This is a genomic window from Streptococcus sp. 2018037 (genome assembly GCF_019754195.1).
Lineage (GTDB): Bacteria > Bacillota > Bacilli > Lactobacillales > Streptococcaceae > Streptococcus > Streptococcus hashimotonensis.
Genome location: NZ_JAIJZQ010000017.1, coordinates 1 through 48419, shown reverse-complemented (window position 1 = coordinate 48419; position 48419 = coordinate 1). Strand labels below are relative to the sequence as shown.

General features: G+C 41.5%; 47 protein-coding genes and 2 pseudogenes. 34 read left to right on the top strand and 15 right to left on the bottom strand.

The annotated features are described in order from the left end of the window. Window positions 1-229 precede the first annotated feature (229 nt). Entirely contained in the window at window positions 230-1324 is a 1095-nt protein-coding gene (gene recF / locus K5Q29_RS07295) for a DNA replication/repair protein RecF (RefSeq protein ID WP_105138903.1), read from the bottom strand. Between the two features lie 2 nt (window positions 1325-1326). Continuing rightward, complete coding sequence (gene yaaA / locus K5Q29_RS07290; RefSeq protein ID WP_014638861.1) at window positions 1327-1710, bottom strand: S4 domain-containing protein YaaA; 384 nt, start codon at window positions 1708-1710, stop codon at window positions 1327-1329. Window positions 1711-1783: 73 nt separating this feature from the next. Between yaaA and yfmF the strand changes: the two genes are divergently transcribed. From yfmF to K5Q29_RS07250, 8 genes are all read left to right on the top strand, one after another. Beyond that, the gene (gene yfmF / locus K5Q29_RS07285; protein WP_014638852.1) at window positions 1784-3037 is read left to right on the top strand and encodes an EF-P 5-aminopentanol modification-associated protein YfmF; all 1254 of its coding nucleotides are present in this window, start codon (window positions 1784-1786) and stop codon (window positions 3035-3037) included. Continuing rightward, window positions 3034-4317: an EF-P 5-aminopentanol modification-associated protein YfmH gene (yfmH, locus tag K5Q29_RS07280; protein ID WP_105138904.1), complete on the top strand. Its 1284-nt coding sequence runs from the start codon at window positions 3034-3036 to the stop codon at window positions 4315-4317. The genes yfmF and yfmH overlap by 4 nt, the downstream gene beginning before the upstream one ends. A gap of 81 nt (window positions 4318-4398) precedes the next feature. Then, window positions 4399-5253, top strand: coding sequence for a cytoskeleton protein RodZ (rodZ, locus tag K5Q29_RS07275; RefSeq protein ID WP_105121897.1), 855 nt, complete (start codon window positions 4399-4401; stop codon window positions 5251-5253). Between the two features lie 19 nt (window positions 5254-5272). Next, window positions 5273-5812 (top strand): CDP-diacylglycerol--glycerol-3-phosphate 3-phosphatidyltransferase, encoded by a 540-nt coding sequence (pgsA, locus tag K5Q29_RS07270; RefSeq protein WP_105138905.1) that lies wholly within the window; start codon window positions 5273-5275, stop codon window positions 5810-5812. Continuing rightward, window positions 5812-6648 carry an energy-coupling factor ABC transporter ATP-binding protein gene (locus K5Q29_RS07265; protein ID WP_044683102.1) on the top strand — a complete coding sequence of 279 codons (837 nt, stop codon included), beginning with the start codon at window positions 5812-5814 and terminating at the stop codon, window positions 6646-6648. Before pgsA ends, K5Q29_RS07265 begins: the two co-directional genes overlap by 1 nt. After that, window positions 6624-7466: an energy-coupling factor ABC transporter ATP-binding protein gene (locus tag K5Q29_RS07260; RefSeq protein WP_105138906.1), complete on the top strand. Its 843-nt coding sequence runs from the start codon at window positions 6624-6626 to the stop codon at window positions 7464-7466. Before K5Q29_RS07265 ends, K5Q29_RS07260 begins: the two co-directional genes overlap by 25 nt. Continuing rightward, window positions 7459-8253, top strand: a complete 795-nt coding sequence (locus tag K5Q29_RS07255; protein WP_105138907.1) for an energy-coupling factor transporter transmembrane protein EcfT — start codon at window positions 7459-7461, stop codon at window positions 8251-8253. Before K5Q29_RS07260 ends, K5Q29_RS07255 begins: the two co-directional genes overlap by 8 nt. 131 nt (window positions 8254-8384) lie before the next feature. Further along, entirely contained in the window at window positions 8385-8939 is a 555-nt protein-coding gene (locus K5Q29_RS07250) for a LysM domain-containing protein (protein ID WP_105138908.1), read from the top strand. Window positions 8940-9396: 457 nt separating this feature from the next. On the opposite strand, the gene sdaAA is transcribed toward K5Q29_RS07250, so the two are convergent. Both sdaAA and sdaAB read right to left on the bottom strand, forming a co-directional pair. Beyond that, complete coding sequence (gene sdaAA, locus K5Q29_RS07245; RefSeq protein WP_105138909.1) at window positions 9397-10269, bottom strand: L-serine ammonia-lyase, iron-sulfur-dependent, subunit alpha; 873 nt, start codon at window positions 10267-10269, stop codon at window positions 9397-9399. A 12-nt stretch (window positions 10270-10281) separates the two neighbouring features. Continuing rightward, window positions 10282-10953: an L-serine ammonia-lyase, iron-sulfur-dependent subunit beta gene (sdaAB, locus tag K5Q29_RS07240; RefSeq protein WP_002938202.1), complete on the bottom strand. Its 672-nt coding sequence runs from the start codon at window positions 10951-10953 to the stop codon at window positions 10282-10284. 214 nt (window positions 10954-11167) lie between these two features. On the opposite strand from sdaAB, the gene mnmA reads away from it, so the two are divergent. Next, window positions 11168-12292: a tRNA 2-thiouridine(34) synthase MnmA gene (mnmA, locus tag K5Q29_RS07235; RefSeq protein WP_105138910.1), complete on the top strand. Its 1125-nt coding sequence runs from the start codon at window positions 11168-11170 to the stop codon at window positions 12290-12292. 42 nt (window positions 12293-12334) lie between these two features. Here mnmA and K5Q29_RS07230 read toward each other — a convergent pair whose 3' ends face one another. Next, window positions 12335-12724, bottom strand: a complete 390-nt coding sequence (locus tag K5Q29_RS07230) for a nuclear transport factor 2 family protein (protein WP_024389859.1) — start codon at window positions 12722-12724, stop codon at window positions 12335-12337. A gap of 125 nt (window positions 12725-12849) precedes the next feature. Here K5Q29_RS07230 and K5Q29_RS07225 point away from each other — a divergent pair, with 125 nt between their 5' ends. From K5Q29_RS07225 to nrdI, 19 genes and pseudogenes are all read left to right on the top strand, one after another. Beyond that, the gene (locus K5Q29_RS07225; RefSeq protein ID WP_105138911.1) at window positions 12850-13176 is read left to right on the top strand and encodes a helix-turn-helix domain-containing protein; all 327 of its coding nucleotides are present in this window, start codon (window positions 12850-12852) and stop codon (window positions 13174-13176) included. A 141-nt stretch (window positions 13177-13317) separates the two neighbouring features. Continuing rightward, entirely contained in the window at window positions 13318-13770 is a 453-nt protein-coding gene (locus K5Q29_RS07220; RefSeq protein ID WP_105138912.1) for an NUDIX hydrolase, read from the top strand. A gap of 16 nt (window positions 13771-13786) precedes the next feature. After that, window positions 13787-14230 (top strand): annotated as a pseudogene (locus K5Q29_RS07215) (NUDIX hydrolase). Continuing rightward, window positions 14208-14663: an NUDIX hydrolase gene (locus K5Q29_RS07210; protein WP_105138913.1), complete on the top strand. Its 456-nt coding sequence runs from the start codon at window positions 14208-14210 to the stop codon at window positions 14661-14663. The pseudogene K5Q29_RS07215 and the gene K5Q29_RS07210 overlap by 23 nt, the downstream one beginning before the upstream one ends. 2 nt (window positions 14664-14665) lie before the next feature. Then, window positions 14666-16582: a tRNA uridine-5-carboxymethylaminomethyl(34) synthesis enzyme MnmG gene (mnmG, locus tag K5Q29_RS07205; protein ID WP_105138914.1), complete on the top strand. Its 1917-nt coding sequence runs from the start codon at window positions 14666-14668 to the stop codon at window positions 16580-16582. 106 nt (window positions 16583-16688) lie between these two features. Then, a complete protein-coding gene (locus K5Q29_RS07200; protein ID WP_105138915.1) occupies window positions 16689-18650 on the top strand; it encodes a DHH family phosphoesterase in 1962 nt (653 codons plus the stop codon). A 10-nt stretch (window positions 18651-18660) separates the two neighbouring features. After that, window positions 18661-19113: a 50S ribosomal protein L9 gene (rplI, locus tag K5Q29_RS07195; RefSeq protein ID WP_012775408.1), complete on the top strand. Its 453-nt coding sequence runs from the start codon at window positions 18661-18663 to the stop codon at window positions 19111-19113. Between the two features lie 31 nt (window positions 19114-19144). Then, window positions 19145-20500, top strand: coding sequence for a replicative DNA helicase (gene dnaB / locus K5Q29_RS07190; RefSeq protein WP_002938217.1), 1356 nt, complete (start codon window positions 19145-19147; stop codon window positions 20498-20500). 3 nt (window positions 20501-20503) lie between these two features. Continuing rightward, a complete protein-coding gene (locus tag K5Q29_RS07185; protein WP_002938218.1) occupies window positions 20504-20755 on the top strand; it encodes a Veg family protein in 252 nt (83 codons plus the stop codon). Window positions 20756-21062: 307 nt separating this feature from the next. Further along, on the top strand, window positions 21063-21674 hold the full coding sequence (gene rpsD / locus K5Q29_RS07180; RefSeq protein ID WP_002938227.1) for a 30S ribosomal protein S4: 612 nt from the start codon (window positions 21063-21065) through the stop codon (window positions 21672-21674). Window positions 21675-21739: 65 nt separating this feature from the next. Further along, complete coding sequence (locus K5Q29_RS07175) at window positions 21740-22189, top strand: thiol reductase thioredoxin (RefSeq protein ID WP_105138916.1); 450 nt, start codon at window positions 21740-21742, stop codon at window positions 22187-22189. Between the two features lie 133 nt (window positions 22190-22322). Then, window positions 22323-23837 carry a flavocytochrome c gene (locus K5Q29_RS07170; protein ID WP_105138917.1) on the top strand — a complete coding sequence of 505 codons (1515 nt, stop codon included), beginning with the start codon at window positions 22323-22325 and terminating at the stop codon, window positions 23835-23837. A gap of 81 nt (window positions 23838-23918) precedes the next feature. Further along, window positions 23919-25283: a metallophosphoesterase gene (locus K5Q29_RS07165; protein ID WP_105138918.1), complete on the top strand. Its 1365-nt coding sequence runs from the start codon at window positions 23919-23921 to the stop codon at window positions 25281-25283. Between the two features lie 163 nt (window positions 25284-25446). Further along, the gene (locus K5Q29_RS07160; protein ID WP_161947067.1) at window positions 25447-26460 is read left to right on the top strand and encodes a glycosyltransferase family 2 protein; all 1014 of its coding nucleotides are present in this window, start codon (window positions 25447-25449) and stop codon (window positions 26458-26460) included. 257 nt (window positions 26461-26717) lie between these two features. Then, window positions 26718-27629, top strand: a complete 912-nt coding sequence (locus K5Q29_RS07155; protein WP_105138920.1) for an aldo/keto reductase family oxidoreductase — start codon at window positions 26718-26720, stop codon at window positions 27627-27629. Window positions 27630-27638: 9 nt separating this feature from the next. Continuing rightward, on the top strand, window positions 27639-28091 hold the full coding sequence (locus tag K5Q29_RS07150) for a GNAT family N-acetyltransferase (RefSeq protein WP_105138921.1): 453 nt from the start codon (window positions 27639-27641) through the stop codon (window positions 28089-28091). 231 nt (window positions 28092-28322) lie between these two features. After that, a complete protein-coding gene (gene aspS, locus K5Q29_RS07145) occupies window positions 28323-30074 on the top strand; it encodes an aspartate--tRNA ligase (protein ID WP_105138922.1) in 1752 nt (583 codons plus the stop codon). Then, on the top strand, window positions 30061-30999 hold the full coding sequence (locus K5Q29_RS07140; protein WP_105138923.1) for a YitT family protein: 939 nt from the start codon (window positions 30061-30063) through the stop codon (window positions 30997-30999). The genes aspS and K5Q29_RS07140 overlap by 14 nt, the downstream gene beginning before the upstream one ends. 75 nt (window positions 31000-31074) lie before the next feature. Next, entirely contained in the window at window positions 31075-31527 is a 453-nt protein-coding gene (nrdI, locus tag K5Q29_RS07135) for a class Ib ribonucleoside-diphosphate reductase assembly flavoprotein NrdI (RefSeq protein ID WP_024407725.1), read from the top strand. A gap of 151 nt (window positions 31528-31678) precedes the next feature. Here nrdI and pulA read toward each other — a convergent pair whose 3' ends face one another. The 6 genes from pulA to K5Q29_RS07105 form a co-directional block, all read right to left on the bottom strand. Next, window positions 31679-33730 carry a type I pullulanase gene (pulA, locus tag K5Q29_RS07130; RefSeq protein ID WP_105138924.1) on the bottom strand — a complete coding sequence of 684 codons (2052 nt, stop codon included), beginning with the start codon at window positions 33728-33730 and terminating at the stop codon, window positions 31679-31681. A gap of 23 nt (window positions 33731-33753) precedes the next feature. Next, window positions 33754-34737, bottom strand: a complete 984-nt coding sequence (locus K5Q29_RS07125; protein WP_002936122.1) for a LacI family DNA-binding transcriptional regulator — start codon at window positions 34735-34737, stop codon at window positions 33754-33756. 9 nt (window positions 34738-34746) lie between these two features. Then, on the bottom strand, window positions 34747-35457 hold the full coding sequence (locus tag K5Q29_RS07120) for a hypothetical protein (RefSeq protein ID WP_238600846.1): 711 nt from the start codon (window positions 35455-35457) through the stop codon (window positions 34747-34749). A 131-nt stretch (window positions 35458-35588) separates the two neighbouring features. Further along, window positions 35589-36431, bottom strand: coding sequence for a sugar ABC transporter permease (locus tag K5Q29_RS07115; protein ID WP_044761969.1), 843 nt, complete (start codon window positions 36429-36431; stop codon window positions 35589-35591). 1 nt (window position 36432) lies between these two features. Further along, complete coding sequence (locus K5Q29_RS07110) at window positions 36433-37728, bottom strand: sugar ABC transporter permease (protein ID WP_105138926.1); 1296 nt, start codon at window positions 37726-37728, stop codon at window positions 36433-36435. A 212-nt stretch (window positions 37729-37940) separates the two neighbouring features. Continuing rightward, window positions 37941-39200, bottom strand: coding sequence for an extracellular solute-binding protein (locus K5Q29_RS07105; RefSeq protein ID WP_105138927.1), 1260 nt, complete (start codon window positions 39198-39200; stop codon window positions 37941-37943). A gap of 311 nt (window positions 39201-39511) precedes the next feature. Between K5Q29_RS07105 and malQ the strand changes: the two genes are divergently transcribed. Further along, window positions 39512-41032, top strand: coding sequence for a 4-alpha-glucanotransferase (gene malQ, locus K5Q29_RS07100; RefSeq protein ID WP_105138928.1), 1521 nt, complete (start codon window positions 39512-39514; stop codon window positions 41030-41032). A gap of 39 nt (window positions 41033-41071) precedes the next feature. Here malQ and K5Q29_RS07095 read toward each other — a convergent pair whose 3' ends face one another. After that, the gene (locus tag K5Q29_RS07095) at window positions 41072-41254 is read right to left on the bottom strand and encodes a hypothetical protein (protein WP_002937045.1); all 183 of its coding nucleotides are present in this window, start codon (window positions 41252-41254) and stop codon (window positions 41072-41074) included. A gap of 111 nt (window positions 41255-41365) precedes the next feature. On the opposite strand from K5Q29_RS07095, the gene K5Q29_RS07090 reads away from it, so the two are divergent. Next, window positions 41366-41890, top strand: coding sequence for a hypothetical protein (locus K5Q29_RS07090; RefSeq protein WP_044758461.1), 525 nt, complete (start codon window positions 41366-41368; stop codon window positions 41888-41890). A gap of 53 nt (window positions 41891-41943) precedes the next feature. Here the strand turns inward: K5Q29_RS07090 and K5Q29_RS07085 are convergent, their stop codons facing one another. Both K5Q29_RS07085 and argS read right to left on the bottom strand, forming a co-directional pair. Continuing rightward, a complete protein-coding gene (locus K5Q29_RS07085; protein ID WP_105138929.1) occupies window positions 41944-42858 on the bottom strand; it encodes an SH3 domain-containing protein in 915 nt (304 codons plus the stop codon). 179 nt (window positions 42859-43037) lie between these two features. Further along, the gene (gene argS, locus K5Q29_RS07080; protein WP_105121922.1) at window positions 43038-44726 is read right to left on the bottom strand and encodes an arginine--tRNA ligase; all 1689 of its coding nucleotides are present in this window, start codon (window positions 44724-44726) and stop codon (window positions 43038-43040) included. A gap of 106 nt (window positions 44727-44832) precedes the next feature. Here argS and argR point away from each other — a divergent pair, with 106 nt between their 5' ends. The 4 genes from argR to K5Q29_RS07060 all read left to right on the top strand — a co-directional run bounded on the left by argR (window position 44833) and on the right by K5Q29_RS07060 (window position 48255). Beyond that, the gene (gene argR, locus K5Q29_RS07075; RefSeq protein ID WP_002937036.1) at window positions 44833-45273 is read left to right on the top strand and encodes an arginine repressor; all 441 of its coding nucleotides are present in this window, start codon (window positions 44833-44835) and stop codon (window positions 45271-45273) included. 14 nt (window positions 45274-45287) lie between these two features. Then, a complete protein-coding gene (mutS, locus tag K5Q29_RS07070; protein ID WP_105138931.1) occupies window positions 45288-47828 on the top strand; it encodes a DNA mismatch repair protein MutS in 2541 nt (846 codons plus the stop codon). 97 nt (window positions 47829-47925) lie between these two features. Then, window positions 47926-48048: a DUF3021 family protein gene (locus tag K5Q29_RS07065; RefSeq protein WP_172699598.1), complete on the top strand. Its 123-nt coding sequence runs from the start codon at window positions 47926-47928 to the stop codon at window positions 48046-48048. 33 nt (window positions 48049-48081) lie between these two features. Beyond that, window positions 48082-48255, top strand: a complete 174-nt coding sequence (locus tag K5Q29_RS07060; protein ID WP_172699599.1) for a hypothetical protein — start codon at window positions 48082-48084, stop codon at window positions 48253-48255. 56 nt (window positions 48256-48311) lie between these two features. Here K5Q29_RS07060 and K5Q29_RS07055 read toward each other — a convergent pair. Further along, window positions 48312-48419: pseudogene (locus tag K5Q29_RS07055) on the bottom strand (IS30 family transposase); the annotation flags it as partial.

Genomic DNA, 48419 nt, shown 5'->3' with positions numbered 1-48419 from the left:
AATCTTTTTCAGGATGAAGCACAAACTGGTTTGCGGTGGAAACGATGTCGTTAATACTATCAAGTAAATGAGCTTTAATCTGATCTAGCATGACTTTTCCCCTTTTATTTTTAGTGTAACATAAAAACTAACCCACCACAAAATGTGATAGGTTAGTTAACTTAATGACATTGCTCTTGACAGGGTCTTTACTTTTTTGTAAATTTTATTGACAACAGTGTAAACAATCTTATTCTGACTCAGTAACCTTACCAGACTCAATATGGAAGATTTTTAAACTATTAGGTAGCTTGTGTAAATGGTCCAAAGATGTCGTTGTAATAAATGTTTGAATCGTATCTGTAATAGTTTCTAGTAGTTTGATTTGACGATTATTATCCAGCTCACTCATAACATCATCTAAGAGTAGAATTGGGTATTCTCGTGTGACCTCCTTCATCAGCTCAATTTCAGCCAGTTTGAGTGACAGAACGAGACTGCGGTGCTGACCTTGGCTACCATAATGGGCATTCATTCCATTTATAAAGAAAGCTACATCATCTCGATGTGGTCCAACTCCTGTATTTTTCTTAAATAAATCACGTTTACGAGACTTTTCTAGTTCTGTCAAGAATTTGTCAATTAAATTGACATCATCTGTCAATTCGATTGAGGTTTGGTATTCGATTGTCAATTCTTCCCGATTGCCAGATATTTCTTGAACTTTTCTATTTCCGAATTCCTCTAATTTCTTAAGAAAGTTAATACGATGTTGGATAACACGACTACCATATTCAGCAAGTTGTTGATCTAACACGGATAGGAAGTTCTCATCAATCTTATCTGTAGATTTGAGGTAAGTATTTCTTTGTTTTAAAACGTGGTTATAATTCGATAGGTCAGAGAGATAGAGTGGTTTGATTTGCCCTAGCTCGACATCGATGAACTTTCTTCTCAAAGCAGGCGCACCTTTTATCAGCTGTAAATCTTCTGGAGCAAATAGGACGACGTTCATATGTCCAATGTAATTAGAAAGCTTGGCTTGTTTGAGATGGTTGACCTTGGTCACTCGCCCCTTGTCTGTCAAGTGAATATCAAGTGGAACTTTACCGCTTGTGCGATGGAGTAAACCAGAAACAGATAATTCCTTTTCTTGAAACTGTAATAGGTCCTTATCTGTCCGTGTTCGATGACTTCGTGTTAAGGCTAAAACATAGATAGATTCTAGAATATTGGTTTTTCCTTGGGCGTTTTCGCCTAAAAAGACATTGAGCCCTTTGTGGAACTCAATATCTAATTGGTTGTAATTGCGAAAATGTTGTAACTCTAATCGTTCTAGCCACATGTCTACATACCAGGGAAACGAACAGGTTTTCTTTCAGTCTTTTTAGTTGCTTTTTTAGGAGTTTTTACCTGTTTCTTATTCTTTTTATTTTCTTGATTTAACTTTTTAACGATTGCAGCCACACGTTCTTTTTCAGCTTGATCCTCTTGGTGCTGTTTGATTTCCTCTGCACTAGGAGCGACGATTGTGATGCTGGTGTTGTGGTCTGGGAGTGTGATAACATCTCCGACACGGATTTTTTTACCGCGTCTTTTTTCATCCTCTCCATTGAAAAGAATGGTATTTTCTTCTAAGAAACCTTTAATGGCACCTCCTGAATGGAGAATACCAGTCGTTTTTAACAATGCTTGTAATGTGATGTAGTCATCAAATAATTTAAATTCCATAAGTCACCTCGTTACAGAATATTATATCACAAAATGGTATAATGGAAGGTACAATGTTTGAAAGAGGAAGAAGATGAAATTACAAGAGGGAGTAGATCTTCATTTTATTGATACAGATCAGTTTACGACAAATCGTATACGTATTCGCTTTGCAGCTGAAATGAGTGAGGCTACAGTTGCTGGTCGTGTGTTAGTTGCAAATATTTTTGAAATGGGTAACCAAGAATTTCAGACTGCTCAGGCTGTTCGGAGAAGATTGGCAGAATTGTATGGTGCTCAGTTCTCGACCTCAGTTTCAAAACGTGGTAGGGTGCACTGTGTAGATGTGACAATTTCATATGTCAGTCCTCGTCACTTGCCAGAAAATGAGGATATTACAGTAGAGATTCTTGATTTTTTATACACGTGTATATTTAGACCACTGAAAAAGGGGCGAGGATTTGATAGCCAGATTTTCGAGGTTGAAAAAACGAATTTAATTAATTTTCTTCAGTCAGAGATAGAAGATAATTTTTATCATGCAGATGTTGAAATGAGTAAGCTTTTTTATAAAGATCCCTCTCTTCAAATTCCACGCGTCGGTAGGCTTGATTTGGTTGAAAAAGAAACAGCAGAATCAACCTTTCAGATTTATCGGAATATGTTGCGTATGGATAAAATTGATATATTTGTCTTAGGGAAGGTTGACAGAGAACAAGTAAAAAGAAAACTTGAAGATTTTGGTTTTACTTATAGAAATCCAAAATTAGAGTTAGAATATCATCAAGAATACTCAAACATCACGCAAGAAAAAATCGAGCGTAAACAGGCAAGGCAGTCCATTTTGGAATTGGCATATCATTTACAGGTGGTTTACAACGATGTAAACTATCCGGCTTTGATGGTATTTAATGGTCTACTAGGTGCTTTCTCCCATTCGAAGTTATTTATGAATGTTCGTGAGAAAGAAAGTTTGGCCTATACAATTGGAAGTCAGGTCTCTATTTTTTCAGGAATGCTGAAGGTCTATGCTGGAATTAGCCGCGAAAATAGACTCAGGGTAATGAAGTTAATTAGTAAACAACTACTTGATTTAAAATGTGGTAAATTTACAGAAGAAGAATTAGAGTTGACAAAAAATATGTTGATTCATTCGGCAACCCTGGCTCAGGATAGGCAGAATAATTTGATAGAACAAGTATATAATCAAGTTACCTTAGGAAATAGAAATTTAAGTTGGCTAGATTGGATTGAGGCTATCAAATCGGTATCAATAGACGATGTCATTCGAGTAGGACAGATGATTAATTTACAGGCTGTTTACTTTATGGAGGGGACAGAAGAATGAAGTTAGTTGAGAAGAAGTATCCTTACATGAAAGAATCTGTCTTTTATGGGAAAGTTGACAATGGGTTGACAGTTGTTTTACTTCCTAAAGTAGATTTTCATGAGACATATGGAATTCTAACGACCAATTTTGGGGGTATTCATACTCGATTTACACTGGCTAATGGTAATAGTGTTGTTTATCCTGCAGGGATTGCACACTTTTTAGAACATAAGCTGTTTGAAACTGAGAATGAAGAGGATATTATGAATGAGTTTGCTAAATTGGGAGCAAGCGCAAATGCTTATACCAGTTTTAGACAGACTAGTTACTTATTTTCAACGACTCAGAAAGTATTGGAGTCTCTATCACTTTTACAATCTTTTGTTCGAGAACCGTATTTTACAGAAGACAATGTAGAAAGAGAACAGGGGATTATTGAACAAGAAATTGAGATGTATCAAGATGATGCAGATTATCGCTTGTTTACGGGAATTTTATCATCGCTTTATCCAAAAAGTCCTTTGGCCTATGATATAGCAGGGACAGTTGAATCAATTGCTGCAATTACTGCGGATGATTTACATGAGAATTTTGATGTGTTTTATCATCCAAGTAACATGAATTTATTCGTTATTGGTAATTTTGATTTAGAGGCAGTTTGGAAACAAATTTCAAGTTATCAAGTAGCTCAGATGGATAATCCAGCTCAGTCGTTTGAATTGGCAGGTGTCCAAAAGTTGCCGATACAGGAGCATCTCTCAGAACAATTTGAAGTATCTACCCCAAAATTGGCTGTTGGTTTACGGGGAAATGACGAGGTTGATAAGGAGACTATTCAGAAATATCGGCTCAGTTTACAATTTTTATTTGCCATGTTGTTTGGTTGGACTTCAAAACGATATCAACAGTTATACGAGCAGGGAAAAATTGATTCTTCTTTCCAGTTCCAATTAGAGGTTACACCTGAGTACCACTATTTGATTATCTCGGGAGATACTCAAGAACCCATTACGCTTTCTAGTATGCTGATGAAAGCACTTAGGAAATTTGAGGATGATGCAGATGTGACAGAGGATCATTTACAATTGTTGAAAAACGAGATGTATGGAGATTTTATTCGTAGCTTAAATTCTCTTGAGTTTACAGCTAGTCACTTTGTTTCTCAGTATTCAGAATGTGAAAATGTTTTTGATATACCTCAAATGATACAAAGTCTTCAGTTAGATGACATCAGAGAGGCAGGTCGTCGCTTTATTGAACACTGTGATATGACAGATTTCACGATTTTTCCAAAATAAGTGGGCGCAACCCGTCGAAATTTCCTTGGAATTTTGTTAGAATAGTATACTGTACATGATGAGCGATAGAGAGAGGGTATTATGAGACAAAAGAGTATAGGGGAAGTACTTAGAACAGCTAGAGAAGGACGGGGTTGGACATTCGTTGATTTGCAACGGATAACAAAAATCCAAGCTAAATATTTGCAGGCACTTGAGTACAATGATTTTGATTTTATTGCAAACTCAGATGACGTTCATTCTATTTTAAAAGCATATGCTGAGGCTTTGGAATTAGATGCAGATGTCCTACTGGATGCTTACGAGACCAATAGTTTAGTGAAATATTATGAAGATGGAGAAGAAGAACTCCGATCTTCAGAATTGAAAAGAAGCTATAAGGTTCGTAAACGTAAAAAGAACTCTTATCTTCCGTTGATTTACTTATTACTTGCGACGGGTTTGATTATTATTTTTGTGACTTATATTGTTCATAGCAGGCTCCAAAATAGAGCATCTATTACGCCTACTACAACGTCATATAGTATAGTTGAGCAATCTGTATCTGAAGCAAGTAGTGGTACAGAGACGAGTTCTACTGAGCAGGCGCAGTCAAATTCAACGAGTTCAAGTAGTTCCGCTACAGAAAATGTGACTATTTCAGGATCAGGTTCTAACATTGTTGCGACCCTTAAAACAGTGACTTATCCAGTAGAAGTAACTGTAACAGCAAAAAATACAACGAGTTGGATCAGCCTTTCTGACACCTTGTTAGAGGGGGGCGTTACACTAACACCTGATAATCCAACAGTAACTACTACTATTGAAGAAGGAGTGACTTCTACTACACTTGTTCTTGGTGTTGTCAAAGGAGTAGAGGTAAGTGTAGGTGGCCAAAAGTTAGATATATCAGCTCTGACAGCCGATACAGGGTCGGTCACTTTAAATTTTGAATAAGGGCAATAAAGGTATTAGAATGAAAAAAGAAAATATTCCCAATGCATTGACGATAGGTAGGATTTTGGTAATCCCAATTTTTATCTTGTTACTGACCGTTTGGGATTCAACAATTAGTCATGTGTTGGCAGCACTTATTTTTGCATTAGCTAGTATTACGGATTATCTAGACGGCTATTTGGCTCGTAAATGGCAGGTTGTAACAAACTTTGGAAAATTTGCGGATCCGATGGCAGATAAGATTTTGGTGATGACAGCGTTTATCATGCTTGTAGAGCTTGGCTTTACTCCAGCTTGGGTAGTTGCAATTATTATTTGTCGTGAATTGGCAGTGACAGGTCTTCGTCTACTCTTGGTGGAAAATGGAGGAACAGTTCTAGCTGCGGCTATGCCAGGAAAAATCAAAACATTTTCACAGATGTTTGCAGTTATTTTCCTGCTCTTACACTGGAACGTCGTGGGGCAAATAACACTCTATATTGCACTTTTCTTCACCCTATATTCAGGCTATGATTATTTCAGGGGTGCCTCTTACTTATTCAAAGATACTTTTAAATGATGACAAATATTATCGAAGTAAAAAATCTTAAATATAAATACAACCAAGAGGATGAGCGCTATACCCTAAATGATGTCTCGTTTCACGTGAAACAGGGAGAATGGTTGTCTATTATTGGACATAATGGTTCGGGTAAATCAACAACAGTTCGTTTGATTGATGGTTTGTTGGAAGCTGAATCAGGTGATATTTATATTGACGGTGATGCCTTAACCATTGATAATGTATGGGATAAGCGACGCTTGATTGGTATGGTTTTTCAAAATCCAGATAACCAATTTGTGGGTGCCACAGTTGAAGATGATGTTGCATTTGGTTTAGAGAACCAGGGAATCCCTTTGGAGGAGATGCGTAGTCGAGTTGACGAAGCTTTGGAATTGGTTGGAATGACTGATTTCAAAACACGTGAGCCTGCTCGTTTATCTGGTGGTCAGAAGCAGAGGGTGGCGATTGCTGGAGTGGTTGCCTTACGTCCAAAAATTATTATTTTGGATGAGGCTACGTCTATGTTGGATCCAGAAGGTCGTCTCGACTTGATTAAAATTGTCCGTGAAATTAAGGAGCGTCATGGTATGACGGTTATCTCTATAACACATGATTTGGATGAGGTTGCATTGAGTGACCGAGTTATCGTGATGAAAAATGGACAGGTTGAATCAATTAGCACTCCAAATGAACTATTTATGCGAGAAGATTTGGTAGATTTAGACTTGGATAGACCATTTACGACAGAACTGGCTTCATCTTTGCGTCAGACTGGACTTGATTTACCGCTCCGCTATTTTACAGAGGAAGAATTAGAGGAAACTTTATGGGAATTGATCTCCAAGAAGTAAGCTATACCTATCAAGCTGGCACTCCTTTTGAGGGGCGTGCGCTTTTTGGTGTGGATTTGGAGATTGTTGATGGCTCTTACACGGCCCTTATTGGGCATACGGGTTCGGGCAAATCAACGATTTTACAACTCTTGAATGGATTAAATGTACCAACAGAAGGAAGAGTAGTCATTGATGATGTTGTGATTACAGCAACATCTGAAAATAAGGATATTAAGCAAGTAAGGAAGAAAGTGGGGCTCGTTTTCCAATTTCCTGAAAGTCAAGTGTTTGATGAGACAGTTTTGAAAGATGTTGCTTTTGGTCCACAAAATTTCGGAGTTTCTCAGGAAGAGGCTGAAACGATTGCGCGTGAAAAATTGGCCTTGGTTGGAATTGATGAAAGCTTGTTTGAGCGTAGTCCTTTTGAACTATCTGGTGGTCAAATGCGTCGGGTAGCTATTGCTGGGATTCTGGCAATGGAACCAAGTATCTTAGTTTTGGATGAACCAACGGCTGGATTGGACCCTGCGGGGCGTCAGGAATTGATGGATATTTTCGAAAAGCTTCATGAATCAGGCATGACAATCGTTTTGGTAACTCATTTGATGGACGATGTGGCTAACTATGCTGATTTTGTTTACATTATGGAAAAGGGAAAGCTGGTCCGTTCTGGTAAACCAGTCGATATTTTTCAAGAGGTAGATTTTTTAGAGAGTATTCAGTTGGGAGTGCCTAAGATTACTAAGTTTGCAGCTAATTTGGAGAGAAGAGGCTTTGTATTTGAACGTCTTCCTATTACAATTGAAGAATTTACGGGGATGGTGACACATGGATAAATTAATTTTAGGTCGCTATATTCCTGGGGATTCAATTATTCATCGCTTGGATCCAAGAAGTAAGCTTTTAGCAATGTTTGGATTTCTATTGATGATTTTTTGGGCCAATAATTTGGTCACCAATGCCTTGTTGATAGCATTTGTTTTAGGAATGGTTGTTTTATCTCGTATTCGCTTATCATTTTTTATTAATGGTTTGAAACCGATGATAGGAATTATTCTATTTACAACTTTCTTTCAGGTTTTCTTTACACCTGGAGCGACACTTTTATGGGAATTTTGGATTTTTAAATTATCAGTTGAGGGTTTGCAACAGGCGGCGATTATTTTTGTTCGCTTTGTTTTGATTATTTTCTTCTCAACCCTATTGACCTTGACGACAACACCGCTCAGTTTGGCTGATGGTATCGAGTTAGGGCTTGCACCTTTGAAGAAATTTAAAGTTCCTGTGCATGAAATTGGTTTGATGTTGTCCATGAGTTTGCGTTTTGTACCGACCTTGATGGATGATACCACTCGGATTATGAATGCTCAGAGAGCTCGTGGAGTGGACTTTAATGAGGGAAATCTTATTCAGAAGGTAAGGTCAGTTATTCCTATTTTGATTCCCTTATTCGCATCAAGTTTTAAGAGGGCAGATGCTCTTGCAACGGCGATGGAGGCGCGTGGGTATCAAGGCGGAGATGGGAGAACCAAGTACCGGATTTTGGAATGGAAGTTAGCAGATACGTTAGCAATTTTAGTTATGTTAGCTTTAGCTGGACTCTTATTTATATTGAAAAAATGAGTAAAAAACGCTAGAAATAGCGTTTTTATTGTCTAATCTCAATTTGTCTGTAATGTTTGTAACAATTTCACAAAGTCTAAGTAATAGTTAGAGGGTATGATAGACACATGACAGAAAGGAATGTGACTATTATGAACATTACATTAAAGAAAAACTTAAAAACAACTATTGCTGGTTTGGTAGCGGGAATCTCCCTTTTGACTGCGGGTGTAGTCAGTGCAGAAACCTATACTGTAAAGTCTGGTGATACCCTGTCTGAAATTGCTGAAACACACAATACTACTGTTGAAAAATTAGCAGAGCAGAATAAGATTACCAACTTAGATTTTATCCATGTCGGTCAAGTTATCGAATTGGGTGATGTGACAGTGAAGGCAGTAGCGAGTTCAGTTGAACAAACTCAATCAACATCAACTTCTACTGCAACAGCAACAACTAGCACCTATTCTTCAAACTTGAGTGCTGAAGATGCAGCAGCAAAAGAATGGATTGCAATGAAGGAATCAAGCGGTAGCTATGATGCCCGTAACGGTATCTACATTGGTCGTTACCAGTTGACAAATACTTACTTGAATGGTGATTACTCACCAGAAAACCAAGAGCGTGTAGCAGATGCTTATGTTGCTAGTCGCTATGGTTCATGGTCTGCAGCCAAGGCTTTCTGGTTTGCAAATGGTTGGTACTAAGATAAATTAGAAGAAGTCTAGCACGATGCTAGACTTTTTCTGTCTCACGAATGTATTTCGCAACTGCTTTTTCGTTCAGTTCAACGGTACTAAATAGTAGCCTCTAGCCCAAAACTTTTGATTTCCACGCTGTATGGACATAGGTGATGGAAAATATCAATTAAATCCCGTCTAATTTTTTAGTAAATGGATTTTCTGCGGTACTTAGGAGTGACATACATTTGGTATGTGATAAACTGTAACTGGTTTTAGCCATGCTAAACTAGTCCACTGGACTAGTTTACTCCTCCTTTATTTAACTTGACAAATTAGATTATAACAGGAAAAGAAAGGGAAGCTCAAAGCCTTGCCAGCCACAAGCATAGGTGATGGTCTTCTTGTTTTTCTCTATGAGAAAACTAGCTCGAAGTCATAATAAGAAAAGGACCGTTAAGGTCCTTTTTGGTTTACACTATTGTCAATCTTCTCCAAAAATTTCTTGAGCAAGGCGACGACCCGTCGGTGTAGCTGCAAGGCCACCTTCAGCAGTTTCACGGAAGGCAGTTGGGAGGGCTGAACCAACTTGGTACATGGCATTGACAACTTCGTCAACGGGGATTTTGGATTCGATACCTGCTAGTGCCATATCGGCAGCAACCAAGGCGTAGCTTGCTCCCATTGCATTACGTTTGACACAAGGGACTTCTACCAGACCAGCGACGGGATCGCAAATCAGACCCAGCATATTTTTGATGACAAAGCAGATGGCTTGGCTGGCTTGGTAGGGAGTTCCACCTGCTGCAAGAGTTAATGCTGCGGCAGACATAGCAGAGGCAGATCCGACTTCTGCCTGACACCCTCCTTCTGCACCTGAGATGGAGGCGTTGTTGGCGATAACTAGTCCAAAGGCTCCAGCTGTAAATAGGAAGTCAAGTTGCTGTTCTTCTGTCAAATTGAGCTTTTCAATAGCAACTCCTAGCACAGCTGGTAGACAGCCTGCAGATCCTGCTGTCGGAGTGGCACAGACTAAGCCCATTTTGGCATTCAACTCATTAACGGCCATGGCATTTCTTGTGGCGGATAGGACAGCGGAATCTGACAAGGTTTTACCAGATTTCATATAGGCATCTAACTTGGCAGCATCACCCCCTGTTAAACCAGATACGGATTTGCTTTCAGTAAGTCCATCTACGATGGAGTCTTTCATAACTGTCAAGTTTCTTGACATAATTGTCAATATTTCTTCGCGGCTGCGACCGGTCAATTCAATTTCAGTAGCAATCATGAGTTCAGCTACATTACCAGAAAAGTTGTCTGCTTGCTGAACTAATTCTTCGATAGTATAAAACATGTCTTTCTCTTTCTAGTTGAAGAAGGTTACATTGTGCAGGTGTGGAATTTTTTCAATTTCTGCAATAGAATTTTCACATTGGCGAGCATCCACTTCGATAATCATAATGGCTTTTTCGCCAGCTTTTTCACGTGTCACGTTCATTTGGGCGATATTGATGTCATACTTAGAAAGGACATCGGTCACTTTCGCAATCATACCAGGGACATCTTGGTGAACAATAATAATAGTTGGCGTATTCATATTGAGATTGACAGAAAAACCGTTGAGCTCTGTTACTTGAATGTTTCCCCCACCTATGGAAACGCCTGTGGCTGAGATGGATTTTTTATCGTTTTTTATGATGATTCTGGTGGTATTGGGATGTGGGGTATTGCTGTCCTTGTTGACACGCCAGTAAACCTTAATGCCTCGTTCTCTTGCAATATCAAGAGAGTCAGGAATGCGGGGATCATCCGTATCCATGCCCAGAATACCTGCTACCAAGGCTACATCCGTACCGTGACCACGATAGGTCTTGGCAAAGGAATTGTAGAGTTGAAATTCCACCTCTGTTGGCTCATCGCCGAAGATGGAAGACACAATTTTTCCAATGCGGACCGCACCAGCTGTGTGACTAGAAGATGGACCAATCATAACAGGTCCAATAATATCAAAGACCGATTGAAATTTTAAGTTTGTCATAGTAATCCTCACGTTTTTCTTGGTACTATTATATCAAATTTTCCAGTTAGAGAATATGCCTAGATGAATGTGTTTTCTTATGTTAAAATTCTATCGCTTACTCTTTTTGTATGGTATAATACAAGTTGTTCAAAATCGTCAATCGTTTTTGGATAATCAAATTTTGGAATACGACCTTCAAATCGTTATTTCTACGAAAAGATGGGAGAAGATTATGTCAATTGACAATTCTAAAACCCGTGTTGTTGTCGGTATGAGTGGCGGTGTGGATTCATCGGTTACGGCTCTCTTGCTCAAGGAGCAGGGCTACGATGTGATCGGCATCTTCATGAAAAACTGGGACGACACGGACGAAAATGGCTTCTGTACAGCAACAGAAGACTACAAGGACGTGGCTGCAGTGGCAGACCAAATCGGCATTCCTTACTACTCTGTCAACTTTGAAAAAGAGTATTGGGACCGCGTATTTGAGTACTTTTTAGCAGAGTATCGGGCTGGCCGCACCCCCAATCCAGATGTCATGTGTAACAAGGAAATCAAGTTCAAGGCCTTCTTGGATTACGCTATGAATTTGGGGGCGGACTATGTGGCGACGGGGCACTATGCTCAGGTGTCACGCGACGAGGACGGCACCGTTCATATGCTACGTGGGGCAGACAATGGCAAGGATCAGACCTACTTCCTTAGCCAACTCTCACAGGAACAGCTGCAGAAAACCATGTTTCCGCTCGGCCATTTACAAAAGCCTCAGGTAAGGGAAATAGCAGAGCGAGCAGGCTTGGCGACCGCTAAAAAGAAAGACTCGACAGGCATCTGCTTTATCGGTGAAAAGAACTTCAAAGAATTTTTAGGACAATATTTGCCAGCCCAGCCCGGCCGGATGATGACGGTGGACGGTCGTGACATGGGAGAACATACAGGTCTTATGTACTATACCATTGGCCAGCGGGGCGGGCTTGGTATCGGAGGACAAATCGGTGGGGACAATGAGCCTTGGTTTGTTGTCGGGAAAGACCTGTCAAAAAATATCCTCTATGTCGGTCAAGGCTTCTATCATGAGTCCTTGATGTCAACTTCTTTACAGGCTAGTCAAGTACATTTTACACGTAATATGCCTGAAGAATTCACGCTAGAATGCACAACTAAGTTCCGCTATCGTCAACCAGATAGTAAAGTAACTGTCAAGGTAAAAGGTGACAAGGCAGAGGTTGTTTTTGCAGAGCCACAACGAGCCATCACACCAGGTCAAGCCGTTGTTTTCTACGACGGTCAAGAGTGTCTGGGCGGTGGCATGATCGACATGGCCTACAAAGATGGGGTTGCTTGTCAGTATATTTAATCAAAAATAAAAGCTTAGCACCCTCATGCTAAGCTTTTTATCTTATCCCCAGAAAGCATCTTCGGCTTTTTGGTCGGCTGAGAAGAGCCAAACTTCCTTGATTTTGCCATCTTCCATACGGAAAAGATCGATGCCATTCATGTTTAGTTCTTCACCATCTGTTCGAGTACCGAGGAATGTTACGTTAGCGGCAACAAGAGTATCATTATCGGATACCCAGTTTGTCACTACTTTGAAAGTTCCATTTGTTTTTTCGGCGAAAGTTGCTAGATGTGCTCCGAGTACTTCCTTACCAATTTTAGCACCAGATGTTGAATGATTTCCGGGTTGATGCCAGATAATGTCATTAGCCATTGTTTCAAAAAGAGCTGCAAAATCACCAGCGATGAGAGCATTGTTATAGGCATTAAAAATTTCCAAGTTTGTTGACATTTGATGTCCTCCAATTTTTTTGGTATAGTACAATTATAGCTGAAGCATTCCATTATGCAAGTAGGTACTTTTGCATTCGTTAGTATCAAAAGTGATACTATTGTGATAAATAAAGGAAAATTTTTTTGAAAAAAGTTAGTGAATATGGTATTTGCCCTTTTGCAACAACACAAAAAGTCTTGACTGGTAAGTGGGGATTGGTGATTATCTACCAACTCAGTACAGGAACGAAACGCTTCAATGAATTACAGCGACTGATTCCAGGTATTACTCAAACCATGTTAACAAGGCACCTTAGACAATTGGAGGAGGATCGCATTATTAGTCGCACGGTCTATGCAGAAGTCCCCCCTCGTGTAGAGTATAGCTTGACTGAGATGAGCGAAAAATTTCGTTCGGTGCTGGATGCTGTTGAGGCTTGGGGTTTAGAATATATTGAAACGTTAGCGTAACACTAGATTTGAAATTCTACAAATCTTTTGATAGAATAAGAGTAACAATTATCATGATGGTCAAAGCTCATGGGAATTGTAGGCTTTTTTGTCCTGCAATTTTCGAGAGTTTTGGCTATTTTTTGCTATTGAGGAGAGAAGATGGACTTTCGGACAGTGGTAGGCAACCAGTCCTTTGGTGTTCGTGCGACGGGATTGTTAGTAAAAGATGAAAAACTATTTCTTATAAGGGCACCTGAGGGGAAATACTACACCTTAGGTGGAGCTATTCAGCTTGGTGAAACGACGGAAGAGGCTGTCCTGCGGGAAATGCAAGAAGAAATCGGAATTGAGGTGGAACTTGGACCACTAGCATTTATCGTTGAAAATCAGTTCACCTTACAGGAGAAATCCTATCATCAGATTGAATTTCTCTATATAGTTACCCCGCTGTCTAATCCAGCTCCCAATCTGGAAGAAGGGAATTCTGTTCGCCAGTGTGAATGGGTTACTTTTGCGAACTTAGAGAAACTGGATCTCAATCCAGCCTTTCTTAAGACCGAGCTAGCCAAATGGGACGGACAACTAAAGCATTTTATGAACAAAGACAACTAAAGTAGCGGAGGAAACCATGCCTGTTAAATTGATTGCCCATGTCTTGCTGACTGTTGCAGACAGCCACTTGATTATTCAACGTTCGCAGATTAAGCGTGGCAAACCCAATGTTTTTCCCCGATATTGGGACATTCTAGGCGGTCGTGTCGAGGAGAATGAGTTACCCCGTGATGCTGCAGTGAGAGAGTGTTTTGAAGAAACAGGTATTTCGATAGAAAAGGAAAATCTGATCATTATCCATGAAGATAGTCAGTTTGATGAAGAAAAATAGACGGTGTTTACAAGGCTGGTCTATGAAGGAACACTTACAGAACAGGTAAAAACCATTCTTCTTGACCCAGAAGAACATACAGATTTTCTATGGTTAGCCCCTAGCGGTAAAAATAAGAAAAACTTAGTTCCATATCTGGACGAAATTTTAGAAAAGAGAAGGATAAATGGATTTCAGAACCAAAGTTGACAACCAGATTTTCGGTGTCCGTGCCACTGCATTGATTATAAAGGATGGGAAAATTTTCCTGACCAAAGATTATAAGGGCCGTTATTATACCATTGGCGGTGCGGTTGAGGTCAATGAGGTAGCAGCAGATACGGTTGTTCGAGAAGTCAAAGAAGAATTAGGGATTGACAGTCGTGTCAACCAACTGGCTTTTGTTGTCGAAAATAAGTTTACACAGGAAGGCATAGACTTTCACAATATCGAGTTTCATTTTATCGTGGAGCCTATTGGAGAAATACCTGAGGAGATGATTGAAGATAACTTGAAACAAGCTTGTGAATGGATTGAACTTGACAAGCTTGTCAACCTAGATGTCGTACCAGCCTTTCTGGCTCAAGAATTGCCAAATTTGAATGGGCAAGTCAAACACATCATGAACATAAAGGAGAAATAAAAATGACACACACATTTGCAGAAAACTACGATGTCATCGTGATCGGGGCGGGGCATGCGGGTGTAGAAGCAGGCTTGGCAGCCAGCCGAATGGGCTGTAAGACCCTGCTTGCGACGATTAACTTGGATATGGTGGCTTTTATGCCATGTAATCCCTCCATTGGTGGCTCTGCCAAGGGTATTGTGGTAAGGGAAATCGATGCCCTGGGTGGCGAAATGGGTCGCAACATTGACAAGACCTATATTCAGATGAAAATGCTTAATATGGGCAAGGGGCCAGCTGTACGTGCCTTGCGGGCTCAGGCGGACAAGGCAGAGTACGCAGCGGAGATGAAGCGGACGGTGGAGCGTCAGGAAAATCTGACCCTGCGTCAAACCATGATTGATGAGATTTTGGCGGAGGATGGTAAGGTTATCGGTGTTCGCACGGCCACCAATCAGAAATTCTCAGCCAAGGCGGTTGTAGTGACGACGGGAACGGCCCTGCGTGGCGAGATTATCATCGGAGATCTCAAGTATTCGTCAGGCCCTAACAATAGCCTAGCTTCTATCACGCTGGCGGATAATCTGAAAGAATTGGGACTTGAAATCGGTCGTTTCAAGACAGGGACACCACCTCGTGTCAATGCTCGCACCATTAATTACGACGAAACCGAGATTCAACCAGGCGATGAAAAGCCAAATCACTTTTCATTCTTGTCCAAGGACGAGGATTATTTGCAGGACCAGATCCCTTGCTGGCTGACCTACACCAACGCGACCAGCCATGAGATTATCAACAGCAATCTTCATCGGGCGCCTATGTTCTCAGGCATTGTCAAAGGGATTGGGCCCCGTTACTGTCCGTCTATTGAGGACAAGATTGTACGCTTTGCCGACAAGGAACGCCACCAGCTTTTCCTAGAGCCAGAAGGTCGCAATACAGATGAAATCTATGTCCAAGGGCTGTCAACCAGTCTGCCAGAAGATGTGCAGCAGGACTTGATCCACTCCATTAAAGGCTTGGAAAATGCTCAGATGATGCGGACGGGCTATGCCATTGAGTACGATATGGTTATGCCTCATCAATTGCGGGCGACGCTGGAAACTAAGAAGATTTCTGGGCTCTTTACAGCAGGTCAGACCAACGGAACATCAGGTTATGAAGAAGCAGCAGGTCAGGGAATTGTCGCTGGTATCAATGCAGCCCTTAAGGTACAGGGTAAGCCTGAGTTAATTTTGAAACGAAGCGACGGCTACATTGGTGTTATGATTGATGACCTAGTGACCAAGGGAACGGTGGAGCCTTACCGCCTCTTGACCAGTCGGGCAGAATACCGCTTGATTCTGCGTCATGACAATGCCGATATGCGTCTGACTGAAATCGGTCGTCAGGTTGGCTTGGTGGATGATGAACGCTGGCAGGTTTTCCAGATTCACAAAAATCAATTTGACAATGAAATGAAACGCTTGGAATCTATCAAACTCAAGCCAATCAAGGAAACCAACGAAAAAGTTGTTGCTATGGGCTTCAAGCCCTTGACAGACGCTTTGACCGCCAAGGAATTCATGCGCCGTCCAGATGTGACTTACGCAGATGCGGTGGCCTTTATCGGTCCCGCGGCAGAGGATTTGGATGCCAAGACCATTGAATTGATTGAAACAGAGGTCAAGTACGAGGGTTATATTGCCAAGGCCTTGGATCAGGTGGAGAAGATGAAACGCATGGAAGAAAAGCGTATTCCAGCCGACATCGACTGGGATGATATTGACTCCATAGCGACCGAGGCTCGTCAGAAATTCAAGCTGATTTCACCAGAAACCATTGGCCAGGCTAGTCGGATTTCCGGTGTCAATCCAGCAGACATCTCCATTCTTATGGTCTACTTGGAAGGACGCAGTCGTTCCATTGCTAAAAACAAATCAAAGGACAGTCACTAAGGCTGTTCTTTTCGCTGTATGTCAGCTATATGTCAACTACTTTAAAATCATGTGAAAAGTAGCTTTTTTACTGAATTTATGGTAGAATGGCAGGCAGAGGTTAGTGATGAAAAGATTTCGATTTTCGACAATTCACTTTGTCATGATAGGTGTCATTTTATTTGGGTTGGTGGCTCTTGTCCACCGACTTTTTCCAATTGGTGCCAGTACAGTTTTCGCGCTACTCATCAGCCTATTGGTGTTGATTGCGCTGTTTATTTATCAAAAACATTCTTATGAATTTAGTGAGCTAGAACAGATTGAATATCTCAATAATCAGGCCAATTCTGGTTTGATGATGCTCTTGGATAAAATGCCAGTGGGAGTTATCAAAGTTCGACCAGATAGTAATCAGGTAGAATGGTTTAATCCCTTTGCTGAGCTGATTTTTGCTCAAGAAAATGGTGAGTTTGATCAAAAAAAACTACGTGAAATTATTGACGTTGGTCTGGATGAGGAGCGAATTTATGCGAACTTTTCAGGCAAGAGATACGCTGTTAACGTTGATTTTGATCAAGGGTTATTTTACTTTTTTGATGCGTCAACAGAGTATTCAGCGACAAATAGTTTGATCGGAAGCCGTCCTGTTATAGGGATTATTTCAGTTGATAACTATGATGAGCTTGAGGATGCTGTAACAGATTCTCAAATCAGCCAAGTCAATTCCTTCTTGGCTCAATTTGTTTCGGAATTTTGCCACGATTACGGTATCTACTACCGACGCGGCACAATGGATCGATTCTATTTCTTTACAGATTATGCTGTGTTGGAAAAATTGATAGAGAATAAGTTTTCAGTTATTGATAAGTTCCGCGAGGAGGCTAAAAAGTTAGATTTAGGTTTGACTTTGAGTATGGGATTGGCGTATGGTAATGAAAATCATCACCAAATCGGACAGATTGCGCTCCAAAATCTCAATATGGCTGAGGTTCGTGGTGGAGACCAGGTTGTGGTCAAGGAAAATGATGAGAGTAAACAGCCACTTTTCTTTGGCGGTGGCTCGGCTTCTTCCGTTAAACGAACACGTACGCGGACTCGTGCTATGATGACTGCTGTATCAGATAAACTCAAATCGGTTGATGCTGTTTTTGTGGTGGGACATCGTAATTTAGATATGGACGCGCTTGGATCCGCGGTCGGTATGCAGTACTTTGCTCAAAATATTATGAACAATGCCTATACGGTGTATAATCCAGATGAAATGGCACCAGATATTGCACGTGCTATCAAGAAGTTGAGTGATGAAAATTGTTCTAATTTGCTAACGGTTGAGGAAGCCATGAAGATGGTCACTTTCCAGTCGTTGTTAATCATGGTAGATCATTCAAAGATTGGCTTGACTTTGGATAAGGATTTCTATGAACAATTTACCCAGGTTGTGGTGGTTGATCATCATCGTCGCGATACAGATTTCCCAAATAACGCAGTTTTGACTTATATAGAGAGTGGTGCTAGTTCTGCGAGTGAGTTAGTAACGGAATTAATTCAATTCCAGAATGACAAACACCATAAGCTTAATCGCATTCAATCTAGTTTATTGATGGCTGGGATTATGCTTGATACAAAAAATTTCACCTCTCGTGTGACCAGTCGTACTTTTGATGTGGCTAGTTACTTGCGGACTCGTGGTAGCGATAGCTTGGAAATTCAGCAGATTGCTGCGACAGATTTTGAGGAATATCGTCAAATCAATGAACTGATTTTAAGTGGGCAGAGAATTGAGTCCAATATTGTTATTGCGTGTGCAGATGATACTAAAGAATACGATAATATTATTCCGAGCAAGGCTGCCAATACAATATTGGACATGGCAGGAATTGAGGCGGTATTTGTTATAACAAGAAATACCAAAGGGTATGTATCTATTTCTGCAAGGAGTCATAGTAAAATCAATGTTCAACGCATTATGGAGGAAATGGGTGGAGGTGGCCACTTTAACCTAGCTGCCGCTCAGGTATATGACCAGACAATCGCAGAAGTATGTGAAAAATTGACGGATAAAATCCGAGAAGAAATAAATGGAAATTAGGAGAACAGATATGAAAGTAATCTTTTTAGCAGATGTTAAAGGTCAAGGTAAAAAGGGTGAGATTAAGGAAGTTCCAACAGGTTACGCCCAAAATTTCTTGATCAAGAAAAATTTGGCTAAGGAAGCAACAAACCAAGCGATCAGCGCCCTTCGTGGTCAGGAAAAATCTAAGGAAAAGGCTCATGCAGAGATGATTGCAGAAGCAGAGGCTATCAAGGCTAAGCTGGCTGAGGAAGCTACTTTAGTGAAATTTGTCGAAAAAGTTGGTCCAGATGGTCGTACCTTTGGTTCTATTACCAGCAAGAAAATTGCTGAAGAATTGGACAAGCAATTTGGCATCAAGATTGATAAACGCCATATTCAGCTGGATCACCCAATTCGTGCGATTGGTCTCATTGATGTACCAGTTAAAATCTATCAAGATGTAACAGGCATCATTAATTTGAGTATTAAGGAAGCTTAATTATTTATCTAACCAGTGAGGAGGTGAGATCTTGGCAGAGTTGGATGAATTGCGGGTGCAACCGCAGGATATTCTAGCTGAACAATCGGTATTAGGAGCTATTTTCCTTGATGAAGGCAAGCTGGTCTTCGTTCGTGAATACATCGAAGCTGAAGATTTTTTCAAACATGCTCATAAGCTAATTTTTAAAGCTATGATTGCTCTTTCTGATAGAAATGAGGCAATTGATGCGACTACCATGCGTAACTATTTAGTGAACCATGGTGATTTGGAAAATATTGGTGGCTTGGCCTATTTGGCTGAAATCATTAGTTCCGTGCCGACGGCAGCCAATGCGGAATTCTATGCCAAGATTGTTGCTGAAAAGTCTAATCTCCGTAAACTGATTGCCCGTTTGACGGATGCAGTTAATCAGGCTTATGAGGGTGCGGATGGTTCAGATGACATTATTGCCAATGCTGAAAAAGCTTTGATTGATGTCAGTGAGGGAGCCAGTCGAAGTGGTTTCAAGCGGATTGATGATGTCTTGAATATCAACTTTGACAACCTTGAAACTCGTGCTAAGCAGACGTCGGATATTACAGGGATTGCAACTGGTTATCCTGCTCTTGATGCCATGACAACGGGTCTGCATGAGGAAGAGTTGATTATTCTTGCGGCTCGTCCTGCGGTTGGTAAGACGGCATTTGCGCTCAATATTGCACAAAATATCGGTACAAAACTGGGTTTGACAGTTGCTATCTTTTCTTTGGAGATGGGTGCAGAAAGCTTGGTTGACCGTATGCTCGCTTCTGAGGGAGTTATCAATTCGAGGGCTATTCGTACGGGGCATTTGACGCAGGAAGAATGGAATAAGTACATGGTGGCTCAAGCTAACCTGGCTCGGGCTAGTATCTATATTGATGATACACCAGGTATCAAGATTACAGAGATTCGTTCGCGTTCACGTAAGTTGGCTCAGGAAACGGGCAATCTGGGCTTGATCTTGATTGACTATCTTCAATTGATTACGGGAACAGGTCGGGAAAATCGGCAACAAGAGGTTTCTGAGATTTCCCGTCAGTTGAAGATTTTGGCCAAGGAATTGAAAGTTCCCGTTATCGCCCTTAGTCAGTTGTCACGTGGAGTTGAGCAACGTCAGGATAAGAGACCTGTTCTGTCTGATATTCGTGAATCTGGGTCTATCGAGCAGGATGCCGATATTGTTGCCTTCTTGTATCGTGATGATTATTATGAGCGCGGTGAGCAGGAAGACGGTGGTATTCCCAATAATACGGTTGAAGTCATCATTGAGAAAAACCGTTCCGGTGCGCGTGGTACCGTGGAACTGATGTTCCAAAAAGAATACAATAAATTTGCAAGTATTTCCAAGAGGGAGGATGGATAGAGAATGAGTGATGCATTTACAGATGTTGCTAAAATGAAGCAAATCAAACAAGATATTAAGGACCATGAGGGACAAATCGTTGAATTGACCCTTGAAAATGGTCGTAAGCGTGAGAAGAATAAGCAGGGGCGTATTGTGGAGGTTTATCAGTCTCTCTTTATCGTTGAATTTGAAGATCCAAACAATACCTTTGTGGAATCTTATACTTACTCAGACATTTTGACAGAAAAGATTTTGATTCATTATTTGGATTAATCGCTATATAAGGCTTTACAGAGCCTTTTTTTTGTGCTATACTAATCTTTGTGCGAAATAACAGCAGGGCAAAATGAAGCTCGTCAACAGAAGGTCAGCAAGAAGAGTAATCGTTGCTGTTTCGATGAAGGCCTCCTGCACGAATCAGGTTTGCTTAAAACGTTATTTCCTATAAACAAGTCTTTTTGTTTCCTTTTAGTACTAGGCAAGGAGGGGCAGGCTATACTGAGGTATGCCAAGCCGACTTAACGACGTAATAAAAGAGAAACGAAATGACGGAAATTTTTATTTTAGGAGGACATAACATATGTCACGTTATACAGGACCATCTTGGAAACAAGCTCGTCGTCTTGGCTTGTCATTGACAGGTACAGGTAAAGAATTGGCACGTCGTAACTACGTACCAGGTCAACACGGACCAAACAACCGTTCTAAATTGTCAGAATACGGTTTGCAATTGGCTGAGAAACAAAAATTGCGTTTCTCTTACGGTTTGGGTGAAAAACAATTCCGTAACTTGTTCGTACAAGCTACTAAAATCAAACAAGGTACTCTTGGTTTCAACTTCATGCTTCTTTTGGAGCGTCGTTTGGACAACGTAGTTTACCGTCTTGGTTTGGCAACTACTCGTCGTCAAGCACGTCAATTCGTAAACCACGGTCATATCCTTGTTGACGGCAAACGCGTTGATATTCCTTCATACCGCGTTGAAGTTGGTCAAGTTATCTCAGTTCGTGAGAAGTCAATCAAAGTTCCAGCTATCCTTGAAGCTGTTGAAGCAACTCTTGGTCGTCCAGCTTTCGTATCATTCGATGCTGAAAAGCTTGAAGGTTCATTGACTCGCTTGCCAGAACGCGACGAAATCAACCCAGAAATCAACGAAGCTCTTGTCGTAGAATTCTACAACAAAATGCTCTAAGATTTGTATCGATATTTTAAAAGCCCTATTTACAAGGGCTTTTTGTCTGTATTTGAGGAGGGATTATGTGGCGTAAGTATTCTTTGCTAGTGGTATTGACTATTTTGGTCGTAGGTGGGGCATTCTTTCTATCTCAATCAGCGGCTGCACCAGATGAATCAGACTACGTGAAGGCTGTAAAGAGTTATCAGGCTATTTCGATAGATGAAGTGGAGCAAAAAATCCAAAACGAGGAAGAATTTATATTATACATAGGTCGTGAGACATGCCCTTATTGTCGTGACTTTGTTCCTAAATTAACAGAGGCGGTAGAGCAATCACATGCGACTATCTACTATTTAGATAGCGAGTCGGATCCGACAGGAAAAATACAACAATTTCGACAGAGTCAAGGTCTTGCTACGGTTCCTAGCTTAACCTATTATAAATCTGGTAAATTATCTGGAATACTTCGTAAAGGGAGCCAAGTAACAATATCCGAAATAGCGAGCTTTTTATCTCTTCAAGGGCAGTAAATAGCTATATAAAATGTGTGATGTTTGAATCATACATTTTTTGTTCATGTTTGTGAAAATATTTCAAAACAAATTGAAAAACATTTCACAATCTTGTATAATACTAATATCAGATAAAAATTGGAGGTTTATCATGAAAAAGAAAGCTTGGTTAGGCTTACTAATGAGTCTACTTGCTGTTGTGTTTTTGGTAGCGTGTGGAGGAAAATCTGACAAAACTGCAACTTCTTCATCGTCTACTACATCTTCTTCAGAAGAGGCTGTTTCAGGTGCATCTGTGAAAGAATATACAGATCCATCTGAGTTGAAAGATAGCTATGATGTTATCGTAGTTGGTTCAGGTGGTGCAGGGATGTCGGCAGCTATATCAGCTAAAGATGCTGGCGCTAGTGTTGCTCTCTTGGAAAAAATGCCTGTTATCGGTGGTAATACGGCTAAATCATCAGCTGGTATGAATGCTTCACAGACTAAATTCCAAGAAGCGGAAGGTATTGCTGATACAAACGATAAGTTCTATGAAGAAACACTTAAAGGCGGTAAGGGAACAAATAGTCCTGAATTACTTCGTTATCTTGTAGATAACTCTGCTAGTGCAATTGACTGGTTGGATGGAATGGGAATTACTCTTAGCAACCTTACTACAACTGGTGGTATGAGTGAGAAACGTACCCACCGTCCAGCAGATGGTTCAGCTGTTGGTGGCTACTTAGTAAATGGTCTTTACCACAATCTTGTTGAACGTAAAGTACCAATTTTTGTCAATGCAGATGTTAAAAAACTCCAAGACAAGGATGGGGCTGTGACAGGTGTTGAAGTGAAGATTGCTGGTGAAACTAAGAAAATCTCAGCTAAAGCAGTTGTATTGGCGACTGGTGGTTTCGGTGCTGATTTGGAAATGGTTGCTAAATTAAACCCAGCATTGAAAGGTTATGTTACAACTAACCAAGAAGGTTCAACAGGTGACGGTATTGCACTTGCTGAATCAGAAGGTGCAGCAACTGTTGATATGGAACAAATCCAAATTCACCCAAGTGTTGAGCAAGAAACTTCTTACTTGATTACAGAAGCAGTTCGTGGCGAAGGTGCTATCCTTGTCAACTCAAAAGGTGAGCGTTTTGTTAACGAATTGGAAACTCGTGATAAAGTTTCTGCGGCTATCAATAGCTTGGAGCCAAACTATGCTTATGTTATCTTTGATGATGCCTTGAAAGATCGTGTGAAAGCTATTGCTCAATACGAAGAAAAAGGTCTTGTAAAAACGGGTGCTACACTTGCAGATTTGGCTAAAGAAATTGACCTACCTGCGGATACACTTCAAACAACGCTTGATACTTGGAACAAGGCTGTAGCAGATAAGAATGATGCGGCATTTGGTCGTACATCAGGTATGGACCATGCTTTGAATACTGGTTCTTACCACGCGATTAAAGTTGCACCTGGTGTTCACCATACAATGGGTGGTGTGAAAATCAATACCAATACTGAAGTATTGAAAACAGATGGTTCAGCAATTTCTGGTCTTTATGCTGCTGGTGAAGTAACTGGTGGTGTTCATGGTCAAAACCGTATTGGTGGTAATGCTGTAGCAGACATCATCGTATTTGGTCGTCAGGCTGGTGAACAAGCAGCTGGATTTGCTAAGAAATAAATTTTAATATGAGGGGTTGGCTACAGTCTAACTCCTCTTTTCGTATTGTCGTCATTCACTAAGATGATATACTTTTAAGGTATGAAGAAGAAAATAGTATTATTGTTAGGAGCTATTGCAGTCATTGTTTTGATTTGGTCTGCTATTGCTGGCCAGCGTCAGCAATCCTATGTCGAGGCTGAATTAAGAGATCAAGATAAAATTTGGATTATCACAGATTTGCATTATTTGTCACAGGATTTATTTGATGATGGAGAGGCTTTTTCTTATATCGAAAAAACAGCTGCTGGCAAGGATTTACGTTATGGAAAAGAGTGGATGGAGGTCTTGGTTGAGCAGGTTGAGCGTGAGCAACCGTCCTTGTTACTAGTCAGTGGGGATTTGACTCTCAATGGTGAAAAGCAGAGCATGGTTGAGTTGGCGCAGTATTTTACCCAGATTGAAGAAAAAGGAACGGAGGTTTTGGTCATTCCTGGCAACCATGATATTGCCAGTGGCTGGGCTAGGGCCTTTAAGGGAGATCAGCAGATAGTGACGGATCAGGTCACCGCCCAGCAATTTTCAGATACATTTGACAATCATGGCTATCAACAAGCCAGCAGTCGTGATCAAGCCTCATTGAGCTATCTGGCCAAGCCATTTTCAAATGCATGGTTTCTGATGATAGACAGTAACATCTACTCTGACGGCTACGGCAAAGGAGCTCCTCCAACCAATGGACGTATCAAAAAAGAGACCTTGGATTGGATAGAAGTACAGCTTCAGGCAGCCAAGGAAGCTGGAGTGAGCTTGATACCTGTTGTCCATCACAATGTCTTGCAACAGCATGCCATGCTCTCAAAAGGCTATACTTTGGATAATGCTGCCGATTTGAAGGCCTTGTTCAATCAATATGGCATTCAATTTGGTTTTTCAGGCCACACTCATTCTCAGAATATTGTTGAAGAAGACTTGGGGCAAGTCAGCTATTCTGAGGTGGTCAATGGAGCATTTTCTATTTACCCAGCTGTTATCGGCCAACTGAGCCTTGATGATACAAGCATTCGCTATCAAAAAACTCAACTTGATATGGCTTCGTGGGCAGAAAAGCACCAACCTAGTGATCCAAATTTGCAGAATCACCTAAGCTACTTACAAATCGTCTTTGACAATACCAGCGACATCATGGTCCACAATGTGTTGAACGATGAACGGTGGTATGATGGCGAGACAGCAGATGCTATTTCACAATTTATCATGCCAGCCAATCGTGCTTATTTTTCAGGAGAAAAATTGGACCAGACTTGGCTTGAAGAGATGGTATTTCCTAGCCAAGCCTATCAGACCTTGCAAGCGGCATCACCGAGAAGTTTCTTGGCTGATTATCTTGATGTGATTATAAAACGGAGTCAAAGTCGAGATGTGGAAAAACTAGTGATTAAAATAAAAAAAGATTTTGCCCAATAGTTTCCCACAGATTGTTGAAAAAATCCACGACTTATCCACAAGCTGTGAATAAGTTATACCGTAGTAACCATCCGAGCAGGTCTGTTTTTACAAACAAAAATACTCAGTAACTTTCCTGAAAATGTGATAAAATAGTAACAAATTGTGTCAAATGGAGAGAAAGATGACCTTACTAAGCATTGCCATTCCGAGTTATAATTCGGAGGCCTACCTTCATTACTGTGTTCATTCCCTTGTAATGGGTGGTGACAAGGTTGAAATTCTGATTATCAACGATGGTTCGACCGATCGGACTCAGGAAATCGCAGAGGGACTAGAGAATCAATTTTCAAACGTACGTGCCATCTATCAGGACAATAAGGGCCATGGCGGAGCTGTTAATACAGGGATACGTGAGGCCAAGGGTAAGTACTTTAAAGTCGTGGATTCAGATGACTGGGTTGATACCAGAGCTTATTTGAAGATCCTAGAGAGTTTACAGGATTTGGAAGACGAAAATACGCCAGTTGATGCCTTCATTTCCAATTTTGTTTATGAAAAAGAGGGGCAATCTCGTAAAAAATCCATGTCTTATCAATCCACTCTACCTGAGAACCGTATCTTCGGTTGGGAGGATGTGGGTGCCTTTTCCAAGGGTCAATACATGATGATGCATTCCTTGATTTACAGGACAGATTTATTGCGTGAGGTTGGTCTCGTTCTACCAGAGCATACTTTCTATGTGGATAATATTTTCGTGTTTACCCCTTTACAGGCTGTGAAAACCATGTACTATCTGCCAGTAGATTTTTATCGTTACTTTATTGGGCGAAATGACCAGTCTGTCAATGAATCCGTCATGATTAAGCGCATTGACCAGCAGTTAAAAGTTAATCGGATCTTAGTGGATAATTTAGACTTGGAGGCGATTGATAATCCTGATTTACGGAGTTATTTGCTCAATCATGTGGAGATTACGACCATTATCTCCTGTGCCCTTCTCAATCGTGCTGGAACAGCTGAGCATATGATGAAAAAGCAGGAATTATGGCACTATATTCGTGATAACAATCCAGCTCTCTTTAAAATCGTTCGTAAAGGGTTACTCGGGCAATTAACTAACTTATACGGTTATCCAGGTCGAAAAATTTCCAATGCCGTCTATAAAATTGCGAAAAGAATTTATGGTTTTAACTAGGAGGTTGAATGCCACTTCTCAAAGCTAGTGTCAATATCTCAGCACAGTGGTTGATTGGCTCTAACAATCTGGGAGATTGTTAGAGGTTGGAGATAAGATTTGCACAGCAAATCTCAGCAATTCGTGTTGCACACTTCAAATCTGACCTAATCAACTGTGTGGGGGCGAGACGACGAACTCTTTTTATTTTCGAGTTCTGTCCCGCTCCCTTTTCTGTTATAATGAATAGAAGAAAAACGCTTACAAGGAGAAGACATATGCAAGAATTAGGACAGACAGGTTTACAGGTTTCTCGAATTGCTTTAGGCTGTATGCGAATGGCTAGTTTGACAGAGCAGGAAACTGCTAAAGTGTTAGATACAGTCGTTGGGCAGGGAATCAACTTTTTCGATCATGCAGATATTTATGGTGGAGGTGAGTCAGAAATCCGTTTTGCTCAGGGAGCAAAATTGGCAGGATTGAAACGTGAGGACATGCTTCTCCAATCAAAATGTGGCATTCGTAAAGGCTATTTTGATTTCTCAAAAGAGTATATTTTGGAATCTGTAGATGGGATTTTGAAGCGCTTGGATACAGATTATTTGGATGTTCTCGCCTTACACCGTCCGGATGCTCTGATGGAAGCAGAGGAAGTGGCAGAAGCCTTTTATCTCTTGAAAAAAGCAGGGAAGGTTCATCATTTCGGCGTCAGCAACCAGAATATTTACCAAATGGAGTTATTGCAATCCTATATCAATCAACCGCTTGCAGTTAATCAATTGCAGCTATCTCCTGCTCACACGCCTTTGATTGATGCTGGATTACATGTCAATATGAAAGATGATGCTGCGACTATGCGTGATGGTGGGCTGATTGATTATTGCCAGCTTAAAAAAATCACTATCCAAGCCTGGTCTCCTTTCTTGATTGATTTGCAACGAGGTATTTTTGCCAATCATCCAGATTATGCTCTTTTAAATCAAACGATTGGGGAAATAGCAGAGCGATACAATGTTTCACATGAAACAATTGTCGTGGCTTGGATTTTGCGTCATCCAGCTAAGATTCAAACCATTGTTGGGTCCATGAATCCAGAACGTTTGACCAAGATTGCACAAGCTAGTGAGATTACCTTGACTCGGCCAGAATGGTACGAAATATATAAAAGTGCAGGCAACATCTTGCCCTAGGAGGAAGCTATGCAGTGGGAAATAAAAGTATTTGACCAATTAAGTTTACAGGAACTTTACGGTATCTTGACACTGAGAGTTGATGTCTTTGTTGTTGAACAGGCCTGTCCCTATCCTGAAGTTGATGGAAAGGATCCAAACTGTCTTCATCTTTTGGGAACTGATGAAGGAGAGTTAGTGGCTTACTTGAGAATATTGCCAGCTGGTCTAAGTTATGACGAAGTTTCCATCGGTCGTGTGGTCATCAAGTCAAGTCATCGAGGCAAAGGTTTAGGTCGACCAATGATGGAGCAAGCAATTCACTTTATTACAAACGAATGGAAAGAAAGACAGATTAAAATTGGTGCCCAAGCCCATTTAGAAAAGTTCTATAGTTCGTTAGGTTTTGAGCCAGTTTCAGAAGTCTATCTGGAGGACGATATTCCTCATTTAGATATGCTTTATACTAAACCAGTCGTTTAAGGCTGGTTTTTTAAGCCTGTACTCACAAGTCAAGTTATATAAGAGATAGTTTTTTGAAGGAATACGGACTATATTTTGGAAAAAATAAGGCTGAGTATCTGAATAAAAAGTCTAAGATAGGTGTGCTGGACGGTGAATACAGTTTCTTAGATTTTTCTCGGCAATTTCCCCCAAAAATTAGCCATTTTATGGTAGAATGAATAGGTATAAAATCAGTAAAAGAGGAAGAAAATGAAACGTTCTATGTACGCTGGACGTGTTCGTAAAGAACATGTCGGACAGGAAATTACTTTGAAAGGTTGGGTTGGCCGTCGTCGTGACTTGGGTGGTCTGATTTTTATTGACTTGCGTGACCGTGAAGGTATTATGCAATTGGTGATTAACCCTGAGTCAGTTGAAGCTGAAGTGATGGCAAAAGCGGAGAGTCTTCGTTCCGAGTTTGTTATCGAAGTAACAGGAACGGTTGTGGAGCGTGAGCAAGCTAACGACAATATCCCGACAGGAGCTGTTGAACTGCAAGTAACCAGCTTGACAGTGTTGAACACGGCTAAGACAACTCCGTTTGAAATCAAGGACGGCATTGAAGCCAGCGATGATACCCGTCTTCGTTACCGTTATTTGGATCTTCGTCGTCCAGAGATGCTCAACAACTTCAAATTACGTGCAGCTGTAACCCACAGCATTCGCAATTATCTGGATGACTTGGAATTTATTGATGTGGAGACGCCAATGTTGACTAAGTCAACACCAGAAGGTGCACGCGACTACTTGGTACCATCTCGTGTGTCAAAAGGTCATTTCTATGCCCTGCCACAAAGTCCACAGATTACTAAGCAGCTTTTGATGAATGCTGGTTTTGACCGTTACTACCAAATCGTTAAGTGTTTCCGTGATGAGGATTTGCGTGGAGATCGTCAACCTGAGTTTACACAGGTGGACTTAGAAACCTCATTCTTGAATGAAGTTGAAATCCAAGACATCGTAGAAGGCTTGATTGCTAAGGTCTTGAAAGATACCAAAGGAATCGATGTGACCTTGCCATTCCCTCGTATGGCCTATGACCATGCTATGAACTTCTATGGTTCAGATAAACCAGATACTCGTTTTGAGATGCTTTTGCAAGACTTGACAGAACTTGTCAAGGAAGTTGACTTCAAGGTCTTCTCAGAAGCACCAGTTGTCAAAGCAATTGTAGTCAAGGGGGCGGCAGATAGCTACTCACGTAAAGACATTGATAAATTAACAGAATACGCCAAACAATTTGGTGCCAAGGGACTTGCTTGGTTTAAAGTAGACAAGGGAGAATTAGCGGGTCCAGTTGCTAAGTTCTTGACAGACATTACAGACAACTTGACAACAAGTTTACAACTTGAGGATAAGGACCTGGTCCTCTTTGTGGCGGATGAATTGGAAGTAGCCAATAATACCTTGGGAGCTTTGCGGAACCGCTTGGCAAAAGAGCAAGGTTTGATTGACGAAAGCAAATTCAACTTCCTCTGGATTGTGGACTGGCCGATGTTTGAGTGGTCTGAAGAAGAAGGTCGCTACATGAGTGCCCATCACCCATTCACCTTGCCGACAGAAGAAACAGCTCATCATTTGGATGGTGATTTGGCAGAGGTACGTGCAGTTGCCTACGATATTGTTTTGAATGGTTATGAATTGGGTGGCGGTAGCCTTCGTATCAACCAAAAAGACATGCAAGAACGGATGTTCAAGGCTCTTGGTTTCTCAGCTGAAGATGCGCATGAGCAGTTTGGTTTCTTGCTTGAAGCTATGGACTATGGCTTCCCACCACACGGTGGATTGGCTATCGGTTTGGACCGCTTTGTCATGTTATTGGCTGGTGAGGATAACATTCGTGAAGTTATCGCCTTTCCGAAGAATAACAAGGCATCTGATCCGATGACACAGGCACCAAGTACGGTTGCCTCAGCACAATTAGAGGAATTGGCTTTAGATATTAAACTTGAAAATGAATAAATTTTTCAGAAAACAGCGTGTACTCTTCTTAAGAAAGGCCAGAAAAAATAAATTTTGGTCGGTTATTTCGGGGATCTCTCGGGAAAAATACGCAGAACGGATATCGGGGTCCATTATTTATGGACTCCTATCTAGTATTGCAGTCAATTTTTTCTTTAGACCAGGGAATGTCTATTCGTCTGGAGTTACTGGTCTTGCACAGATTGTTTCTGCTCTGGCAGCTTCTTACACTGGTTGGAATGTACCGATTGCGGTGGTCTACTACGGTCTGAACATCCCCCTGCTTATCTTAGCTTGGTATAAAATTGGCTACAAATTTACCATCTTTACCTTTATTACAGTATCCTTCAGTTCTTTCTTTATCCAATTTATGCCGCCAGTTACCCTGACGACGGATCCGTTAGTCAATGCTATTTTCGGTGGTCTCATGCTGGGAACTGGGATTGGCTTTGCGCTTCGGAACAATGTATCCAGTGGTGGTACTGATATTGTCTCTATTATTATTCGCAAGAAGACGGGACGTCAAGTTGGCTCCATTTCCTTGATTGTCAACATTATGATTATGTTGATTGCAGGGATGACCTTTGGCTGGCAATATGCCCTGTATTCAATGGTTGCGCTGTTTATCTCCAGTCGCATGACAGATGCGATTTTCGTGAAACAAAAACGGATGCAGGCCATGATTATTACCAATCATCCTGAACGAGTCATTAAGAAAATCCATAAGAAGCTCAATCGCGGTGTGACCATTATCAACGGTGCTGAGGGTGCTTATAACCATGAGCAAAAGACGATTCTCATTACCATCATCACTCGTGCAGAGTTCAATGATTTCAAGCATATTATGAAAAAGGCAGACCCCAAAGCCTTTGTATCGGTAGCTGACAACGTCAATATTATTGGTCGGTTTGTGGAAAGTGACTGATTGACAAACACTACATGTAGGAGTAAAATAGTATTTACAATCTACATGTAGTGTTTTTATATAAAGAGGAAATGTATGAAGAAGAAAATATATTTGGTTTACATCAGTTTGAGTGGCAATACAGAAAGTTTTGTGAAACGCCTAAAGTCCTTTTTCCAATTTCAAACTGACTGGGAGGTTGAACTGGTCCATGTTAAAGATTTGGTCAAGCAGGATATTCCTTTCTATCAGCTAGATGCACCCTTTGTCGCCTTTTTACCAACCTACTTAGAAGGTGGAAATGGAGTGGACAACGGAGATGTGGAAATTCTGACCAATCCTCTCGGAGATTTTATCGCTTTGGGGACCAATGCAGAGCTCTGTCTGGGTGTTGTTGGCTCAGGCAATCGGAATTTCAACAACCAATATTGTCTGACTGCTAAGCAATATGCTGAGCGATTTAATTTTCCTGTTATAGACACCTTTGAACTTAGAGGGATGCAGAATGACATTGAACGCATTGGGCGGAAGATAATGGAATTGATGTAAAGAGCCTCAACTCAGCTTTATGCTGGGTTGTTTTTTTGTCACACAAAAAAACTCACCAGCGTGACCAGTGAGTTTTAAGGAGATTATGAAAAATATTTAGGATTGACTATAGTATACCTCAGACTATATCGTGTTTCATCGGTCTAAAGTCCTATTTGTCTTCTAAAATGCAAATACTCTGTCCTGCAATCGTGATTTCTTGCTGATCACGCTCTTCGACTGGAGGATAGTTGTAGAGAACTGTCTTATTTTTTTCACGTTCATAGGTAAAGTCGCTATCCGCAAAGTTGATGATAAATTGAATGGTCTTTTCTTCACTTGTCACTTGATAGCGAAGAACATATTCAGTTAACCAGTAGAAATCACAAGTTTCTTGGATACTTTCGTAGTTATCCTGGCTGAGTATTGGATTATTTTTACGGAAGGTAATTAATTCCTGAATGAATTCGATATGTTCCTTATAGCGAATAGCTCGTGTCCAGTCCAGACGGTTGATACGGTCAGGGACATTGTAAGTATTATCTATTTCATCTTTTGTACGGAAAAATTCCTGTCCGCTGTGAATGAAGGCCATACCCTGAGAGATTAAGATGAGCTGGAGACCAAAACTTGCAGCACGTTTCTGCTGTTGAGGTGTCCAGTTTGGATTCTCAATATGGAAATAGTCAAATGCTGTAGCATTATCATGGCATTCGATGTAGTTGAGGGACTGTTGAGGCGTTAAGAAATGGCTTAATCGGCTACCAGTCAGGAGATGTTGTACCTTTTCGTGCAATTGCTTATCTACTAGACGGTTTGGATTGAGCAAGAGTTTCTTAAAGGTATCACGGTAATCGTCATTGAAGAAGCTGATTTCAGGTAACTGCTCTGCATTATACTGGTGAGCCAGCTTTTCAAATTCGAGGCCTGTTGCCATTTTCCATCCTTCACCATAGAGGTAGACATTTGGGTGAATGGCAGATAATTCAGTTTGAATCTGGTTGATTGTTTCGCTATCCAAGATACCCATCAAGTCAAAACGGAATCCATCAAAACCATAGAGTTCTAGCCATTGGCGAAGGGATTGTTTGATGTAGTTGCGGACCATACTGCGCTCGCTGGCAACGTCGTTACCGCAGAATGTCCCGTCTGTTCGCATGCCGTGTTCATCATAGCGATAGAAGTAGCCTGGAACGATGAGCTCAAATGCGTACTTTTCAGCATGATAGACGTGGTTGTAAACAACGTCCATAATAACGGAAATATCTGCATCATGGTAGGCCTGAATAGCTTCTTGTAGCTCTAGAATACGTGCGTAAGGATCATTTGGTTGGCTAGAATAGGAACCTTCTGGCAGATTGTATTGCATAGGGTCGTAGCCCCAGTTGTAAACAGCTTGGGGTTTATTTTCATCCACACTGCCAAAATCATAAACAGGCAATAATTGAATATGGGTAACGCCTAGTTCTCTGATGTAATCCATTCCTAGCTTCATTTCATCCATGGTAGGAGACTCTGTCAATCCGAGAAATTGACTGCGGTGCTTGAAACCAGCTTCTTTTTGCCATGAGAAATCACGGACGCTCATTTCATAGATAATGGCCTGAGAGATAGGTCGTTGGGTCTTAGCACGACGGATTTTATGAAGTTTCTCTGGATTGATAACGTAGCTGTCACCTGAGTTGGCTGTGGAAGACAGGGCGTAGGGATCGTGAACGGAAATCCATTCACCGTTTACTTTGTGGAGATAGTGATAGCTGTGGGCTTCTAGGTCTCCTTCAACAGTAATTTCCCAAACTCCTTTTGCTCCCTTAGTCATTGCACGTGGGTTTCCTTCTAGAACAAGAAAAACTTGCTTAGAAATAGGTGCCCATAACTTAAAGGTTGTTGCCTCTGGTCGATAGGTTGCTCCCAAGTCTTGCCCATTGTATGTATAACTTTGTTCAAAAAGTGTAGAGCGAACGATATGACCATAGCCGAGTTCAGCTTTATTACGGTCCTGGTCGTAGATGGTATAGTCCTTGTCCAATGTCAATGCATGGAGGCTGGTTAGATAATAGATAACGAGATTGTCTACTTCTAGACAGGAATGGATAAAAAGTTGAGACGTAGCATCATTTGATTCGAGTGAAAAGCTCATATGTTCGGAGTCGAATCGTTTTTCCATGACCAAGCGAATAGTTGCTACATCATCAAGGAATGCTTGGAATTGTCGTAATGCCATGAGCCAAAAGGCTCCTTTCTAAGTTAGAGTTCGGTAATGGTATGTGGAATGACACGTCGGTAGCAGACTTGCTTGTCTTCCTTATTGTCATTGATGATTTGGTGGAGAGTATTGAATGCGACACGTCCTAGTTTAATAGCGTGGACGTCAACGTAGGCTTCAATATCTAGTTTTGGTTTGACGGAGTCGAAAGAAATGATAGGAAGTTTGACTCCGACTTCGTTGAGATATTTGACAACACCTTCGGCAACGGAAGTGTCGGTTGTGACGATTGCATCCAGGTCTTGTTTGAGTAATTTCTTAGAAATTTTATAGGCACTGTCTTCGAGAAGGAAGCCAGACACAAACTTGACCTTGTTTTCATCCAGGGGAATATTGTGCGATTTAAGGGCGTTCTTGTAACCTGTATAACGGTCTTGAGATACGACCAGCTCTTTGTTACCAGCGACGAAGGCAATGTTTTTGTAACCTTTATTGATGAAGTAGTTGGTAGCTTCAAAGCCGGCCTGGATATTATCATTATCAACTAGTGATATGAAAGGAGAATCCGCCTTACCAAGAATGAGGAAGGGGAATTTGTGTTGGATAGCCAATTGTACCAATGGATCGTCGGGCTTGGAATAGAGGAAGATGAGTCCGTCCACTCGTTTGCCGTAGACCATCTGAGAAATTGCTTCTAGACGTTGTTCTTCATTCTTTCCTGTGGAGATTTGGATGGCATAATTATGATCTGCTGCAACTTGAGAAATTCCTCGTAAGGCAGTAGGGAAGAAGGGGTTTTGATAGAAAACATCCGAGTCATCTGGCAAAACCAGTCCGATAACCTGTGTATAGCTAGAAACTAGGCTTCGAGCGTTGAGGTTTGGATGGTAGTTGAGATCCGCCATGGCTTTCCTAACCAAGTCTTTCGTTTTTTGGCTAATGGCAGAGCTATTTTGAATGACACGAGTAACTGTAGATGGCGAGACACCAGCTAATTTGGCCACATCTTTGATGGTAGCACGCATATAGACCTCCTAGATTTCATCTCTGAATTTTGTTTTGAAAAATACCCATAACAAGCATAGTACAAATAGGATATTTTGTATGGTTAGAAGGGTAGTCACAGGTTGACCAAATAGTCCAATTAGACAGGCTATAAGAGTAGGTAGGCCCAGACAGTTGAGAGCAAAATTATAGCACTCTGCAAACGTTTCAAAATGGAAGAAACGAGACTTTTTAGTCAAAAAGAGGAAGAAGCTGGCTCCTAGTAGGATGAAGAGTAGGTTTGTTGTTAAAATAAAGGTCGAAATAAGAGTGATGGACAGTCCGACAGCTGCTCGGTTGGCTTGATACCATTTTTTAGAGATGGCTGCAGTTAATGTCTCCTTACTAGCAAAATCGTCAGTATTCAAACCTTCATAAGTCAATTCGCTTAGAATATCACTTCCTTTACGAATAGTCAGAGACTGATTGGCAAATTGATAAGTAAAGTCAGAACTAGAGCTAACATTATCACCAAATGTTACTTGCCCCCAGTTAGTATTTCCAGTATAGGTTAGGTGGTTGTTTTCGATGACTGCATGTTGACGGAGGTCATCTACGACCTGATCTGTCAGAGGTGAATAGATACCTTCTACGAAATTTTCTAAAGGATAGGTTTCGAGATTGACAGTCTGTAGGGAGCTCGGAATGAGCAAGAGCGCCACTAAAAAAAGCGTTGTAAACAACCGTTGCCAAAGGTTCATTAGTCTACGATTGGCAAACATATTTCTTGGAGAGAAGATACTAGAAAAATAGGAAAAAGGATATGGGAGCATTCGTTGGACCTTTCATAAATATCAATGTTTCCTCTGAAAAGGGAAAAGGTGGGACAGGGTTATCCCTTGTCGCCACCGCTTGTTAAACCAGATACAAAGTTCTTTTGTAGGAAGAAGAATAAGATACTGATAGGGAGGGCAATAAGAATAGCACCTGCCGCAAAGTAGGCAATCTTCATATTTTTCACATCACTGATGAAGGTTTGAAGTCCGACAGCTACAGTATAGAATTCTTTTTCACGAAGCAAGAATTTGGATAGGATGTAATCTCCAAAAGGTCCCATGAAGGCCCAGAGCGCTTGTACAGCAATCATTGGACGAACGAGTGGGAGGACGATTTGCCAGAAACGTCTGAAGTGACCGGCACCGTCTAGTTTTGCAGATTCATCAAGTGAGATTGGCACCGTATCGAAGTAGCCTTTCATGAGCCAAGCGTTCATTGGGATACCACCACCGACATAAAGGAAGATGAGGAACCAGCTTTGGTTGAGTGCATTGAGCATGAGGGCCATAACGAAGAAGGCAGTAAGAGCAGCCATGGTTGGTACCATTTGGATAATCAAGAAGAAGACCAAACTCTGCTTACGAGCGATGAAGTTATAGCGACTATAAGCGTAACCCGCTAGTACCACTATACTTGTTTGAATAACCATTGTCAAGAGAGCAATGATAAGCGTATTGAGGTACCAGGTTCCGTATAGAGTCTCGCTAAAGAGCTTGCTGAAATTGTCTAGTGTAAAGTTGATATTGCTATCCAATTTGAAGGCAACCACGTTACCAGACTTGAAGGCGGACATGATTGTAATCAAGAGAGGATAGATGATGATAACAGACAGAATAATCAGATAGAGATAGGTTAAGGTCTGATTGATTCTACGTCTAAATTTTACAGATAATTTCATCTTATACATCCTCCATTTCAAAAGCATTTAGTTTTTTGAAGGCAATCATGGAAATACTGATGACAATCATTGAGATAATCAATGTAACTGCTGCCGCCATTGAGTATTGAGGTGATGTACCTGTGGTTAATTTATAAATCCATGAAATCAAGATGTCAGTTGAACCTGCTCCACCACCGACGCTACCAGGACCACCATTGTTGAAGAGGTAGATGATAGAGAAGTTGTTGAAGTTGAAGGTGTATTGGCTGATTAGTGTTGGAGCTGCTACTGCTAAAATCATCGGAAGGGTGATGTTACGGAATTTTTGAATGGCACTTGCACCATCAATGTAAGCAGCTTCATACAAGTCGTTTGGAATGGATTGCAAAATACCCAAGGTCAAAACATAGATATAAGGGAAACCAAGCCAAGCCTGCATCATAATGAGGGCAACTTTAGTCCAGAATGGGTCGGTTTTCCAAGGGATAAGGAAATTATCGATGAATGGTAGGAATTTGCTCAGGAATGGCAATACCTGTGTGTTAATAGCGCCGACACTATCGTTGAACATGTTACTAAAAGTCAAGATAGTTACGAAGGCAGGAACAGCCCATGGGAGCAAGAAGATAACACCGAAGATGCGTTTTCCCTTGATGAATGGCTGATTTGCGATGATGGCTGTCAAGATACCGATAACAATTTGAGCTGTTGAAGCGCAGAGTGCCCAGATAATTGTCCAGCCAAGTACAGAGCCAAATGCTGTACGGAATGTGCTTAGTTTCCAGATGTTTGTAAAGTTGGTAATACCAATCCAATCCAACAAGGCACCTGGTGGCAGGTGTTTGAAGTCGTAGTTTGTAAAGGCGATAAACAATGTAACGACAACTGGGAAGATGATAGCAAAGGTCATCGCAATATATGATGGGATGATCAAGAGATATGGGAAACCATTCTCATAGATACCTTTTACCATTTCTTTTAATGTGGTAGCCACTGGCATCCCTGAATTCCATCGTTTCGCAGTATCACGTGCATCTTTTAGGTTGAGTGCATAGAAAGCGAGATAGACAACTGTGATAATTAAGTGGAAAGAACCACGAATCAGCATGAATAGCGAATTATCTTGTCCACGAACACTACCGAGGGTAATCAAGTTGCCTAATTCACCAGCTGCAATAGCAATAAAATAAACAAGGAAGGCAAGGGTAACACCAAAAAAGATGTATCCTTTGGCTTTTTGTTTATTGTAGATTTGTCCGAGACCAGGGATCAGGGACAAAAGGAGTGCCTTACCTGGATTTTGTTTCATAGTCATAGTCTCCTTATATAGCTTCTGAATAGATGGTGGATGTTATCGTCATTTAGTTTTTCTTTTATTACTTTGTTAACTCGCCTTGCCTAACTTCAGTTATGCTTGCGGCTCATTGCCTCGTACTAAAAGTAAACTAAAAGACTATATCTATTCAGTTTATCGTTAAGTAATAAAGTAGACTGGGAAGAGAACTCCCAGTCCAACTTTAAACTTGACTAGTTGCTGTGTTTTTGAGCAATTTCGTCTGCAATAGCTTTCACAGCGTCTGTTGCAGCAGTCTTAGCGTCTTTTGAACCACTTGCAGCTTCGAAGAGCATGTTACCAGCTGGTGTCCAAACTGAACCCATTTCTGAGATGTTTGGCATTGGTTGAGCTGAAGCAAACTGGTTGATAACTGCAGTTGTCAATTCGTCTTTTTTGCTTACAGCATATTCACGAGCTTCAGTGTTAGCTGGAACTTCGTTTGTAGCGTCGTAAAGTGCTTTTTGTTGGTCTGTAGCAGTCAAGAAGTCAACAAACTTTTGAGCCATTTCTTGGTTTTTAGCACCTGCTGGAACAACCCATGCTTTACCACCACCGAATGCTGAGTAGTTTTTGCCGTTTACAAGAGTTGGTATTGTTGCTACACCATAGTTTACACCAGCTTCTTTATATGAAGCTGCTTTCCAAGGACCTTCGATGATAGCAGCTGCTTTACCGTCTGTAAATTGAGTGTTAATCAAGTTGTTTGCAGCAGTACCGTCTTGAAGACCTTGAGGCCATTTTTCGTACCAAGTTTTAGCGTATTCAATTGCTTTGATGGCACCTTCATTAGCAAGTCCGATGTCTTTTGAATTTGTGCCATTTTCACCGAATACATAGCCGCCGTAACCAGAAAGAAGTCCGTATGTATAGTAGAAATTCGTCCAGTCAGCTAGGAATGCTGAAGTTTTACCCTCTTCACCAGCAAATGCGTATTTACTGTCTTTAGCAAGTGTTTCAAGTTCTGCAAATGTTTTAGGAGCTTCAGTCAATAAGTCTTTGTTGTAGTAAAGAACAAGTGTTTCGATAACCGCAGGTGAACCATAAACTTTACCACCGTTTGTTACAAGAGCAGTTGTTGTGTCATCTGCTTTGCTATCATCTGCAAGAGTCAATTCAGATAGTTGACCTTCAGAACCAAGGCTACCTACACGGTCGTATGGTGCCATCATAACGTCTGGGGCTGAACCTGATTGGTTATCCAATGATAAGTTATCCAAACCAGTTAAAGCATCACCAGTTTTAACGGTAACAGATACACCATTTTCTTTTTCGAAGCTAGCTTTGACATCGTTGATGTAAGATTCATAACCTTGGTCAACGTAGACAGTCAATTCTTTGCTACCTTCAGCAGACTTAGATGCCTCTGTTGATGAACCTGAGTTTGAGCATGCAGCTAAAACAGCAGTTGATGCAGCAAGAAGAGCAACGCTCTTAAGGAGATTGTGTTTCATTTTCTTCCCTCCGAAGATAAATAGTTTTGTGTGACGCTTGCTTTGCGCAAACGTTTTCCTAAGTTGACTTCATTATACACTAGATTGAATCCGTTTGCAAGCGTTTTTATAAAAATTTTTAAAAATTTTTTTGAGTTTAAAAAAATATAAGAATTTTTTTGCACATTTTGCACATATTAATGAAAAGAAATATGGAATGGCATGTGAACTAACAGAATTAAATGGAAATTTCTTGATTTGTTACCGTTTTCAGTATATAATAAAAAAGAGAAAACGTTTGCGTTGTGCAAGCGGATTAGATAGGAGAACTTATGAAAGTAAGACAGAGTGGTGTGCTGATGCACATTTCATCATTACCAGGGAAATATGGAATTGGTTCCATGGGACAATCGGCTTATGAATTCGTTGATTTTTTGGTAAGAACTAAGCAACGCTATTGGCAAATCTTACCTTTGGGAACAACCAGTTATGGAGACTCTCCTTACCAGTCATTTTCAGCTTTTGCAGGGAATACTCATTTTATTGATTTCGATATATTGATTGATAAAGGCTGGCTGGCAGCAGAGGATTTGCAAGGTGTTGAGTTTGGGCAGAAACCTACAGAGGTAGATTACGCAGCTGTTTTTTATGCTCGTCGTCCATTACTGGAGAAGGCGGTTGCCAACATGAAGGCACAAGGCTTGCCAGAAGATTACTGGATGTTCTTAGGGGAGAATGACTTTTGGATTCATACCTTTGCGGAGTATATGGCTATAAAAGAGCATTTTGATCTCAAACCTTGGACAGAGTGGGAAGATCAAGGTGCACGCTTACGTTGCCACGATACCTTGGAATATTATCGTCACTTGTTAGCAGATCGAATTGATTATCACCGCATTACACAATATTTATTCTTTTCACAATGGAAGGCTTTAAAGGCTTATGCCAATGCCAAAGGTGTTGAGTTTGTTGGGGATATGCCAATTTACATTGCTGCAGATTCTGCTGATATGTGGGCCAACCCTCATTTCTTTAAAACGGATGAAGAGGGCAAGCCGAGTGTGGTTGCAGGTTGTCCACCGGATGCATTTTCAGAAATTGGTCAGCTTTGGGGCAATCCAATTTATGATTGGGAAGCGATGAAACAAGACGGCTTCACTTGGTGGGTTGCACGTTTACGAGAATCTTTCAAGATTTACGATATGGTTCGTATCGACCACTTTATCGGCTTTGCCTCTTTCTGGGAAATTCCAGCAGGTGAAGAAACTGCTGTAAACGGTTACCGTGTCGAAGCACCAGGTTTTGAATTATTTGATACAATCAAGCGTGAACTCGGAGACTTAAATATCATAGCTGAGGATTTGGGCTCTGTGACAGATAAGGTCATCCAATTGCGTGATACGACAGGTTTTCCTGGTATGAAAGTCCTGCAATTTGCCTTTGACCCTGAGGGCGACAGCATTGAAATGCCACATAACCATCCTAATAATGTGGTGGCATATACGGGAACCCATGACAATGATACGATTCTTGGCTGGTACGAAAATGAAACAACGAAAGAATCGCGTGCATTCTTAGATAAGTACAGCAATCGTCGTGAGGGCGAAACGGTCAGTCATGCTCTTTTCCGCCTGCTCTTTGGTTCCCCAGCCTTTATGGCGGTGGCTACTATGCAGGATTTACTTGGTTTGGATGGTTCAGCTCGCATGAACTTGCCAAATACACTTGGTGGTAACTGGACTTGGAGAATGACGGCAGATCAATTGACACCAGAGATTGAAGCGGAATTGCTAGATCTTACAGAAACCTATCGTCGGGTTAATGTGCATTTGGTTGATGAAAAGTCAGAATAAAATGAACTCCTCTAAGCAGCTAACTTAGAGGAGTCTTTGTTATCTCTGTTGTCGGACATAGAGCCAGTAGCGAATCCAGTAGTAGATGGTGTAGAGTAGGCAGGCTACGATAGTCCAAATGAAAAATGTATTCAGTACTTTAGCAAGACTTGGCAATAACCAGTTAATCAGTAGAGTGACTACAAAAATAATCACTCCGATATAGGTGGGCAATTTCTTCATGAGCTTTCCTCCTTTGAACTTAGTATAACAAAATTATATTTGCAGTCAAATGAAATATATGATTGACAATATAAAAATATGAGTATAAAATATAGAAAAAAGGAGGCTATTATGAAAAGACCAATTCATTTGTATATCTTTGTTGTGCTGTCATCTATTGCGAGCGTAGTGCGTGTCTTTAATGTGTTTTTCGCGAAGTACGATGAGGCAGCTGTGCGTCAATTGTTGCAGAATTTTAATGTAGAGGGGCTTGATGAGGTATATTTTACCTATATGAGAGAGTCTGTCAATTTCCAAACGAATCTTGTCAATAAGGCATTTGCAGTTGTGTTATTACTTGCTGTGATTGCGACGATTGTACTGCTTTTCCTCAAGAAAAATGAGCAGGCTTCTTATGCCTACCTGGGTTATCTTTTTGTAACTCTCTTATTTTCGACCTATGCTTTTATTGGTGAGAAAGGGTTGAGTCAAATTTATACTGATTCAGTTATGCGTCAGTCAGTAGAGGCGCAGGCAATGATGAATTATATTATTCGAGTTGTCCTATTTGCTATCTATTTTGGGGTAACTATTTTCTTCCATCTGCGTAAACCGAAAGAAAAACCGAGCACAGCTATTAATTCGACAGATATTTAATGAAAAAGCACAGTCTAAAAAGATTGTGCTTTTAAATATTGTCTTTTTTGTGATCAGGAGATGGCGATGTAGCGTCGGGCACCTGAGTAACTGATATAGCTAATCCATGTGCGACCTTCGGCAGTAATAACTTTATCATAGCGAACGACTGAGCCAGCTCCGTAGAAGGTGATTTCAGGACTGGACAGACTTGGATTGTTGCGGACACTAGAGTAGGACTGGATGGTGTAGCTTCCTGATGCTGGTAGGCTGTTGTTTGTAGATTGAGTAATGGTAGGTTGGATAGCGATATAGCGCCGAGCTCCAGAATAGCTGATATAGCTAATCCATTGTTGTCCGTCGGCTTCAAGAACCTTGTCGTAGCGGACGCTTTCGCCAGCATAATAGTAATCGAGGATAGGGCTAGATAGACTAGCTTGAGATTTGATGGCCAGTTGGCTGGTAAAAGTATAGGTGCCGCTTGGGGCTAAGGCGGGTTGAGAGTTGCTTGTTCCCGCTCCGAGGTCTTTAAAATGAATGTAGCCGCTAACGGCATTTTTGGGGATAACTCGCCTTCCGTAGGTATAGCGAACGCCGTAGTTGTATTCCTCAATCTCTACGGTATCTCCATTTACTGCAGAAACCCATGCGACATGCATGGGAGTTTCCCACCAGGCAACGGCGCCGACAGTAGGTGTCATGTTAACTTGATAACCTTCTTGTTTGGCACGATGGCCCCAAACATTGGCATCACCATAGGCAGGTGGCAATGTAAAACCGTTCACTGTGCTAAGTCGAAAGGCTACAAAGGAGGTGCACTGGCGTGTGTAGAGTCTCCATGGATCGACTGCATCAATTGCTGTGTAGGGATAGTCATCTCCTCGCGCATTGGCTGAGGCTGAAGGTGGGGATTGTAAATTGATACCGACAATGAAAATGGCGGCTAGAAGCTGACAGGCGATTCCTTTTCTTCTCAAGAATGTTTTCATTATTTCTCCTTGTGTAATAGAAGTAGAGGCATCACTTGTGCCTCCCATCTATGTATTCGTAATTGAAATGAATCTTTTTGATTTTCATTTGGGATAAGGAGTTGTTGTGATAAGGAATCGGAAACGAGAGTAGGCAATGTGGTAGAAAAAAAGCCTCGGCTGATGGCCGAAGGCTTTGATTACATTTTTTCTGGTGCTTTTACGCCGAGAAGACGTAGAGCTTCTTTGAGGACAAGTCCTGTTGCGTAGGCAAGTGCTAGACGGCTGTCACGCTCTGGGCTTTCATCCAAGATACGAGTGTGTGCGTAGTACTTGTTGAAGGCTTGCGCCAGGTTGATAGCATATTTAGCAATGAGGGATGGGTCAAATTTGTCACCAGCACGTTCAACAACGTTTGAGAAGTTTTGGATGTGCTTGATGATGTCCCAGCTTTCTGCATCAGCCAGTTTGTAGTCATTTTCTGCGCTTGGTACAAAGTTTGCCTTGCGTAGGATAGACTGGATGCGGGCGTATGCGTATTGTACATAAGGACCTGTTTCACCCTCGAAGGAAACCATAGCTTCTAGGTCGAAGTCGTAGCCGTTGTCACGGTCGGTTTTGAGGTCGTAGAACTTAACAGCGCCTACACCAACTGCGTGTGCTACTTCTTCCTTGTTTTCAAGGTCAGGGTTTTTAGCTTCGATTTGAGTAAGGGCGCGTGAAATAGCTTCATCTAGAGTTGGCTCGAGTAGGATGATATTTCCTTTACGAGTGGATAGCTTTTTCTTGTCCTTGGTAACCAGACCGAAGGTGATATGGGTCATATCGTCGCTCCAGTCGAAGTCCATTTCTTTCAAGACAGCCTTGAGTTGTTTGAAGTGGTTGATTTGCTCCTGACCAACGACATAGATGCTTTTCACAAAGTCGTAAGTGCGTTTGCGGTACATAGCTGTTGCCATGTCACGTGTGATGTAAAGTGTTGCACCGTCTGTTTTCATGATGAGGGCTGGTGGAAGATTGTAGCTTTCAAGGTCAACGATTCTCGCACCTTTAGATTCTTGAAGAAGTCCTTTTTCTTCTAAGATTTGGATGCCTTCGTCCATCTTATCGTTGTAGAAAGCTTCGCCATTATAGCTGTCGAAAGTTACATCGAGTTTGTCGTAAATGCGGTTGAATTCGACCAAGCTTTCATCACGGAACCATTGCCATAGCTCGTGAGCTTCTGGATCGCCATCTTCCAATTTTTTGAACCATTGACGTGCTTCTTCGTCCAACTCAGGCTTTTCTTCTGCCTCAGCGTTGATACGCACATAGAGTTTGAGGAGTTCTGAGATTGGGTCTGCTTCGACCGCAGCCTTGTCACCCCAAAGTTTGTAGGCAACAATCAACATACCGAACTGTTTACCCCAGTCACCCAAGTGGTTGATGCGGATTGGCTTGTAGCCAAGCTTTTCGTGGATGTTAGCAAGGGCATCACCGATAACGGTTGAGCGCAAATGTCCAACTGAGAATGGTTTAGCAATGTTTGGGCTGGACATGTCGATGGTTACATTGCGTCCTTGACCAATGTTGAGTTTACCGTATTGGTCTTTTTCAGTAATAACATCTGTCAAGACTTGGTGGGAGATAGCAGCCTTGTCCAAGAAGAAGTTGACGTAAGGACCAGTTGCAACAACGTTCTCAAAGCCAGTTGTATCGAGTTTTTCAACGATGTCCGCTGCGATAGCCTGTGGAGCCTTGCGTTCCACTTTAGCAAGTGAGAAGGCTGGGAAGGCAATATCGCCCATTTCTGATGATTTTGGTTTTTCTAGCAGATTGTAGATAGCTTCCACTTCCAAACTCGGAAGGATGGCAGCCAATCTTTCTGCAATCACTTGTTTTTGATTCATATAGGATTTCCTCCAAAGTTATTGATTCTATTTTAACACATTTCTAGGCTAATAGCGGGGAAAAGTGTTATAATATTTCTATAAATATACATTTTGAGGTAAAATGATGAATAAAGCAGGACGACATGATTTAATAAAGGCCATGATTCGTCAAGAAAAAATAGGGCGACAAACGGATATTCAGCAAGGTTTAGAGGCTCGAGGGGTAGTGGTAACCCAGACAACCTTGTCTCGTGATTTACGTGAGTTGGGAGTGATAAAAATTCATGAAAATGGGCGTTCATTTTATTCCTTAGCTATCGAAGAAGAGCGCGTGAATTTTATCCAATTATTGGCACAATATGCGTATAAAGTAGATCGGGCTAGTTTTATTCTGGTCCTTCATTCAGAACTGGGAGAAGCGGCCTTGATGGCCAATATCATTGATGCAGAAAAGCCAGAGACTATTTTGGGAACGCTGGCGGGAGCTAATACACTTTTAGTTATTTGTCGAGATGATGTAGCGGCTCAGCAAGTTGAAGCGGAGATTAACTACTATTTGAATTAGAACAGGGAGAGATGATGGCAACAGAAAAAATTTCTCCGGGAATGCAGCAGTATCTGGATATAAAAGCACAGTATCCAGATGCTTTTTTGCTTTTCCGTATGGGAGACTTTTATGAGTTATTTTATGAAGATGCGGTAGAAGCGGCACAGATTTTGGAACTGTCCTTGACCAGTCGTAATAAGAATGCGGAGAATCCGATTCCTATGGCGGGGGTGCCGTATCACGCGGCCCAGCAGTATATCGACACACTTGTTGAATTGGGGCATAAGGTCGCTATTGCTGAGCAGATGGAAGATCCTAAGCAGGCAGTCGGCGTGGTCAAGCGGGAAGTAGTGCAGGTCATTACTCCTGGTACGGTAACAGATTCGTCCAAAATGGGAGCCGACAGCAACTATCTGGTCACCATTGACCGTCAGGGAGTGCAGTTCGCACTTTCTTATATGGATGTGTCAACAGGTCAGTTTTTTGTGACTAGTTTGGATGATTTTACCAGTCTTTGCGGTGAAATCCGCAATTTACGGGCACGTGAATTGGTCATCGGCTATACTCTCTCAGAGGAAGAGGAGCAGGTCTTCTCGAATCAGATGAACTTGTTGCTGTCTTTTGAAGATGAGGTGACGGAGGATGTTCAGCTGATTGATAACTCCTTGACAGACTTGGAAAAGGCTGCGGCGGGTAAACTCCTCAGCTACCTTCATCGGACTCAGATGCGAGATCTAAGCCACTTGCAAAAGGTGGTCCATTATGAAATCAAGGACTATCTGCAAATGGACTATGCAACCAAGTCCAGTCTGGACCTGCTTGAAAACGGTCGGACAGGCAAGAAGCACGGTAGTTTGTACTGGTTGCTAGACGAAACCAAGACAGCAATGGGCATGCGACTATTGCGGACATGGATTGATCGTCCCTTGATTGACCTTAAGCGGATTGAGAATCGTCAGGCTGTCGTCCAGGTTTTTCTGGATTACTTCTTTGAACGGAGTGACTTGGTCGAGGCTTTAAAAGGTGTCTATGACATCGAACGCTTGGCCAGTCGGGTGTCTTTTGGAAAAACCATGCCCAAGGATCTCTTGCAGCTCTCCCAGACTTTGGGAAATATCCCAGCAATCAAGAATATCTTGCTACAAATCAATGAGCCTGCTCTAGGCAATCTGGTAGCTGGATTGGACCCAATTCCAGAACTGCATGCTCTCATCAGCTCTGCTATTGACCCAGATGCCCAAGGGACCATCACAGATGGAAACATCATCCGTACGGGCTTTGATGAAACGCTGGATCAGTACCGTCTGGTCATGCGTGAGGGAGCGGGTTGGATTGCGGAGATTGAGGCCAAGGAGCGTGAAGCGTCTGGTATCAACAATCTTAAGATTGATTATAATAAAAAAGACGGTTACTATTTCCATGTGACCAATTCCAATCTGGGCAATGTGCCTAGTCATTTCTTCCGTAAGGCGACCTTGAAAAACTCGGAGCGCTATGGAACGGAAGAGTTGGCTAAGATCGAAGGGCAGATGTTGGAGGCGCGTGATAAGTCGGCTAACCTAGAGTACGAGATTTTTATGCGGATTCGTCAGGAGGTTGAAAAGTACATCAGCCGCTTGCAGAAGTTAGCTCGGACCATTGCAACCATTGATGTTTTGCAGGCCTTTGCAGTTGTGGCGGAGCAGCAACATTTGGTTTGTCCACGCTTTACAGATCAAAGAGAATTGACCATTGACCGTGGACGTCATGCAGTGGTGGAGAAGGTCATGGGCAAGCAGACCTACATTCCTAACTCCATTCATTTGGATACGGATACGCATATGCAACTGATTACAGGTCCAAACATGAGTGGTAAGTCTACCTATATGCGGCAGTTGGCGGTTATTGTCATTCTGGCGCAGATGGGTTCTTATGTGCCTGCTGATCAGGCTGTATTGCCGATTTTCGATGCTATTTTCACCCGTATTGGGGCGGCAGACGACTTAGTCAGCGGTCAATCGACCTTCATGGTCGAAATGATGGAGGCCAATAAGGCGGTCCGTCTGGCGACAGATCGGTCGCTCATCCTCTTTGATGAACTTGGACGGGGAACGGCCACCTATGACGGTATGGCTCTGGCCCAGTCTATCATCGAGTACATCCACGACAAGATTGGTGCCAAGACTCTCTTTGCCACCCACTATCACGAGTTGACAGACCTTAGCCAGACCTTGGAACACCTAGAGAATGTCCATGTATCGACCTTGGAGAAGGACGGCCAAGTCACCTTCCTCCACAAGATTGCCCAAGGCCCAGCTGACAAGTCCTACGGGATTCACGTGGCTAAGATTGCTGGAATGCCAGAGGAGCTATTGGAGCGGGCAGATAGGATTTTGCAGACGCTTGAAAACCAAGCTCCTACTGCACCAACTCACCCAGCTCCGTCAGTTGTGGAAGAGCCGTCTGGTCAAATCGACCTCTTCGCAGACACGCCTTCTCACCCAGTCCTCGATGAACTGGAAAAACTAGACATCTACAATATGACCCCAATGGAAGTCATGATGGCAGTTGCGGAGTTGAAGAAGAAATTATAAGACAATGAAAGTCAGGACAGCTGTTCTGGCTTTTTTTGCCGTTTAGTCAGTTTAGGTGTTGTTCTCGGAACCATTATTTCTCTCATAACCCCTGCTATTGTCGGTCAAGAAACTTATCTACCTCTTCTGGCTGATTTTTATCTTGGTCTACGCTTTGCTATTTTTCCTAAACTATCGGAAAATGGAGCGGCAGATTAAGGAAATCAACGGTAGTTTGTAGTATAATAGCACTATCATTTAATTGGAGTGTCTTATGAAAATTATTTTGACGATTGTCTATTGTTTAGGGGGAGTGTGGAATACTCTCTATATTGCCTATAATGTCGGTAAACTTCCTTTGTTAAATTTGCTTTGGCCTGCTGTGATTTTAGTGGCCTGTGCTATTAACCTGTACTTTTTATGGACTAGAAAACAAGAGTCAGAATAGGCTCTTGTTTTTAGTTATTTTAGAATATGAACTATATCCCAAATTTCAAGTTGAAGTTAGCCACCCAAAAGAAATTCACTTGGCGACTTGTAGTCCAAGCATTTTTTAGGGTAGTTGTTAATCCAATTTTCGATAAAAGCTACTTCTTTCGGAGTCGTTTTCTT

What these genes read in the sequence shown, in the direction of transcription:
- recF (WP_105138903.1), bottom strand. Translation starts at nt 1,324, where the DNA reads ATGTGGCTAGAACGATTAGAGTTACAACATTTTCGCAATTACAACCAA.
- yaaA (WP_014638861.1), bottom strand. Translation starts at nt 1,710, where the DNA reads ATGGAATTTAAATTATTTGATGACTACATCACATTACAAGCATTGTTA.
- yfmF (WP_014638852.1), top strand. Translation starts at nt 1,784, where the DNA reads ATGAAATTACAAGAGGGAGTAGATCTTCATTTTATTGATACAGATCAG.
- yfmH (WP_105138904.1), top strand. Translation starts at nt 3,034, where the DNA reads ATGAAGTTAGTTGAGAAGAAGTATCCTTACATGAAAGAATCTGTCTTT.
- rodZ (WP_105121897.1), top strand. Translation starts at nt 4,399, where the DNA reads ATGAGACAAAAGAGTATAGGGGAAGTACTTAGAACAGCTAGAGAAGGA.
- pgsA (WP_105138905.1), top strand. Translation starts at nt 5,273, where the DNA reads ATGAAAAAAGAAAATATTCCCAATGCATTGACGATAGGTAGGATTTTG.
- K5Q29_RS07265 (WP_044683102.1), top strand. Translation starts at nt 5,812, where the DNA reads ATGACAAATATTATCGAAGTAAAAAATCTTAAATATAAATACAACCAA.
- K5Q29_RS07260 (WP_105138906.1), top strand. Translation starts at nt 6,624, where the DNA reads ATGGGAATTGATCTCCAAGAAGTAAGCTATACCTATCAAGCTGGCACT.
- K5Q29_RS07255 (WP_105138907.1), top strand. Translation starts at nt 7,459, where the DNA reads ATGGATAAATTAATTTTAGGTCGCTATATTCCTGGGGATTCAATTATT.
- K5Q29_RS07250 (WP_105138908.1), top strand. Translation starts at nt 8,385, where the DNA reads ATGAACATTACATTAAAGAAAAACTTAAAAACAACTATTGCTGGTTTG.
- sdaAA (WP_105138909.1), bottom strand. Translation starts at nt 10,269, where the DNA reads ATGTTTTATACTATCGAAGAATTAGTTCAGCAAGCAGACAACTTTTCT.
- sdaAB (WP_002938202.1), bottom strand. Translation starts at nt 10,953, where the DNA reads ATGACAAACTTAAAATTTCAATCGGTCTTTGATATTATTGGACCTGTT.
- mnmA (WP_105138910.1), top strand. Translation starts at nt 11,168, where the DNA reads ATGTCAATTGACAATTCTAAAACCCGTGTTGTTGTCGGTATGAGTGGC.
- K5Q29_RS07230 (WP_024389859.1), bottom strand. Translation starts at nt 12,724, where the DNA reads ATGTCAACAAACTTGGAAATTTTTAATGCCTATAACAATGCTCTCATC.
- K5Q29_RS07220 (WP_105138912.1), top strand. Translation starts at nt 13,318, where the DNA reads ATGGACTTTCGGACAGTGGTAGGCAACCAGTCCTTTGGTGTTCGTGCG.
- K5Q29_RS07210 (WP_105138913.1), top strand. Translation starts at nt 14,208, where the DNA reads ATGGATTTCAGAACCAAAGTTGACAACCAGATTTTCGGTGTCCGTGCC.
- mnmG (WP_105138914.1), top strand. Translation starts at nt 14,666, where the DNA reads ATGACACACACATTTGCAGAAAACTACGATGTCATCGTGATCGGGGCG.
- K5Q29_RS07200 (WP_105138915.1), top strand. Translation starts at nt 16,689, where the DNA reads ATGAAAAGATTTCGATTTTCGACAATTCACTTTGTCATGATAGGTGTC.
- rplI (WP_012775408.1), top strand. Translation starts at nt 18,661, where the DNA reads ATGAAAGTAATCTTTTTAGCAGATGTTAAAGGTCAAGGTAAAAAGGGT.
- K5Q29_RS07185 (WP_002938218.1), top strand. Translation starts at nt 20,504, where the DNA reads ATGAGTGATGCATTTACAGATGTTGCTAAAATGAAGCAAATCAAACAA.
- rpsD (WP_002938227.1), top strand. Translation starts at nt 21,063, where the DNA reads ATGTCACGTTATACAGGACCATCTTGGAAACAAGCTCGTCGTCTTGGC.
- K5Q29_RS07175 (WP_105138916.1), top strand. Translation starts at nt 21,740, where the DNA reads ATGTGGCGTAAGTATTCTTTGCTAGTGGTATTGACTATTTTGGTCGTA.
- K5Q29_RS07170 (WP_105138917.1), top strand. Translation starts at nt 22,323, where the DNA reads ATGAAAAAGAAAGCTTGGTTAGGCTTACTAATGAGTCTACTTGCTGTT.
- K5Q29_RS07165 (WP_105138918.1), top strand. Translation starts at nt 23,919, where the DNA reads ATGAAGAAGAAAATAGTATTATTGTTAGGAGCTATTGCAGTCATTGTT.
- K5Q29_RS07160 (WP_161947067.1), top strand. Translation starts at nt 25,447, where the DNA reads ATGACCTTACTAAGCATTGCCATTCCGAGTTATAATTCGGAGGCCTAC.
- K5Q29_RS07155 (WP_105138920.1), top strand. Translation starts at nt 26,718, where the DNA reads ATGCAAGAATTAGGACAGACAGGTTTACAGGTTTCTCGAATTGCTTTA.
- K5Q29_RS07150 (WP_105138921.1), top strand. Translation starts at nt 27,639, where the DNA reads ATGCAGTGGGAAATAAAAGTATTTGACCAATTAAGTTTACAGGAACTT.
- aspS (WP_105138922.1), top strand. Translation starts at nt 28,323, where the DNA reads ATGAAACGTTCTATGTACGCTGGACGTGTTCGTAAAGAACATGTCGGA.
- nrdI (WP_024407725.1), top strand. Translation starts at nt 31,075, where the DNA reads ATGAAGAAGAAAATATATTTGGTTTACATCAGTTTGAGTGGCAATACA.
- pulA (WP_105138924.1), bottom strand. Translation starts at nt 33,730, where the DNA reads ATGGCATTACGACAATTCCAAGCATTCCTTGATGATGTAGCAACTATT.
- K5Q29_RS07125 (WP_002936122.1), bottom strand. Translation starts at nt 34,737, where the DNA reads ATGCGTGCTACCATCAAAGATGTGGCCAAATTAGCTGGTGTCTCGCCA.
- K5Q29_RS07120 (WP_238600846.1), bottom strand. Translation starts at nt 35,457, where the DNA reads ATGAACCTTTGGCAACGGTTGTTTACAACGCTTTTTTTAGTGGCGCTC.
- K5Q29_RS07115 (WP_044761969.1), bottom strand. Translation starts at nt 36,431, where the DNA reads ATGAAATTATCTGTAAAATTTAGACGTAGAATCAATCAGACCTTAACC.
- K5Q29_RS07110 (WP_105138926.1), bottom strand. Translation starts at nt 37,728, where the DNA reads ATGACTATGAAACAAAATCCAGGTAAGGCACTCCTTTTGTCCCTGATC.
- K5Q29_RS07105 (WP_105138927.1), bottom strand. Translation starts at nt 39,200, where the DNA reads ATGAAACACAATCTCCTTAAGAGCGTTGCTCTTCTTGCTGCATCAACT.
- malQ (WP_105138928.1), top strand. Translation starts at nt 39,512, where the DNA reads ATGAAAGTAAGACAGAGTGGTGTGCTGATGCACATTTCATCATTACCA.
- K5Q29_RS07095 (WP_002937045.1), bottom strand. Translation starts at nt 41,254, where the DNA reads ATGAAGAAATTGCCCACCTATATCGGAGTGATTATTTTTGTAGTCACT.
- K5Q29_RS07090 (WP_044758461.1), top strand. Translation starts at nt 41,366, where the DNA reads ATGAAAAGACCAATTCATTTGTATATCTTTGTTGTGCTGTCATCTATT.
- K5Q29_RS07085 (WP_105138929.1), bottom strand. Translation starts at nt 42,858, where the DNA reads ATGAAAACATTCTTGAGAAGAAAAGGAATCGCCTGTCAGCTTCTAGCC.
- argS (WP_105121922.1), bottom strand. Translation starts at nt 44,726, where the DNA reads ATGAATCAAAAACAAGTGATTGCAGAAAGATTGGCTGCCATCCTTCCG.
- argR (WP_002937036.1), top strand. Translation starts at nt 44,833, where the DNA reads ATGAATAAAGCAGGACGACATGATTTAATAAAGGCCATGATTCGTCAA.
- mutS (WP_105138931.1), top strand. Translation starts at nt 45,288, where the DNA reads ATGGCAACAGAAAAAATTTCTCCGGGAATGCAGCAGTATCTGGATATA.
- K5Q29_RS07060 (WP_172699599.1), top strand. Translation starts at nt 48,082, where the DNA reads ATGAAAATTATTTTGACGATTGTCTATTGTTTAGGGGGAGTGTGGAAT.